The organism is Faecalibacterium sp. AF27-11BH, from assembly GCF_003603005.1.
In the GTDB taxonomy this organism is placed as follows: Bacteria; Bacillota; Clostridia; order Oscillospirales; family Ruminococcaceae; genus Faecalibacterium; species Faecalibacterium taiwanense.
Genome location: NZ_QVGS01000010.1, coordinates 57,761 through 107,237 on the forward strand (window position 1 = coordinate 57,761; position 49,477 = coordinate 107,237).

Here is a 49,477-nt window from a genome sequence, read left to right on the forward strand (position 1 = left end):
TTGCAATTCAACAGTATATCGCATAGTATGGCGTTCTGTCAAGCATTTTTTTCGCTTTCCTTCAAACTTTTTTGTGAAAAGATTTTCAACTTTTTCACCATTCTGCCGTGGAAAACTCTTTTGCCACAAGATATTGTGGCCCTGTTTTGCCCATGCCACAACGGCCGTGCAGGGGCTTTTCTTATGTATTATAAATTACATTATAGAAATATGGACGCACAGCGTTTTTTGTGGTATACTAACCTAGTATCAGCAGCATTGTTGAAAACTTTAACGGAGTGGATGTTTTATGGATTCTTTTAAGGACGTTTTAGAGGCCGCCCAGGCGTACTGCAAAACGCAGATGGCCGAGCCGACCTATAATCTCTATATCGATGGACTGGAGCCGATCAGCTTTGAGGATTCCAGCCACATCACCCTTTCGGTGCGCAACGACTTCATCTGCAAGATCGTGACGGACCGCTACCTCGGCCTGCTCAAGGAAGCCTTCAAGACCGTGCTGGGTTTCGACGTGGACATCACGCTGGTGGTGCCCAGCACGCCGCCGCATGAGGTGGTGCTGGCCCAGCAGTACGAGGCGAACCCCGCCTCCCCGCAGGGCAACTACGAGTTCACATTTGAAAACTTCATCAAAGGCCCTTCCAACCAGTTTGCGTTTGCTGCTGCACAGGCGGTTGCGGCCAATCCCTCCGGCGCATACAACCCGCTGTTCATCTACGGCGGCTCCGGCCTTGGCAAGACCCATCTGCTCACGGCCATCCAGACCGAGATCAAGCGCACCCACCCCGATTTCGTCATCATGTACGTTACCTGCGAGCAGTTCACCAATGAGCTGATCGCCGCCATCCGCGCCGGCAGCACCGAGGACTTCCGCATGAAGTACCGCGTGGCAGACCTGCTGCTGGTGGACGATATCCAGTTCATCGCCGGCAAGGAGTCCACGCAGGAGGAGTTCTTCCACACCTTCAACTCCCTGCACGATGCCCACAAGCAGATCGTCATTGCCTCCGACCGCCCGGCCAAGGAGATCAAAAGTCTGGAAGAGCGTCTGCGCACCCGCTTTGAGTGGGGCCTGACCGCCGATGTGCAGCCGCCGGATTTTGAGACCCGCGTGGCCATCGTCAAGCGCAAGGCAGAGCTTTTGCATCTGGACCTGCCCGAGGATGTGGCCGAGTTCATTGCCAACCACCTGAAGAACAACATCCGCCAGCTGGAAGGCGCTGTAAAAAAACTGAACGCCTACTACATGCTGGAGGGCATCCAGCCGGTCATCAGTGTGGCCCAGAATGCCATCAAGGACATCCTCAACGAGACCCAGCCGGTGCCCGTGACCATCGAGAAGATCATCGGCGAGGTGTCCCGCACCTTCAACGTCTCCCCTGCCGACATCCGCGGCACCAAGCGCAACGCCAACGTTGCCTCTGCCCGCCGTGTGGCCATCTACATCCTGCGCGAGGTCACCGGCATGAGCATGGAAGAGATCGGCCGTGAATTCTCCGGCCGTGACCACTCCACCATCGTCTACTCCCTCAAGACCATGGAGCGTGACATGAAGAACGACCAGCACCTGCGCGAGACCGTGAGCGACATCATCAAGAACGTGAAGGCCTGACCGCAGAAATCGTGCAAAAAAGTCGTACTCATTTATGGGTGAAACCCCAAAATATGGGGAGAAAACGGAACAAAACGGGGAAAAAGAACCTATATCTTGTGGTAAAAACGCAAACCTTTCCACACTTTCCACAGAGTTTTCAACATTCAACCTCCGTTCTCCACATGGTCTGTGGAAAGAAAGACCTATTCCAACCTTTCCACGATCCATTCACAACACATTCACAACCCCGTGGAAACCAAAACCCCCGCATTCCGACAAGGCTTTTCGGGGTTTTCCACAAGTTCCCCACCCCCTACTACGGTTACTACAACAAGTTCAATAAGATAGACCGGTTCTGAAACTGTTTTCAAACACAAAACAACATCAGAAACGAAAAACAAAGGAGAGAATTCAGTTTGAACATCGTATGTGATAAAGTTCTGCTGAGCGCAGCCATCGATGGTGTGTCCAAAGCCGTCACCATGCGTTCTGCCATCCCTGTGCTGGAAGGTATCCTGCTGAAAGCCGAAGGCTTCCAGCTCAACCTCACCGGCTACGATCTGGAAATGGGCATCGTAACCACCATCGAAGCCAATGTCAAGGAAGCCGGCGAGGTGGTGCTGAATGCAAAGCTGCTCAGCAGCATGATCAGCCGGATGCCCGCCGGTCAGGTCAGCATCCTCTCTGCCGAGAACGGCAAGACCACCATCCAGAGCGGCGTAGTCCAGTTCGAAATCCAGTCCATGCCGGCCAACGATTTCCCGGAGCTGCCCAATACCGGAGCGGAAGAGACCCTGACCATCAAGACCGGCGTACTGAAAGATATGATCGATCGTACGTTATATGCTGTCAGTCAGGACGAGAAAAAGCCCGCTCACACCGGTGAGCTGTTCGAGATCCTGCCCGACAAGCTGACTGTGGTGGCACTGGACGGCTACCGTCTGGCCATCGTGGAACGCCCGGTGACAGCGGTAAAGGATATCCGCATCATCGTGCCCAGCAAGACCATGACCGAGGTCGCTCACCTGCTGCCCAACGACGACGAAGAGCCGGTGCACATCAGCGCCAACCGCCGCTATGTGGTCTTTATGGCCGGCGGCTACACCATCATGAGCCGTCTGATCGAGGGCGAGTTCCTCAACTACCGCAACGTGATCCCCGCCGACAGCCGCACCCGCGTGACCATCGACACCAAGGAATTCATCGAGACCATCGAGCGTGCTTCGCTGATTATTACAGAGCGTTTAAAAAATCCTCTCCGCATCTCCTTTACAGAGGGTAGAGTCGTGGTGCGCTGCCAGACCAACCTTGGCCGCGTGGTGGACGAGTTCAACGCCGACTGCGAGGGCGACGAAGTGGAGATCGGCTTCAACAACCGTTATCTGCTGGATGCGCTGCGCAACGCCCGCACCGAGAAGGTCCGCATGGAGATCAGCGGCCCTCTGAGCCCGGTCAAGGTGCTGCCTGCCGAGGGCAACGACTTTTTGTATCTGGTGCTGCCGGTGCGCTTCAAGAACGATTAAGAGGGCGAAATTATGCAGAAAATTCTCATCCATACGGAATTTATCAAGCTGGATGCCCTGCTGAAATATGCAGGCCTGTGCGAGACCGGCGGCGAAGCCAAGGAGCTGGTGCAGGGCGGTGCCGTGAAGGTGAACGGCGAGGTGTGCACCATGCGCGGCAAGAAGTGCCGTGCCGGTGATGTGATCGTGCTGGACGGCCAGACCGTGGAAGTGGGTCAGGGCCAGTAATGCGTCTGCTTTCACTGGAAGTTGCGAATTACCGCAATATTGCGGCAGCGCAGCTGGAACCTGGCCGGGAGCTGACCGTGATCTGCGGCAACAACGGTCAGGGCAAAACGAACCTGCTGGAGGCCATCTGGCTGCTGACCGGCGGCAAAAGCTTCCGGGGCGGCAAGGATGCCGAGCTTGTGCGCCGTGGAGAAACATTCGCGGTACTGGAGGCCGTCACCCAGCGCACCCGGCAGGAGGATCAGGAACCGGACGAACCGGCAAATGTGCGCATTACGGTGGGCACGCCGGATGCACAGCGCCCCGGCCGGTATGCATCGGTCAACGGCTCTCCGCCCAAGCGGGCGGCGGGCCTTGCGGGCAGCTTTCCGGCTGTGGTGTTCGACCCCGGGCACCTGAGCCTTGTAAAAGGTGCACCGGAAGGACGGCGGCGGTTTCTGGATGCGGCGCTGTGCCAGCTGTACCCCGGCTACCTTGCCACCTATCGTCGCTATGTGCGGGCATTGCAGCAGAAAAACGCGCTTCTGCGTCATTCCGCAGGCGGCACGGAGCGCCCGTGGGCAGAAAAATGCGCCCTGCTGGAAGTGCTGAACGTGGAGCTTGCAGCGCAGGGCGAGGCCATCCAGAAGCGGCGGCGGGAATATCTGGCCCTGCTCACACCGCTGGCCTGCGCCAACTATGCCGAGCTTTCCCACGGGGCAGAGCGCATGGCGATGCGGTATGCCGCCCAGTTTGAGCCGGGCGGGCTTTCCGCACTTTTGAAGCAGCGCCAGAACGAAGAGCTGCGCGCCGGGCAGAGCCTGTGCGGCATCCACCGCGAGGACGTTGAGCTGCTGCTGGACGACCAGCCCGCAAAGGTGTTTGCAAGTCAGGGACAGCAGCGTAGCGTGGTGCTGAGTCTGAAAATGGCCGAAGCGGCTGCCGCTGCCCGGATCACCGGAGAGCACCCGGTGCTCCTGCTGGACGATGTGCTCAGCGAGCTGGACGAGGGCCGCAAGCAGTATCTGCTCACCCGCATGAAGGAAAAGCAGACATTCGTGACCAGCTGCGATGATACCGCGTTCCTGAAAACGGACGGCGAAGTGTACCGCATGAACGGCGGTGTGCTGAGCAAAGCATGAAGAAATGATGCAAAAGTACATGCAGCTGCCGGTGAATAAACGGCGTTTTATGCATGAACTGCCAGAATGAGGAAAATACTGTATGTATATTCATCTGGGCCGTGACTACGTGCTGAATGACCGGGACATTATCGGCATCTTCAATCTGGAAACCACCACCATCACTCCCCGGGGCCGGGAGTTTCTGAACTACGCTCAGAAGAACGGCGCGGTGGTGAGCCTTTCGGACGAGCTGCCCCAGAGCTATGTTCTGGCAGACGGGGCCGTGGTGGACACGGTGTATCTTTCGGAGCTGTCGCCTGCTGCCATGCGGCGCAGAGCCGAAAAAATGATCGAGTAAACCAGCCAACAGGCGGAGAATATGCTCTGCTTTTACGATAGATCGAACAAAAATGCAAACATTGAACAAAAGGGAGAAAGGAAATGGCAGAAGAAATCATTACCAGCACAAATGCCGAAACCGCTACCGACCATGAGTATAATGCCAGCGAGATCCAGGTCCTGAAGGGTCTGGAGGCGGTGCGCAAGCGCCCGGGCATGTATATCGGCTCCACCGGCGAGCGCGGCCTGCATCATCTGGTCTACGAGATCGTGGACAACGCCATCGATGAAGCACTGGCCGGCTACTGCGACCACATCGAGGTCAAGATCCTGAAAGACAACATCATTCAGGTCACGGATAACGGCCGCGGCATCCCTGTGGACATTCAGGCCGACACCGGCCTGCCCGCCGTCACCGTCGTTTACACCATCCTGCACGCCGGCGGCAAGTTCGGCGGCGAGAACTCCGGCTACAAGGTGGCCGGCGGCCTGCACGGCGTGGGCGCTTCGGTGGTCAACGCCTGCTCCGAGTGGCTCACCGTCAACGTGCGCCGCGACGGCCACGAGTACGAGCAGACCTTCCGCCGCGGCGACCCGGACGGCCCGCTCAAGTGCATCGGCACCGTAGCCGACGGCGTTACCGGCACCCGGGTCACCTTCAAGCCGGACCCGGAGATGTTCCGGGATACCACCGTGTACGACTTCGACACGCTGGAAAAGCGCCTGCGGGAAGAAAGCTTCCTGAACGCCGGTGTCAAGATCACTCTGACCGACGAGCGTGAGATGTACACTCCCGTACTGGAGGACGGCAAGGAGGGTGAACCCTGCTACCGCACCGAGGTCATGTGCTACGAGGGCGGCATCAAGAGCTTCGTCACCTATCTGGGCGAGAAGCGCAAGCTGGACGTGCTGCACCCCAATGTGATCTACCTCAAGGGCCAGACCGACCGCGGCATGGCAGAGATCGCACTGCAGTATAATTCCAGCTACAACGAGCTGCTGCTGAGCTTTGCCAACAACGTCAACACCCCGGACGGCGGCACCCACGAGGAGGGCTTCAAGAACAGCCTGACCCGCGTGTTCAATGATTACGGCCGCAGCCACGGCCTGCTGAAGGATAAGGACGAGAACCTGTCCGGTGCGGACGTGCGCGAGGGCCTGATCTGCGTGATCTCTGTCAAGCTGCAGGAGGCGGAGTTTGAGGGCCAGACCAAGGCAAAGCTGGGTAATACCGAGATCCGCACCCTTGTTTCCAACATGGTCTACTCCAAGCTGATGGAATTCTTTGAGGAGAACCCCGGCGTGGCAAAGGCCATCTTTGAAAAGGCCACCCAGGCCGCCCGCGCCCGCGCCGCTGCCAAAAAGGCCCGCGAACTGGTGCGCCGCAAGAGCGCATTGGAGACCAGCCGGATGCCCGGCAAGCTGGCAGACTGCCGCGAAAAAGACCCCAGCCGCACCGAAATCTTCATCGTCGAGGGCGATTCTGCAGGCGGTTCCGCCAAGATGGGCCGCGACTCTGCCATTCAGGCCATCCTGCCGCTGTGGGGCAAGATGCTGAACGTGGAAAAGGCCCGCGCCGATAAAATTTACGGCAACGACAAGCTGATGCCGGTGGTGCTGGCGCTGGGCTGCGGCATTGGGGACGAGTTCGATATCTCCAAGCTGCGCTACGATAAAGTGTTCATCATGGCCGATGCCGATGTGGATGGCTCCCACATCTGCACCCTGATGCTCACCTTCTTCTTCCGCTATATGCGCCCGCTCATTGAGCAGGGCCATGTGTATGTGGCCCAGCCGCCTCTGTTCAAGGTGCAGAAGGGCAACACCATCAAGTACGCCTACAACGATGCCGAAATGGCCGTGCTTTCGCAGGAAATGCCCGGCGCAAAGGTGAACCGCTATAAGGGCCTTGGTGAGATGAACCCCGAACAGCTGTGGGAGACCACTATGAACCCCGATAACCGCGTGATCGTGCAGATCACCATTGACGATGCTGAGAAGGCCGATGAAGCCTTTACCATCCTGATGGGCGATCAGGTGGAGCCGCGCCGCCGCTTTATCGAGACCAACGCCCAGTACGCAAAGCTGGACGTGTAAGAAAACCCTCTCAGGCGCTGACGCGCCAGATTCCCCCTTTTGTCACCTACGGTGACATCTTCCCTCAAGGGGGGAGCTTCAGGCAAAAAGATAAACTTTTCCTTCTCACGCAAAAAAAAGCTCCCCCTTTTCGGGGGAGCTGGCAATGCCGTAAGGCATTGACTGAGAGGGTATGATCCTACGGAGGAAACAATGGAAGAAGATTATGTGATGATACCGGGCAGCGGAACCAAAAAGATCATCCGCGATGTGAAAAAGGAGATCGAGACCGCATTCTTGGACTACTCCATGTCGGTCATCGTGTCCCGCGCCCTGCCCGATGTGCGCGACGGTTTGAAGCCTGTTCACCGCCGCATTCTGTACACCATGCACGAGCGCGGCAACGACCCCAGCCATCCCTACCGCAAATCCGCCGACACCGTTGGTGCGGTGCTGGGTTCCTACCATCCCCACGGCGACGCATCGGTCTACGATGCCATGGTCCGTCTGGCACAGGACTTCTCTCTGCGCTATCCGCTGGTGGATGGTCAGGGTAACTTTGGTTCTGTGGATGGCGACCCCCCGGCTGCCTACCGTTACACCGAGGCCCGCATGAGCCGCATGGCGGTGGAGATGCTGACCGATATCGAGAAGGACACCATCGACTGGGACCCCAACTTTGACGAGACCAAGAAGGAACCCAGCGTGCTGCCCTGCCGCTTCCCCAACCTGCTGGTCAACGGCAGTCAGGGCATTGCGGTCGGCATGGCCACCAACATCCCGCCCCACAATCTGAGCGAGGTCATTGATGGCTGCATCGCCTATATCGACGATCCGGATATCGACCTGCCCGGCCTGATGGAATACATCAAGGGCCCGGACTTCCCCACTGCCGGCATCATCATGGGCCGCAGCGGCATCCGCGCCGCCTACGCCACCGGCCGGGGCAAGATCACCCTGCGGGGCCGCGCCACCATCGAGGAGACCAAGAACGGCCGTACCCAGATCATCATTACGGAAATTCCGTATATGGTCAACAAGGCCCGCCTCATCGAGAACATGGCCGACCTTGTCAAGGAGAAGCGCATTGAGGGCATCACCGGCCTGAACGATGAGACCAACCGCAAGGGCATGCGCATCGTGGTAGACATCCGCAAGGACGCCAATGCACAGGTCATCCTGAACCAGCTGTACCAGTACACCCAGCTGCAGGATACCGTGGGTGTTATCATGCTGGCCATCGACCACAAGGTGCCGAAAGTCCTCACCCTGAAGCAGATGCTTCAGAAATACGTGGAATTTCAGGACGAGGTGGTGCGCCGCCGCACCCAGTACGACCTGAAAAAGGCCAAGGAGCGCGCCCACATTCTGGAGGGCCTGAAGAAGGCCACCGATATCGTGGACGAGCTGATCGCCACCATCCGCGCCTGCAAGGGCGGTATGGCAGAGGCCAAGGCTGCCATCATGGAGCAGTTCGGCTTTGACGACCCGCAGGCAGATGCCATCGTCAAGCTGCAGCTGGGCCGTCTGGCAGGCCTTGAGATCCTGAAGATCGAGGAAGAGCTTGCCAGCCTGCAGGCCAAGATCGAGAACTGGGAGGCCATTCTGGCCGACGATGCCCGTGTGCTTGCCATCGTCAAGGACGAGCTGCTGGAAATGAAGAAGCGCTTCGGCGACGAGCGCCGCACCGAGATTCAGTCCGTGACCGGTGAGGTGGATATCGAGGATCTGATCGCCGAGGAGCAGTGCGTCTACACCCTGACCGAGGCCGGCTATATCAAGCGCCAGCTCAAGGCCACCTATCAGGCACAGCGCCGCGGCGGACGCGGCATCTCCGGCATGACCCGCAAGGAAGAGGACATCGTGCAGGAGATGTTCGTAGGCTCCACCCACGACTATGTGCTCTTTGTCACCGACCGGGGCCGTCTGTTCCGCATTAAGGGCTACACCATTGCCGAGGGCAGCCGCACCAGCAAGGGCAGCAACATCGTCAACCTGCTGCAGCTTGCCGAGGGCGAAAAGGTCACCAACATGATCTGCCAGTCGAAGGAAGCCGACACCGAGGGCGGCTTTGTGACCATGGTCACGAAGCAGGGCCTCATCAAGCGCACCCCGCTGGAGCAGTATGCCAATATCCGCAAGTCCGGCCTGATCGGCATTGCCCTGAACGAGGGCGACGCTCTGGCCTGGACCCGCCTGACCACCGGCCACGATATGCTCATCGTTGCCACCCGCAACGGTCAGGCCATCCGCTTCAACGAAGCCGATGCACGTCCCATGGGCCGCAGCGGCCACGGCGTGCGCGCCATCCGTCTGGCCGAGGGCGATGAAGTTGTGGGGGTGTGCATCTGCCGCGAGGGCGGCACGGTGCTCACCGTCACCGAGAACGGCAAGGGCCGCCGGTCGGACATCGACACCTACCGCATCACCGCCCGCGGCGGCAAGGGCATCCGCAACTACGATGCCGCCAAGGATAAGGTGGCTGCGGTCAAGATCGTGGACGACGTGGATGATGTACTGCTGAGCAGTCAGGAGGGCATCATCATCCGCCTGCACGCCAACGAGATCCCGCTGCAGAGCCGCTACGGTTCCGGCGTGCGGGTGATGCGCTTGGGTGAGAACGACAAGGTGATGGTACTTGCCCGCACCGACCACGACGACGAGGCCCAGACCGAGCAGATCGACACCTCCGATGCCGATGCCGAACCCACCGCAGAGCAGCTTGCCGCCATGGAAGCTGCGGATGCTGCCGCCGCTGCAGAAGCCCCGGAAGCAGACGATAAGGGCGAAGAGTAAACCTTGAAAACACAATAAGATTTGAAAGAAGCCGCCGCACAGAGATTTCTGCACGGCGGCTTCTTTTCAAATCCATCCAAACCATGTATAATAGAAATAGCGTGTGAGGAATAAAAATAAACACAGAAAGTGGTTTAAGGAACATGACAGAGCAAAAAAAATCCCCGGAGATCAGCATCATCGTGCCGGTGTATAAGGTGGAAAAATACCTGAACGAATGCATTGATTCCATTCTGGCACAGACCTTTACGGATTTTGAGCTGATCCTGGTGGACGATGGCTCCCCGGACAACTGCCCTGCCCTGTGTGATGCAGCGGCGGAAAAAGACAGCCGCGTGCGGGTGATCCATAAAATCAACGGAGGTGTAAGCACAGCTCGCAATGCGGGTTTGGCAGCTGCACAGGGAAATTGGATCGGCTTTGTGGACCCGGATGACTTTGTAGACAAGACTTACTACGAAAAAATGCTGCGGGCAGCAAAGCAGGCAGGTGCTGAACTTGCAGTCTGCAACGAAGTTTTTATGGAAGAGGATGGAAGTCTTTGTGATTATCAGGAACAGCCTTTACGTACAGAAGTGCTTTCCCGTGAGGAAGCAATACACCGCATCCGCCTTACGCCGTTGATTCAGGCAGCAACAAGACTGCATCGGAGAGATGTGCTGGAAGGAATCGTTTTTCCTGTGGGCAAAAACTATGAAGATGCATTTACCACACCGGAAATCATTGAACATGCAACAGCTGTGGCTTGTATAAAGGAAAAACTGTACCATTACCGGCTGCATCCGGCAAGCATCATGCATGGAAAGGTCACCTTGAAAAATCTGGATGAGATCGATGCAAACTACGGCCTTCTTGCTTGTGCACTCAAGTATGGAAAAAAAGACACAGCATTCCTGCAGTATGTACTGATGAAACGCATGCTCCGAAACACAAAAAAAAATCTGCCACCCAAACAGAGAAACAGTGAACGGGTTCAGCAGGCGGAAGCGTGCTTGAAAAAAGCAGGCAGAGAGGTTCGTCAACAGGGGGCCTGTACCCTGCGCAACGCAGCAGAAACCGCACTCTGCATTGCAAACCCGCAGTTCTACTTCAACTTCAAGTACCGGAAATAAAACTGAATTCCGAATGGGAGAAATACTGTGAGTGAAAGAACAGAAAGTGGAAAACCGGAGATCAGCATCATCGTGCCAGTGTATCAGGTGGAAAAATATCTGAATGAGTGCATCGATTCCATCCTCGCGCAGACCTTTACAGATTTTGAACTGATCCTTGTGGACGATGGCTCACCGGACAACTGCCCTGCCCTGTGCGATGCAGCAGCAAAAAGGGACAGCCGCGTGCGGGTGATCCATAAGCAAAACGGCGGTGTAAGCACAGCCCGCAATGCGGGTCTGGATGCAGCACAGGGAAATTGGATCGCGTTTGTGGATTCGGATGATACGGTGGAACCGGAGTATCTGGAAAAAATGCATAAGGCAGTGCTGGAAACGGGTGCAGATTTTGCAATCTGCAGCAGTCAGTGTATTGATGAAACGGGCAAAACGCTTGCAGGCGGGGAACACCGACTTTTGAACGAGTTTTTGCCGCAGGAGGAAGTTCTGCGCCGGATGGTGGTGTCGGATTTTCAGGTTCCGTGGAATAAGCTTTATCGCCGAAAACTGCTGGAAAATCTGCGCTATCCAGAAAACAAGGCGTTTGAAGATACCTGTCTCATGCCGGTCATTTACGCAAGAGCGGCTTCTGCCTGCGGTGTATGGGATTTTTTATACAATTACCGCATCGTTACCGGCAGTGCCATGCACCGCAAGACTACCTTGAAAACACTGGACTGGGTGGAAGCATGGTACCGCCTGTTTGATGTGCTGTACCAAAACGGCATCCGAGATGCTTTGTGTGCAGCCTATCGCCCGATTTTGACTGCCGTGTGGGACATCTGGCTGCACCTGACACCGGAAGAGCGCAAAAGCCCCCGGATGAAGGAAGCCTTTGCGTATGAGCGTACAGCCCGCCATCGGCTGATGCAAGCCCGCGGCGTAACACTAAAAAATTTGTGGGCGGCAGTGGTCTGCGCTGCATCGGCCTGCAGTTATCTGGATCTATGCCGCAAAAGGGCGGAAAGACGGCAGAAAACGACCTGAAGCAATGAGGAGTTTATTGTGCAGGAACAACATAAAAAACAACCGGAGATCAGCATCATCGTGCCGGTATATAAGACAGAGCGTTTTCTGAGCGCCTGCATCTCTTCCATCCTTGCCCAGACCTTCACGGATTTTGAGCTGATCCTGGTGGACGATGGCTCTCCGGACAGCTGCCCTGCTTTGTGCGATGCCGCAGCGGCAAAGGACAGCCGCATCCGGGTCATCCACCAGAAGAATCGTGGCCTGAGCGTGGCACGCAATGCCGGGCTGGACGCGGCAGAGGGCGAATGGATCGCCTTTGTGGATTCAGACGACACCATCACGCCGGACTTCTGCGCAAAGCTTTACCATGCAGCGCAGGAGGCCGGTGCACAGATGGCCGTGTGCAATTACCGGCAGGTGGACGAAGCCCTGACCCCCATCCGGGAGCAGTATCTGCATGTGCGGCGGGAGGTGCTGACCCCGGAGCAGGCGTTGGAGCACAGCACCCTTCTGCCCTACATGGTGGTGTGGAACAAGCTGTACCACCGCAGCATTTTTGCGCAGCTGCGCTTTGCAGAGGGCAAGCTGAACGAGGACACCCTGCTGATCGCCTACGCCTACGAAAAAGCGGACAGAATCGCGAATATCCCGGATGCGCTGTACCTTTACCGCAAGGTGGCGGGCAGCATCGTCAACAGCAAAGTCACCCTGCGCAATCTCGACCGTGTGGAAGCAAACTATACCGTGTTCGAGTGCGTCCGCCGCCATGGCATCACGGGTTCGCTGTGTGAGCTGTACTGGGCACTGTTGCACTCCCTGATCGATGTGGGAATGCACCTGACCGCCGAAGAGCGCCGGAGTGCCCGGATGCAGCAGGCGCGGGAGTACGAGCGCTGCGCCCGCCGAGCCTTGCGTCAGGAACATGCTGTTACCCTGAGAGCACTGGGCAACACCCTGTGTTTTATTATTTCACAGGACTGGTATTTTGCCCGCCGATGGAAAAATACCGTGTAACCGCGCAGGTTTGTCTGGACTTCCCTGCAAAGATATGCTACAATGGCAAAACAATCACAAATACCCGTGGGGGAGTAGCAGGCGCTTTTGCAGGGCGCAGCAAGTCAACATGATGACCGTTGGTTCCGGTCTGGCTTGCTTTCATTTGCGAGACTCATGTGTTTTTGGCGCATAGAACAGCGCCCGTGCACATGGAGTTGGTTTCAAAAAAATCACCCGGTCCCGGACGTACATGTGCGCCCGGGACCGGGTTTTGTATTGCCCGATATTCTGGTCAGATTCAGGAGGCAGACAATATGGAATGGAGTTTTGTATTTTTCCTCAACAGTGCCCTGCTGGGCGTGGGCCTTGCAATGGATGCGTTCTCGGTGTCCATGGCAAACGGCCTGCACGACCCCCGCATGAGCAGGAAAACCATGTGCAGGATCGCGGGCACCTTTGCCCTTTTTCAGGCCGTGATGCCCATGACGGGCTGGGTGTGCGTGCACACCATTGTGGAGCTGTTCTCTTCGTTTGAAAAGTTCATCCCGTGGATCGCGCTGGCACTGCTGGGCTACATCGGCGGCAAGATGCTGGTGGATGGCATCAAGGGCGAAGAGGCCGAAGAAGCAGCAGAGCTGAGTGCGGGTGCACTGCTCATGCAGGGCGTGGCTACCAGCATCGATGCGCTTTCGGTGGGCTTCACCATTTCGGAATACGGCTGGCTGATGGCACTTGCGGCATCGCTCATCATTGCGGTGGTCACCTTCTTTATCTGCATGGCGGGCCTGCGCATCGGCAAAAAGTTTGGCACCAAGCTCTCCGGCAAGGCATCCATTCTGGGCGGCATCATCCTCATTGGCATTGGTCTGGAAATTTTTATTTCCGGGGTGTTCTGAAATTCAGACGGCATAAAACGAAAGGGCACGGCGCTGCGATGCGCTGTGCCCTTTCGTTTTATAAAATGTTCCACATAGAACAATTACTTTTCCGGCTCAAAATAATCGGCATATTCCTCGGTCAGCTTGGAGCCAAGCCGCCGGATGCCGCCGTACAGGTGCCGTTCCACCAACGGTTCAAAGGCGGAAAGGTCGCACCGCTCGATGGCGTTCATCAGGTTGCGGTGGTCTGCAATCACCTCGGCAAGGCCGCCGGTGGTCATGGTGTCCAGCATCCGGAAGCGGCTGTAGTCGGCGTGGGCGTTCTGCAGGGTGCTCCACAGGTACATTTTATCCATGGCCGCAAACCATGTCCCGTGCAGGGCACGGTCGGCCTCGTACAGCTTGTTGTAATCCGGGCTCTCCATGGCCGCGAGGGCCTCGTAGGCTTCCACCCGCCTGCGGATCAACGCCCGCTGCTCCGGGGTGCACCGGGGCGAAAAATCCCGCAATACGCGGGCTTCCACGGCGGTGCGCTCGTAGATCAGCTCGTCCACGATGCGGCGGTTCAGCCGGGTAACGGTGGTGCCCTTGTAAGGCACGATCTTTACCAGCCCGTTTTCCTGCAGCTTCTGCAGCACCACCCGGATCAGGGTGCGCGGTGCGCCAAAGCGGGCACAGAGCGGATTTTCGCTCAGTGAAGAGCCGGGGCGGATGGTCAGGTCAATGATCTCCCGCTCCAGCACAGCATAGATCTCAGCATCAGTTTTGTATTGTTCCATACCTCTCACCTAATGGAAATGCATTATCCTTCAAACGGTTTCCAGAACGCGCCCTCCGGCAGCGGCAGCGTAAATGCCATGGGCTTTCCGGTCTCCGGGTGCAAAAACTGCAGGCCGCAGCTCTGCAGGGCAATGCTGCCTTTTACGCGGCTTCCGTATTTGCCGTCTCCGGCCAGCGGATGCTTCCGGGATGCAAACTGCACCCGGATCTGATGGGTGCGGCCGGTGTGCAGCGTGATCTCAGCAAGGCTCATCTCTCCTGCCGTTTTCACGATGCGGTATTCCAGCACGGCTTCCCGCACGCCCTTGCGGGGGCGGCTGACCGGGAACACCCGGCCCCGGCGGCTGTCCTTGAACAGCCAGTCCCGCAGGGTGCCTTCGGCGGGCAGTGCTTCGTCCGGCCCGCCTGCAATGACGGCCCGATACCGCTTGATGAACTGCGGCACTTCCGGCTTCCCTTCGGCCCTGCCATCCTGCACAGCGTAGGCGTTCTGGCTCTGGGTGATCTGACGGCTGAGTGCGGCCGCAGCCCCGGGCGTTCTGGCAAACACCATCAGGCCGGACACACCCGTGTCCAGCCGGTGCACCACGCCTACAAAGGCATCCGGCTGGCCCCACAGCTGCCGCAGGGCTGCGGGCACGCCCTCTTCGCTGGAAAGTCCGGCGGGCTTGTCCAGCACCACAAGGGCGGCATCTTCGTACAGGATGTTCACAGCCTGCCCTCAGCGATTAGGGCCTTGAGCTTCAGGATACCGGCAATGGTCTTGCCGTCCCGGATCTCGCCGCTCATGACCATCTCATAAGCTTTATCCAGCGGCACACGGTCAGGGGTCAGGAATTCATCGGCATCCAGATGCATCTGGGTCTTGTGCAGGCCGGTGGCGACCCATGTATAGATCACTTCGGTGTCATAGCCCACGGTGGGGAAAAACTGGCCCAGAGAGATGTAATTGTCGGCGGTCAGACCGCACTCCTCGCCCAGCTCCCTCTTGGCGGCTTCAAAGGGGTCCTCACCCTTTTCCAGCTTGCCGGCAGGCAGCTCCCACAGCTCCTGCTGCATGGCGTAGCGGAACTGACGCACCATGCAGATGGTGCCATCCTCAAAATAGGGCAGGATGCACGCACCGCCGTGGTGATGCACCACTTCGCGTTCGGCGGTCTTGCCGTTTTCCAGCAGGGCAGTGTCTTTTGTCAGGGTGATCACCCGGCCCTCGAAGAGCACCTCGCTGGTGAGTGTTTTTTCGTAATGCACGGTCTTCTCCATTTTATTACCCTCTTTGCCCGGCACAGCGCCGGTTTTCTATGGCTTCAGTTTACGGCAAAATGAGGTTTGTTGTCAATAAAGATGTGATAAATATAAGAGGATGGGACGATTTGAAATGCGCGCCGCATTTGCTTTGCGCATAATCAGCGGAAAGAATATTTATAATTTCGCAATTCTGGAAAATCTGCGGATTTTCCAGAATTGCCTTTTCACAGGAGGGGTCGTAACGGAAAGCAGCATTTGCAGCGCCGCTGCGGGAAACGAACCCTCTCAGGCTCACTGCGTTCGCCAGCTCCCCCGAAAGGGGGAGCTTTTTGTATCTTCTGGTCAGCACAAATAAAGCTCCCCCTTTGGGGGAGCTGGCACGGCGCAAGCCGTGCCTGAGAGGGTTCCCTCCCCTTTTTGCGAAAAAAATTACAGGATCTGGCAAAGCAGGCAGGCCAAAACCGGAAAATCCGCGCCAGTGCTCACTTTAACGAACTAAAGACGTACAAAAGCGCTAAAAAAATTTCTTTATTTTTGGTGCGTTTGTTGAGCGGTTTGCGTTTACTTTATGGGCGGAATTTGCTATTATAGTATACAAGCAATAGTGCCTTTATGGGGTTCTCCGGTCCCATGTGGGGCATATTGCCCCGCGCAAAAGGTACCAAATTCTGAATAATGGAGGAAGAAAAATGCCTAGAGCAAAGCAAACTATGGATGGCAATACCGCTGCCGCCCATGTAGCGTATGCCTACACGGACGTGGCTGCCATCTACCCCATTACCCCGTCTTCTCCGATGGCTGACTCTGTGGACCAGTGGTCCGCAGCTGGCCAGAAGAACATCTTCGGCAATCAGGTCAAGGTCGTCGAGATGGAATCTGAGGCCGGCGCTGCTGGCGCTGTGCACGGCTCTCTGGGTGCAGGTGCTGTTACCACCACCTTCACCGCTTCTCAGGGCCTGCTGCTGATGATCCCCAACATGTACAAGATCGCTGCTGAGCAGCTGCCCTGCGTGTTCGATGTTTCTGCACGTACCGTTGCTACTCAGTCCCTGAACATCTTTGGTGATCACAGCGACGTTATGGCATGCCGTCAGACCGGCTTTGCAATGCTGGTCGAGAGCAGCGTGCAGGAAGTCATGGATCTGTCCCCTGTCGCACATCTGTGCGCCATCGAGGGCAAGGTTCCCTTCCTGAACTTCTTCGATGGCTTCCGTACTTCTCATGAGTACCAGAAGATCGAGAAGTGGGATTACGCCGATCTGAAGGAAATGTGCAACATGGAGGCTGTGGAGGAGTTCCGTAAGAAGGCTCTGAACCCCGAACACCCCAAGATGCGCGGCTCCCACGAGAACGGCGACGTGTTCTTCCAGCATCGTGAGGCATGCAACAGCGTTTACAACGCTCTGCCTGCTGTTGTTGAGAAGTACATGGCCAAGATCAACGCAAAGCTGGGCACCAACTACGATCTGTTCAACTACTACGGCGCACCCGATGCTGACCGTGTGATCGTGGCTATGGGCTCCATCTGCGATGTTGCTGATGAGGTCATCGACTACCTGAACGCCAAGGGCGAGAAGGTCGGTATCGTCAAGGTCCGCCTGTACCGTCCCTGGGTCTCCGCTTCCCTGCTGAAGGTTCTGCCCAAGACCGCCAAGAAGGTGGCTGTGCTGGACCGCACCAAGGAGCCCGGCTCTCTGGGCGAGCCCCTGTACCTGGATGTTGCCGCTACCCTGCGTGAGGCTGGCCTGAACGATGTCGTTCTGACCGGCGGCCGTTACGGTCTGGGCAGCAAGGATACCCCGCCGTCCTCCATCTTTGCTCTGTTCAAGGAGCTGGAGAAGGATCAGCCCAAGGAGCGCTTCACTCTGGGTATCACCGATGATGTCACCTTCCTGTCTCTGCCGGAAGTCAAGCCCGCTCCCATCACCGCAGCTGCTGGCACCAAGGAGTGCAAGTTCTGGGGTCTGGGCGGCGACGGTACTGTCGGTGCTAACAAGAACTCCGTCAAGATCATCGGCGACCATACCGACAAGTATGTTCAGGCATACTTCCAGTATGACTCCAAGAAGACTGGCGGCGTGACCATCAGCCATCTGCGTTTCGGCGACAAGCCCATCCGCAGCCCCTACTACATCAACCAGGCTGACTTCGTGGCCTGCCACAACCCCGCTTACATCCACATGGGCATGAAGATGGTCCAGGATGTCAAGCCCGGCGGCGTGTTCATGATCAACTGCCAGTGGTCCGATGAGGAGCTGGGCCAGCACCTGAACGCCGAGGCAAAGAAGTATATCGCTGACAACAACATCCAGCTGTATACCATCAATGCTATCGATAAGGCTATCGAGATCGGCATGGGCAAGCGCACCAACACCATCCTGCAGTCTGCATTCTTCAAGCTGGCTGACGTCATGCCCATCGAGGATGCCGTCAACTTCATGAAGCAGGCAGCTCAGAAGAGCTACGGCAAGAAGGGCCAGGACGTCGTTGAGATGAACTGGAAGGCTATCGATGCAGGCGTTGACGCCATCCACAAGGTGGACGTGCCCGCATCCTGGTCCAACCCCGAGGCTGATCCCGCACCCAAGGCTCTCACCGGCCGTCCGGAGCTGGTCAAGCAGATCCGCGATGTCATGGAGCCCATTGCCCGTATGGACGGCGACAGCCTGCCTGTCTCTTCCTTCGTGGCAAATGCAAACGGCGAGTGGGAGCAGGGCGCTTCTGCATACGAGAAGCGCGGCACCGCTGTCAACGTCCCCGAGTGGGATGCTGCAAAGTGCGTTGGCTGTAACCAGTGTGCATTCGTCTGCTCTCATGCTACCATCCGTCCCTTCCAGCTGACCGCCGACGAGCTGGCAGCTGCTCCTGCACAGACCAAGAGCCGCGACAACAAGCCCGCAAACGAGTACAAGTTTGTTATGGCTGTGTCTCCTCTGGACTGCATGGGCTGCGGCGAGTGCGTCACCGTCTGCCCCACCAAGGCTATCACCATGGTGCCGCAGGACAGCCAGGCCGATCAGCAGGCAGTGTTCGACTACTGCGTGGCCAACATCTCCAAGAAGCCTTCCAAGTTTGCTGACGATACCGTCATCGGTTCTCAGTTCAACCAGCCGCTGCTGGAGTTCTCTGGCTCCTGCGCAGGCTGTGCCGAGACTTCTTACGCTCGCCTGATCACTCAGCTGTTCGGCGAGAAGATGTACATCTCCAACGCTACCGGCTGCTCCTCCATCTGGGGCGGCACCGCTTCCATCTCTCCGTACACCGTCAACAAGGACAGCGGCCATGGTCCTGCATGGTGCAACTCCCTGTTCGAGGATAACGCAGAGCATGGTCTGGGCCTGTACATCGGCCAGAAGACCGTCCGCGAGAACCTGATCAAGGAGATCGCAGAGGTTGCTGGTTCCGACAAGGCTTCTGCTGAGCTGAAGGCTGCCTTTGAGAAGTTCCTGGAGACCAAGAACAACACCAAGGCCAACGACGAGCCCGCAAAGGCCCTGATCGCTGAGCTGGAGAAGGCTGCTGCTGCCGGCTGCGAGAAGTCTGCAGAGATCCTGAAGAGCAAGCAGTTCATCGCCAAGAAGTCCGTCTGGATCTTCGGTGGTGACGGCTGGGCATACGACATCGGCTTCGGTGGTCTGGACCACGTTCTGGCTTCCGGCGAGGATGTCAACGTGATGGTCTTCGATACTGAGATGTACTCCAACACCGGTGGACAGGCATCCAAGGCTTCCAACATTGGTGAAGTCTGCCAGTTCGCTGCTGCTGGTAAGGAAATCAGCAAGAAGAGCCTGTCCGAGATCGCTATGACCTACGGTTACATCTATGTTGCTCAGATCGCACTGGGTGCTAACCCGGCTCAGGCTGTCAAGGCCATCGCTGAGGCTGAGGCTTACCCCGGCCCGTCTCTGATCATCGGCTACGCTCCCTGCGAGCTGCACGGTGTCAAGGGCGGCATGACCAACTGCCAGAACGAGATGAAGAAGGCAGTTGAGGCCGGTTACTGGAACCTGTTCACCTTCAACCCGGCAAACAAGGCTCAGGGCAAGAATCCGTTCACCCTGACCTCCAAGGCTGTGGATAACGAGAAGTATCAGGCACTGCTGGCTAACGAGACCCGTTACAGCCGCCTGACTCGTGCATTCCCCGACCGTGCTAAGGAGCTGTTCGCACGCAACCAGGAAGTTGCAAACGACCGCTACGAGCACCTGACCCGTCTGGTCGACCTGTACAAGTAAGCATTCTTCTGCGCTTTGGATGCAGATATTTGCGGCACCTTAGCCCCACAATGCAAGAGGGCGGCTGCCCCGTACCGGCGGTTACTGCGCAATGCAGCGGTACGAAGCGGAGAAACGCATCCATCCATGCAGGTGATGTGCTGAAGTACAGCATTCGCCATACGAGTTCTATCTGATTTCACTTCCCGGGCGGTGCTTTGTTCCGTGCGAAGCACCGCAGCGGGATATGAGATACCAAAGCGCCCGCGAGGGTCCTTGAAAGCACACCCCGCGTGTGTCAGGAGCATAAGGTCTGCTTGCAGATACCTTGCTCCGCCTGCTGCATAAGACCTGCTTTGCAGGGATCTTGCCGCAGTAAAAAACGTATATCGTTTTTAGCGCCCCGTTCACCGCAAGGTGACCGGGGCGTATTTTGTGCAAAAGAGAAGCGGCTGCTGTGATCTGGCATCACAACAGCCGCTTTTACAGTTCCATTTTAGCATGTGAAAAAACGAAGGTCAATCAAAAAATGTTATCACAAAATCTTCCAAAAGATACCATTCCCTTTTTACAGTTTCTTCATAGCTTCTTAACGAATTCAATTGTGAAAGCTGTTATACTTTTGCCATGGGAAGCGGGGCCGCAACCGCTTACCCAAGTAACATGATTCCTCCTCACACCAAGGCAATATCCAAGCAAAACACCCTTTTTCGTGTGCCGCAACACGGAAGAGGGTGTTTTGTTTTGCAAAATTCTGGTAAATCGGTGGTTTAGGGTTGACCCCGTTTTTTTGCGGCGCTATAATAAAAATGAATATGAAAACTTGGAGGTGAACGCAGGAAAATGGACCCGGATCATAGTCGAAGTAGAACCACCGGCGCGGTGGATCAGAAAACAAAAACAACTGCGTTTTCCCCAACCGTTCGCCTCCTTCGCTGAGCCTTGCGGAAAAGCACCGCTTCAACGGTGCATCTTTCCGCAAAACAGAGCAGAGGAAGGCGCGGCTTTGTGTGCGCAGAATGCGGCGTTTGCGGCATTCCGGCAGGCAAGGCGGCGCGTTTTTTGTTTCCCGATCTGCTGCGTCCTCCGGATACAGGAGCTGCTCCTGTTCCGTAAAAACTGAGGAGGTACGCCCAATGGATATGGAAGAAAAAAAGCTGACGGCTGATGCTGCGGAGCAGGCCCTGCCGGTGCAGGAGCTGCCTGCTGATATCCCCGCCGAGGTCCGCCAGAAGCTGGCTGAAGATCTGAACGAGGAAGCTACTGAAGACCTCAAGCAGGACATGCGCGAGGCCGAAAAAGAGGAAGCCAACGACGAAGAGGTCAAGGCCAACCCTGAGATGCTCACCAAGAGCCGCCTGCTCAAGCTGCTCATCAAGAAGCAGTACGTCAAGCTGCGCGAAGTGACCGAGGAAGAGCAGCCCGCCGACCTTGCCGAGCTGCTGGAAGAGCTGGACGAAAACAACCGCCTTGTGGTGTTCCGCCTGCTCAAAAAGGAAGTGGCCACCGAGGCCTTTGCCTATATGTCCGACGAGGCCCGCGACGATCTGGTGAACGCCTTCTCAGATGTGGAGCTTGTGGGCGCTATTGAAGAGATGAGTCTGGACGATGCCGCCGACCTGCTGGAGGATATGCCTGCAGGCGTGGTGAAGCGGGTGCTGGAAAAATCCTCCAAGCAGACCCGTGAGAGCCTGAACAAGCTGCTGAACTACCCCGAAAGCTCTGCCGGCAGCCTGATGACCCCCGAATATGTCCGTCTGCGCGAGGATATGACCGTGGCGCAGGCTTTTGAAGCCATCCGCAAGCAGGGCGAAAACGCAGAGACCGTGTACACCTGCTACGTGGTGGAGCGCAACCGCCTGAAGGGCGTTGTTTCTGCCCGAAGTCTGCTGCTGTCAGAGCCGCATACTTCCATCACCGAGATCATGGATGATAACGTGGTCACTGTGAAAGTGACCGACGATCAGGAGTACGTAGCCCGTGAGATGCAGCGCTACGACTTTACCGCCATGCCTGTTCTGGACAACGAGGGCATGTTCGTGGGTATCATCACCATCGACGATGCAATCGACGTTCTGACCGACGAGAGCACCGAGGATATGCAGAAGATGGCTGCTATTCTGCCGGACGACGATGCCACCACCTACTTCGGCACCAGCGTCTGGACCCACGCAAAGCAGCGCATTCCATGGCTGCTGATCCTGATGCTGTCCGCCACCTTTACCGGCATGGTCACCACCCACTATGAAGAGGCCTTTGTCAGCCTGCCGCTGCTGGTCTCCTTCATGCCCATGCTGATGGATACCGCCGGCAACTGCGGCAACCAGATCAGCACCCTGATGGTGCGTGGTCTGGCTCTGGGCGAGGTAGAGCCCGCCGACTTTATGCGGGTGCTGGGCAAGGAGCTGCGGGTGTCTGCCATCGTGGGCGCGGTGCTGGGCATCGTGAACGGCCTGCGCATCTACCTGATGTACACCTTCCTCTTCCCCGGCCAGTACGCCAACGTGATGGGCTATGCCATCGTGGTCAGCGTGTCGCTGTTCTTCAGCGTCATTCTGGCAAAGCTGGTGGGCGGTATGCTGCCGCTGGCAGCCAAGAAGCTGGGTGCCGACCCGGCCATCATGGCTACCCCCTTCATCACCACCATCGTGGATGCCTGCAGCCTGATCCTGTATTTCCAGATCGCACAGCTGGTGTTCCACAATATGATGTAAATAATAAAGCAATGCCGGACAGTCTGCGGACTGCCCGGCATTTTTATAGGACGAACCCTCTCAGTCGTCGCTGCGCGATGCCAACTCCCTCAGTCAAAACCTGACGGTTTTGCCAGCTCCCTCAAAGAGGGAGCCTCTGGCGGAGCCGGAAGCGTCCTAACCCTCTCAGCCTGCTCCCGTTGGTCGCAGACAGCTCCCCCGAAGGGGGAGCTTATAGCACTGCCGGAAGCTTTTAGCATTCATCCGATACGTTTCGGTTATCGCAAAAAAGCTCCCCCTTCGGGGGAGCTGTCGCCGCAGGCGACTGAGAGGGTTCAGCCGGGATAAAAACAGTGTGGAAAACTGCATATTTCCCCGCCTTTTCCACACGGAAAAACGGCAGCGGCCCGGTGTTGAAAACTTGTGGCCGGTTCATTCCAGATTGGAGAAAAATAAATCGCCGCTCAGGAACGGTTTGTAGAATGCAAAGAAAATCCTTCGACTTTCTTTTTTATAAAAGGCAGAATGCCCGCATTTTTGCCCAAAACTTACCAGAAAGCTGCGGCCTGAATTACGGTGTGTATAGGGCTGATGCCCTTTTGTTGTGGAAAACCCGGTGGAAAAAGTGGAAAACCTCATGGAAAACTCGCCCTTTTCTTCACAAAAACGGTGGAAAACCCGGTGGAAAAAGTGAAAAGTTCATTCCAGACAGGAAACTCCATACACTTTTCGGTTGTGCTTTTGTGCCGCAAGATCCGCTTGACAGCTGTATTTTTGGGCGGAAGATGCGGCAGTTTTCCACACTGTGGCATTGCCTTGAATGCCCCGGCCAATCATGGTACAATAACAGCAGAAAAATGCGGCAAAACTCACCGATATCGGAATACAATGCGTTGGAGGCACCCTATATGAACAATTGGCTCAACCAGCTGGAGCGCAAATACGGCCGCTTCGGCATCCCGAATCTGACCAACATTCTGGTGGGCGGGCAGATCCTTGTGCTGGCCATCGAGCTGTTTGTCAACCAGACCGTCAGTGTCTGGCTGGCACTCAGCCGCTATTTTCTGCTGCGCGGCCAGATCTGGCGCATCATCACCTTTGCGTTCATCCCCTCTTACGGCGGCAGCATCCTCAGCGCGGTGCTGGGCATCTATTTCACATGGTTCATCGGCATGGCGCTGGAACGGGAGTGGGGCGATTTCCGCTATACGGTGTATCTGCTCTCCGGGATGCTGGGCACTGTGCTGGCCTGCCTGCTCACCGGCGTGACCGGCAGCACCTACTGCCTGTCCCTTTCGCTGCTGCTGGCCTTTGCCATGCTGTACCCGGAGGTACAGGTGCTGCTGTTCTTTGTCATCCCCATCCGGGTGAAATACTTTGGCTTTTTTGCGGCAGCACTGTGGGTGCTCAGCTTTCTGGGCGCGCCGCTGCCGCAAAAGCTGAGCCTGCTGCTCAGCATGGCGAACGTCTGGCTGTTCTTTGGCCCGATGGCCTATCGTTCCGTCCGCGCGTGGGTACGCCGTGAGCAGTGGAAGCGGAGAAACAGAAGGTAAGGAGAAACACCATGATGCTGGACCGCATGGAGGGCAATGCAGAACTGAAAAGCAGCGTGCAGCTGATGCTGGCAGCCCGCCGCCTGACCCACAGCGTGCTGCTGGTGGGTGAAGAGGGCCTTGGAGCCGGTTTTGCAGCCCGCTGCATTGCGGCAGATTATCTTTACCCTGCAGGCGGAGCGCCCGCTGAGGCCCTTCTGCGGGGCGAATGCTGCCGTGCTGTGGGTAAGCCTGGCGACCGCGACAGCGGCCATGTGGAGACCGGCATCGTGCGTGAAGCGATCAGCGTTGCCGGTATGGGCGCAGGCGGCAAATATCTGGTCAGTCAGGTCAAGGCTATGCGCAGCGAGATCTTCAACACCAGCCTTTCGGCCGAGGGCCGTGCCGTGCTGCTCTACCATGTGGAAAAGATGAACGAGGAATCCGCCAATGCCCTGCTGAAGGTGATGGAAGAGCCGCCGGAGGGGGTGCTGTTCCTGCTTACGGCGGATTCGCTGGCAGGCGTACTGCCCACCATCCGCAGCCGCTGCGTCAGCTTTGCAGTGGCTCCTGTCTCGCCGGAGCAGTGCGCCCGCTACTGCGCCGCACAGGGGGTGGACAAAAAGACGGCCGCGCTGTACAGCGAATTGTTCGACGGTCACATTGGCACGGTGCTTGCCGCCGCACAGGACGAAGCCCGCACCGCGCAGGTGGAAAAGGCCCTGCAGCTGGCAAAGGCCACTGCTGACCGTGACAGCTATGCCGCAGCCTGCCTGCTGGCCGCCTACGAAAAGGACAAGGCCGGCGCCGCCGCCCTGCTGACAGACTTCCGCGCGGTGGCCGCTGCGGGCCTGCGGCAAAGCCCCCACGCACCGGTGCAGGGCATTGCCGCCCAGCGTGCCCTGCGTCTGGCCGAAGCCGCCATCCAGCGCCTTGGCGCGCAGGTGAACCCTAAAATCGTGCTCAGCGTGTTTGCGGCAAAGTTCCGCGCGCTGTAAACAAAAACTCCCCCGAAAGGCTTTTTACGGCATTTCAGGGGAGTTTTACTGTCAGGAAACGGTAGAGGAAGGGTCGCTGATCAGGCCGTTAAAAGTAAAGGTGGCCGTTTGATTATTAAGTTTACTCAGCGTGATGGTTATGGTTCCTCTATAGAATTTATCGAAAGAAGAGGTAGTGACGGGGCCGATGTCGATGAAAAGAATAACGGTTTTGGACCGGCCTGCAGGAACAGCAAGAGACTGGTTGAATACATAGGCGGTTTTGCTGCTGTTCAGACCTTTGTATCCAAGACCACATACCTTACCAGTGCCGCCATCGGTATGGCTGAAAGCAAAGTTGCTGGTGCTGACGGTGACATCACTGCTGCCGCTTTCATTATCCAGTTTGAAGCCGGTGTAGAAATAGTTGTGGCGGGTATCAGATTCATAGATGGAGCTGGAAGTCCACTGCCCGCTCAAAGGGCCGATATCTGCGGTAAAAGAGCCAAAATTAGCGAAATCGCTATTATCGATGGGAGGAGCAACCAGATTTTCGGGAGTGGAAGCATACGCTCCATCTCCGCAGCCAACCAGCATACTGCCGGCGGCAGCGACCAGTGCGGCGGCACCAGTGGCCTTTAAAAAAGTACGGCGGGTGATCAGTTCAGACATAAAAATCTCTCCTTTGATTGCAGGAAATCATAAAATACAAAAGCTGATGCAAACAGAAACTCCCTCCGGCGCTTGCGGTACACCGGAGGGAGTTTCTGTTTGGGGTATTGCTTTGGTGTGAGGAGGAATCATGTGCGGAAAGACGGTTGCGGCCCCGCCTCCCCGCAAGGTATAGTATACCCGATTTTAAGTGAAAAGTCATTACATTTCTGTGAAAAAACATCCCGCAATGAACTTTTTACAAAATTCCCCCAATGATAAAAACCAAACAGCGCGGTGTACAAAAATTCTGGTATTCCAGAATGACATAAACTGCCAATTTCACTATAGCAGACAAGACCGTAGGTGTCAATTAAAATGTCGGCTTTTTGGCGGAAAGACGAAAAAATGTGGCAAAAAACTGTAAAATCGGCACAGGGTCAGCCCTTGGCAAGCTCGGCGGCGTGAAGCTTGCCGTGTTCTACGTAGTGGGCGGCGTTGTGCAGGTTGGCCTCGATCTGGGCCGCGCTTACCTGCTTGATGACCCTTGCGGGCACGCCCACAGCCACCGAGTTATCCGGGATTACCATGCCCTCCGGCACCAGCGCACCCGCGCCGATGATGCAGTTTTTGCCCACGACACAGTGGTTGAGCAGGGTGGCGTGCATTCCGATCAGACTGCCATCCCCTACCGTGCACCCGTGCACCAGCGCACCGTGGCCCACGGTGACGCTTTTGCCCAGCATTACAGCACCGCCCACATCACAGTGCAGCACGGCGTTATCCTGCACGTTGGAGTTTTCGCCAATGGTCAAAGTGCCGTCGTCGCCGCGCAGCACGGCCCCGTACCACACCGTGGAACCGGCTTTCAGGATCACATCGCCCTGCACGGTGGCGTTGGGCGCAACGAACGCAGCCCCCTCGTCGCGGGGAACTTTTCCACAAAAGGACAGAAACATTGTTAAAAACCGCCTTTCTCTCTTTCTCTTTTGGCTGGTTTATGGTATTCTTTAAAGTAGTATAGCAAGCCAGAGCCTTTCCGGCAAGTAGGAGCTGTTTCAAAACAAAAATTTTTGCCGTGCGTCGGCAAGCAGATACAAGGGGGCACGCTCATGTTCAAAAACACCATCTTCCGCCGCATGACGGCGCTGGTGCTCACGCTGGCACTGGCCGCTGCTGCTGCACTGCCGGGCCTTGCGGTATATCCCATGCCCATCCAGACCGCCAGCGAGACCGAGGCGGTGTACCTGTTCAACGCCGACACCGGCAAGACCATCCTGAACCAGAATGCTGACCAGCAGCAGTATGTTGCCAGCCTGACCAAGCTCATGACGGCCCTGCTGCTGCTGGAAAGCGGCAAGGATCTGAACGGTGAAGTGACCGTGCCCACCGCGCTGACCCAGGAGTTCCGGGATATCCAGAACGCCAACGGCACCACCATGGGCCTGCGCATCGGCGAGACGGTGCGCCGCATCGACCTGCTGAACGCCATGCTCATCGTCAGCGCCAACGACGCCGCCAGCGTCATTGCCTACGATGTGGGCGGCAGCGTGCTGGATTTCGTCAAGCAGATGAACGCCCGTGCTGAGGAGCTGGGCTGCACCGGCACGAACTTTACCTGTGCCCACGGCCTGTTTGACTACGGCAACGTGTCCACCGCGCAGGATCTGGCAAAGATCGCCGCCGCCTGTGCGGCAAACCAGACCTTTGCACAGGTGGCGGGCACCGCCAGCTATGTCCTGCCGGCCACGAACCTCCGCAAGGCTGAGCACACCATCAGCAGCTCCAACAGCCTGATGAACAGCGAGAGCGCCAACTACCGGGAGTATGTCCGGTGGGTCAAGGGCGGCTTTACCACGCTGGCAGGCCGCTGCATCGTGGCCTTTGCGGAAAAGGACGGCCACACCTACGGGCTGGTGATCCTTGGCTGCGATACGCCGGACCACCTTTTTGCCGAGTGCGATGATCTGTTCGACTGGGCCTTTGCCAGCTTTGCGGACCGTCCGCTGGTGGACACCCAGACCGAGATCACCACCGTGGCGCTGACCAAGTGCCGCACCGAACCGGCAGTGGCGCTGTATGCTGCCGCACCGGTGAGCGGCTATGGCCACGCGGATGATATCGTCACCTACTCCTTCGACCTGCCGGAGAGCATTGCGGCCACCGTCAAGAGCGGCAGTGTGGTGGGTACAGCCACCGTGTATCTGGACGGCGATGAAGTGGGCACGGTGGACCTTGTGACCCACCGGGAGTACGTCTCCGACTTCCGCACCGACACCAAAGCCACAGTGCTTCTGCTGTGTGCACTGCTGTTCATCCTCGCTGCATTAACGGCGGTCACTCTTGCCGCGGGCGGCAACTCGCTGAACCTTAAAAGGAGAAAGCGCCGCAGATAAAGTGCATGGGCTTGACAATTTTGGAAAATAAGCTATACTGAAAATACAAAGGCGCTGGCCCACAAACGGCTAGCTCCTTACCATACTAGTCAAAAAGAAAAATGACCGGTCGTGTTGGGGAACAAGAGGCGGTCATTTTTTCTTTTTGTCATCACTGTGAGAAACAGTCCATGTAATTTCAAACGTAACGTAGATCGCCCCGCCAAGAAGCGTGAGCAGAAGCACGACCTGTTCAAACGTCATGGTGCATCCCCCCTTCCTGCCCTTGGGCAAAACCGGGGGTGCGAAAGATCCAAAGAAAAAATCGCCTTGCCCGGCGCGCCTAGGTGCCGGTAAGGAACAGCCGCCTGCGTTTTGGGACACAGCGCCTTCGTACCGCAGATGCGGCAATTACAGAATATCACAGCAAACTGCAAAAAACAATAAAGAACAGCAAAAAAGCGGCGCTCAGTGCCTTGCAACAGGCTCTGAGCGCCGCTTCTTTTGCGCTTATTGGTTGAGGAACTTGATAAAGTGGTAAGATTCCACAATCTGGAAATACTTGATGATGCGCGGGTACAGGGGTTCGGCCTTTTCGCCGAACTGCTGCTTCATGCAGTCAGCAAGCTGTGCAACGGTCTTCTGGCCGTCGATCAGCGGCCAGAGATAGCTGCCGGTCTCGTCCAGATGCACCTGTGTGGTGCGCGGTTTATGGAACACTTTTTGCGCGATCGTATTGAACACACCGGTGTTCTCCACCTCAAGGGTGATAAGGCCGGTGGCTTCGTCTGTGTGCCAGCGCAGGGTTTCCGCCCGCTGCGGAATGAGGTCCAGATAGTTGATGGACTGCTTTTTCTTACTCATCAGTTCTTCTTTTTCTTCATGGAGAAGGCCAGCAGGCATGCGATCATCACGATCATCAGGACCACGCCGCCAATGTTGCCCAGATCAATGCTCAGGGCAGTGCTGATGCCGAACACGGCAAACACAGCCAGCAGGATGCCCACAAGGCCCTCGCCTGCGATCATACCGGCACAGAACAGGGTGCCGCGGGTGGTCTGCTCTTCCTTGAGCTTCGCGTCAACATTCTTGCGGCTGTCCATGAACCAGCGCACAACACCGCCGATCATGATGGAGGTGTTCAGGTAGATGGGCAGGTACAGGCCGATGGCGAACGGTATCACGGGGATGCGCAGGACCTCCAGAGCAATGGCAAGGAACACACCGGTGAACACCAGGTTCCAGGGCAGGTTGCCGCCCATGATGCCCTCGACGATCATCTTCATCAGGGTAGCCTGCGGTGCGGGGACCTCGGCACCGCCGTAGCCCCATGCGCTGTCCAGCAGGTACAGCACACCACCGATGGCCAGACCGGCGGCGATCACGCCGATCAGCTCGCCGATCTGCTGCTTGACCGGGGTCGCACCCAGCAGGTAGCCGGTCTTCAGGTCCTGAGAGGTATCCGCAGCAATGGCAGCGCAGATGCAGATGACAGAGGCGATGGCCATGGAGCCGATCATGCCCTCGATGCCAACGTTGCCGGTGGCCTTCAGGATCATGGTAGCGATCAGCAGGGTGGCAATGGTCATGCCGGAGACCGGGTTGTTGGAACTGCCGATCATGCCGACCATACGTGCAGAGACGGTGGAGAAGAAGAAGCCGAAGATGACGATCAGCAGAGCACCCAGCGGGCTGACGGGGATGGCCGGAGCCAGCCAGATGATGAGGATGATGAGCAGGATGCCGCCCAGAATAAAGGGCATGGGCAGGTCCTTCTCGGTACGGGAGGTGCCGGAAGCACTGCCGCCCTTCATGCTCTTCATGGCATCACGGAAGGTGGATGCGATCAGAGGCAGGCTCTTGATCAGCGAAATGATACCGCCGGTAGCAATGGCGCCTGCGCCGATATACTTGACGTAGTTGGACCAGATGGCGTCTGCACCGCCTGCTGCATACAGATCAGCAATGGTGGTGCCGGCTGCTGCCGGGTACAGGGAAATGTTTGCGCCGAACAGGCAGATCAGCGGGATAATGACCATCCAGCCCACCAGAGAACCGGTGAACATGTAGGAAGCGGTCTTGGGGCCGACGATGTAGCCCACGCCCAGCAGAGCGGGGTACACTTCCATGCCCAGAGCACCCTTGAAGGAGCTGAAGGCCACGGCAATGTCGGCGGGGATCATCTTCAGGCCATCGACGATGAACTTGAAGATGGCTGCCAGACCCATGCCGGAGAACACGGTGGAGGCGTTTGCACCGCCCTCTTCACCGGCCAGCAGAACGTCTGCACAGGCGGTGCCTTCCGGGTACAGCAGGGTGGCGTGTTCCTTGACGATCAGGGCGTTGCGCAGGGGCACCATGAACAGAACGCCCAGAATGCCGCCGCACAGGGCGATCAGGGTGATCTCCAGGATGCTGGGCTTGTCGCACAGGCCCTCTTTTGCCCACAGGAACAGTGCGGGCATGGTGAAGATGGCACCGGCGGCCAGGCTCTCGCCTGCGGAACCGATGGTCTGCACCATGTTGCTCTCCAGAATGGAGTTCTTCTTGAGCAGGACGCGGATCACGCCCATAGAAATGACTGCTGCCGGGATGGAGGCAGAAACAGTCATGCCGACGCGCAGGCCCAGATAGGCATTTGCAGCGCCGAAGACCACAGACAGGATGATGCCCATGATCACAGAGGTCGCCGTCATTTCTGCGGTGATCTTTTCCGCAGGAATATACGGCTTGAAGGATTCTTGATCTTTCATGCTTGCACTCCTTGCGACAGCACAAGCGCCTTGCTTTTTGGGGCAGGGCGCTTGTGCTGTCCGTTTTCCGATTTCCTAAACACGCGCATCCCATCCAAAAGGACACGCTGGCACGTACTCTATTATACTAAAGTATGACTGAATTGGCAACTGGAAATGTACACAAGAAATTTACAAAAAATTCGTTTATTCAAGCATTTTGCGGGAAATTCGGGCAAAAGCGTGCAAAAAACTCCATGCAGACTTAAAACTGTCCGCATGGAGCATACAACTTTATAAAACTCAGACGGCACCGTAGATGCCGTGCACCGATACTTCGCCGGTAAAAACGTGCACTTCGCCGCTGTCGGTGCGCACCACCAGACGGCCCTCTTCGTCCACATCGACGGCTTCGCCTGCACCCTGCCCGCCGTCCGGCAGGTCGAAGGTGACCCGGCGGCCCAGATTGACGCAGGCGGCCTTGTATTCCTCCCGGAAGGGTGCAAAGCCATCGCGGGCAAACACATACATGTTGCGGTCAAAGCCAAAGTCGGTCAGGCCCTCGGCCAGCCATGCGGGGTCGGTGGAAAGATCCACCTTTGCGCCCTGCAGCGCCAGCGAGGTGCCGTTGGGCAGACCGGCGGCATCAAAGTAGCTCTGCGGCTGGGCCAGATTGATGCCGATGCCGCACAAAATGCCCCGGCCCTGCTGCTGGTAGCCGTAGCTCACGCCCTCGCACAGGATGCCCACGATCTTTTTGCCGTTGAGCAGAAGGTCGTTGGGCCACTTGATCTGGCAGTCCACGCCGTAGCGCAGCTTGAGCTGGGTGCGTACGGCAAGGCTTGCCAGCAGCGGCAGGGTGGCAGGCTGGGCCAGCGGTTCCCGGATGGCTGCCGTATAATACAGGGCCTTGCCCTCGGCGTTCACCCAGCTGCGGCCCAGACGGCCGCGGCCTGCGGTCTGGTTCTCGGTATACACCGCACCCACCGGGCCGAACTCCTCAAAATGTTCCTTCACGTAAGCGTTGGTGCTGCCGCATTCCGGCAGATAGCGCACCTCATTGATGCTCATTGTTTGGGTACCTCTTTATGTTCATAGGCGGTCACTTTGCCTTCGTCCAGCGTCAGGATGCCGTAGGTGTCCGGCCCGGTGTAACACCGGCCGCAGGAGCCGGGGTTGAACAAAAACACCTTGCTGCGGGTCTCTGCATGGGGGATGTGGGTGTGACCGAACAGCGCCACCTCGGCACCCCGGGCAGATGCGGCATCTGCCAGCGTATCCAGATCGTATTTCACACCGTACATATGACCGTGAGTGTAAAAGATCACCACGCCGTCAAAGGCGGCAAGGCCGTCGGTGGGTTCCAGTGCGCCGTAATCGCAGTTGCCCGCCACCGAGTAGGCCCGCAGCTTGGGGCACAGCGTCAGGGCTAGCTCCAGATCCCGCAGGCCGTCGCCCAGAAAGATCAGGGCATCGATGCTTTTGCTCTCTTTCATCAGCACGCGCTCAATGGCGGCACGTCCGCCGTGGCTGTCGCTCAAAACCAGAAGCTTTGTCACAAAAGGGGTCCTCCTCTATTACCATTTACCTGAGATGCTGTCATTCACCAGCCTGCTGGCCCTGTTGCAATACCAGCAGCTGCTTGTACACTTCGCTTTTAGAATAAGGTGTACCCTGTGCCGCCGCCTTGGCTGCGGCGGTGGGGCCAAAGCCCTGCCCGGTCAGCTCCAGCGCCCGATGCGCTGCCTGCTCCAGCGTCAGCTCCTGCTCCGGGTCGGCGGTCTCCGGCGCACCGGCCATCACCAGCACATACTCGCCGCGCGGCTCGTTGGTCTTGTAGTGCTCCACCGCCTCGCCGAGGGTAGTCTTCCAGATATCCTCGTGCAGCTTGGTCAGCTCCCGGCACAGGGTGATGCTGCGGTCTGCGCCAAAGGCATTGGCCAGATCGTCCAGCGTGGTGCGCAGCTTGTGGGGCGCTTCGTAAAAGATGGTGGTGCGCTTTTCCTGCAAAAGCGCAGCCAGCCGCTCTTTTTTCTGCTTGCGGTTCACGGGCAGAAAGCCCTCGAACACCCAGCGGGAGGTGTCCTGCCCGGACACGGCCAGCGCTGTGACGCAGGCGGAAGCCGCCGGTACTGGCACTACCTTGATGCCCCTGGCCAGTGCGTCCCGCACGATCACCTCGCCCGGGTCGGAGACGCAGGGCATGCCCGCATCACTGCACAGGGCACAGCTCTCGCCTGCTTCAATGCGGCGCAGGATGCCCTCACCCTTCTGCAGGGCGTGCTCATAGTAGCTGACCATGGGCTTTTTCAGGCCCAGAAAGTTCAGCAGCTTCATGGTCACACGGGTGTCCTCGGCGGCAATAAAGTCTGCCGCGCCAAAGGTGGCCGCTACGCGCGGCGGCATATCGTCCAGATTGCCGATGGGCGTTGCCACGATATAAAGAGTTCCTGCCATAGTTTACCTCCCATATAACGCCGCACCGGCGCTGATTAACACATCCGGCTCCACCCGCAGGCCGGTCTTGCGGTTCTTCTGCGCTTCCACAAGGAAGAGCCATGGCGCGCCGTCCGCCTTGTTCTTTACAAAGGCCAGCCGCTTCGGCTCCAGCCGGTTGGCCCGCAGCACCGCCAGCACCTCCGCCAGTCGTTCCGGCCGGTGGCACAGCGCAAAGCGCCCGCCGTCCTTCAAAAGGCGGAACGCACACTGGCACACATCGTCCAGTGTGCAGGTGTTCTCGTGCCGGGCAAGGGCGTGGGCTGCGTTTTGGCTTTGGGGCCCATCCGTAAAATAGGGCGGATTGCACGCACACACGTCAAAACTGCCCTCGCCCTGCCGGAAAGCGCGCAGGTCGGCACAGACAGGCTCAATGTGCCCGATGTCCTGCTCCTGCACCGTAGCGGAAAGCAGAGCGCTGCCCTCGGGCTGCAACTCCAGCCCTATGCAGGGGCCGCGGTGGCCGCGGTCGTGCCATTCCAGCGCCACGATGCCGCAGCCGGAACACAGGTCTGCGGCCTTCTGGGCGCGCTTTGGCTCACAGAAACGGGCCAGCAGCAGCGCGTCGGAGCCAAAACGATGCTCCGGCGAGCAATAAACCATAGTTCTATTATACAAGACTTCGGTAGAATGTTCCATAGATAAGTGTGCCGTACCCTCTCAAAAAAATGCGTGGAATTGCTCGGGGAATTTGTGCGAATTACTGCAAAACAAAAAAGCAGCAGACCTGCTTTGGACAGGCCTGCTGCTTTTGATGCGTTTTTTGTGCAGCTGCTAAAATTATTCAGCAGTGATAGCACCGGTGGGGCAAGCACCCTCGCAAGCGCCGCAGTCGATGCAAGCGTCTGCATTCACAGAAGCAACACCATCAACGGTGATAGCGCCAACCGGGCAAGCGCCCTCGCAAGCGCCGCAGCCAACACATGCGTCAGAAACCTTGTGTGCCATAATAAACTCTCCTTTTTATCTCCGTGCCCGAAGTATTGTATGAAGAGTCATGTATGGCACGGCTGTGCATGTCTCTCCGGAAATCATATCCTTGCCTGCATTTTAACAAAGCAGGTGAGAAAAGGCAAGACTAACCGTGACCCGAAAAACACAAAAGTCTGTTTTTTGTTGGGTTGCACAAAAGCACAGGCTAACTTATGGCCAAATTTGCAGGAGTTTTTTGGCAAAAATCACGAAGAGCAGTTAGTTTTAGCAGACTAACTCCTCAGAACCTCCGGCGCGTCCCTCACTCCTTTTCGGCAGCGCGCTTCCGGGCGCAGCCGCCGCCCGCGCAGCGCTTTTCGCCATCGTCGGAGGAAGCCACCACCGGGGCCGGGTTGCGCACGCCGGAGTAATCGTCGTCCGGGTCCGGGCGGCGGGGCGCACGCTTGCCGCCGCTGATATATTCGCACATACCCACCTTATAGTAACGGGGCGAAAGGCTCTCGGTACCGCAGCGCACCCGCAGGTAGCCGGAGACCGGGTTCACCTCCAGCACGGTGCCAAGACCGTCCGGCGTGCGCACGGTGCTGCCCACCATGGGCATGATGCTGTTCAGGTACTCGTAGGCGCTTTCCTCGTAGGCAAGGCAGCACATCAGCCGGCCGCAGGCACCGCTGATCTTGGTGGGGTTCAGCGAAAGGCCCTGCTCCTTGGCCATCTTGATGGAGACGGGCTGGAAGTCCTTTAAAAAGCGGCTGCAGCAGAAGGGCTGGCCGCAGATGCCCAGGCCGCCGATCATCTTGCTCTCGTCCCGCACGCCGATCTGGCGCAGCTCGATGCGGGTGTGGAAGATGCCGGCCAGATCCTTGACCAGCTCGCGGAAGTCCACGCGGCCATCGGCGGTAAAGTAGAACATGATCTTGGAGCGGTCTAGGGTATACTCGGCCTCCACAAGCTTCATTTCCAGGCCGTGGCGGGCAATGCACTCCTGACAGGTGCGGTAGGCGCGCTTTTCGTCCTCACGGTTCTGGCGCATCCGGCGGATATCCACGCTGTCGGCCATGCGGGTAATGGGCTTGAGGGCCTTGGGCACTGCCGCATCGGCGATCTCCCTCACGCCCTGCACCACCTCGCCGCACTCAATGCCGCGGGCGGTCTCCACGATCACGTATTCGCCGGTTTTGATGTCGGCCCCGGCGGGATCAAAATAATAGCTTTTGCCGTTCTCTTTGAAACGGACGGAGATGACTTTTTTCATAGTGTTCCTCATTTTTATCGGTCGAATCTATAGGATAAGGCTCGAAAAAGAGCCTGCTGATCCATTCTGTACTCTAGTATAACATATTCAAATGCACATTTCCACGCAAAAAACAAAAAGCGGCTCTGGCGCTTCGGCAGAAAAATTTTAAAAAGGTGCAACAATCTGCCCTGCTGCCGCGTATCCATAAAGGAAGACTGACCGAATTTGGTCGCACCCGCAGCCGGAAAATGGAAAAACGGAACGGCAAATGTTAAAATCTTGCGAAAGTATCCAAAGAATCGCAAAAGAATCCCACCCCGCTCTTGCAAGGCGGGGGCTTGCGTGTATAATAAAAATGTTGAAGTGTAGCCTTTCCCGCAGGGAAAGCAGCTGTCCTGCTTTGCGGCAAGGCAGAGAAACGGTAGGAGAAAATGGAAAAATTCAGTGTCAAAAAGCCGTTTACGGTGCTGGTTGCAGTGGTCATGATCCTGATCCTGGGCTTTGTGGCGGTCACAAAGATGGATACGAACCTGCTGCCCAACGTGAACACACCGTATCTGATGGTGGTCACCGTGTATCCCGGCGCAAGCCCGGAGCGCGTGGAGAGCGAGGTCTCGGATGTGCTGCAGAACTCGCTCACAGTGCCGGGCGTGTCCAAGATCACCGCAACATCGGCAGAAAACTACAGCCTGCTGCTGATGGAGTTTACCGAGGATACGGATATGAACAGCGCGCTGGTCAAGGTGTCTAACAAGCTGGATCAGGCCAAAAGCGACCTGCCCAGCACCTGCCTGACCCCCTCCATCATTGAGTACAGCCTGAACATGAACGCTTTCATGACGGTGGCTGTCAGCCGCGAAGGTGCCGACCAGTACGAGCTTTCTGAGTTTATCCAGAACACCCTTGTGCCGGAAGTGCAGCGCAAGGGCGGTGTGTCCAGCGTTTCGTCCAGCGGTCTGGTGGAAAAGCTGGTGCAGGTGCAGCTCAATCAGGATAAGATCGACGGGATCAACGCAAAGCTGCTGGAACTGATCGATACCCAGCTGGCTGCAGCCCGTTCCCAGCTGGAAAGCGCCGAGGCACAGATCACCGCCGGACGCAAGGAATACGAAAAGCAGCTGAAAAACTTTGGCAATACGGTGTCCAACTCGGTCATGAGCCAGATGAGCACCGAGGTGGGCGCCGCAGTGGAAACGGTGCGTGCGCAGGCGCAGGCTCTTCTGGAAAGTGTGAACAGCCTGATCGCTGTGGTCAAGGAGCCTGAGATCCAGCAGGCCCTGATCGAGGTGCGCGACGGTCTGCAGAAGGTCATGGACAAGTTCAACGAGACCGGTATGCGGGATATCGACTCTCTGATCGATATTGTGGCTGAGCTGCGCACCATTACCGATAAGCTCACTACCGCCCTGCAGAAGCTGCAGGAGCGCGTGAACACCGAGACCGGCTCCGAAGGCAGCACCGCAGAGGATCTTGCCAATGAGATGCAGCTGCAGGAAAGCCTGAATGTGGTCTATAACACGCTGGAAAGCACCATCAAGGCCATGGACAATGTGCCCCAGCTGATGACCGAGTTCTCCGGCGCACTGGGCAGCTTCTCCCAGCAGCAGCTCAACGCCTATATGCAGTTCACCGAAGCGCGTGAAATGCTGAACGAGTACGAAAAGCAGCTGGAGGCTGCCAAGGCAGAGTACGAGACGGCCAAGACCAACGCTCTGGCACAGGCCGATGTGACAAAGCAGCTGGACATTGAAACGCTGGCGCAGCTCATCTATGCCCAGAACTTCTCCATGCCGGCCGGTTACGTGCAGGATAAGGACGGCGAGTCCTGGCTGCTGAAAGTCGGCGAAGAGTACAACAGTGTGAAGGATATCAGCGGTGCCCTGCTGCTGCATGTGGAGGGCTACGGCGACGTGCGCCTTTCTGATGTGGCGGATGTGGAGGTCATTGATAACTCCGCCGACAGCTACACCCGCCTGAACGGCGAAAAGGCATCCATCCTCAAAATCTATAAGAATGCGACCTCCAGTGCAGGCGAGGTCTCCGACAACTGCCTGACCGCATTTAAAGAGCTGGAAAAACAATACGACGGCCTGCACATGGTGGTGCTGTCCAATCAGGGCAACTACATCACCATCGTCATCCAGAGCATCCTCACCAGCATGGTGGTGGGCGCTGCACTGGCCATCATCGTGCTGGCCATCTTCCTGAAGGATATCAAGCCCACCCTCGTGGTCGGCATCAGCATCCCGCTGTCCGTTCTGTTCGCGGTGGTGCTCATGTACTTTACCGGGCTGGACCTGAACGTGATGACCCTGGCCGGCCTTTCCCTCGGCATTGGTATGCTGGTGGATAACTCGGTGGTCGTCATTGAGAACGTCTACCGTCTGCGCAGCCGCGGCGTGCCTGCGGCCCGCGCTGCCGTGCAGGGCACAAAACAGGTGGGCATGTCGGTGGTGGCCTCCACCCTTACCTCGGTGTGCGTGTTCCTGCCGGTGGTGTTCTCGGCCAGCATTGTGCGCAGCCTGATGATGCCCATGTCCCTGTGCATCGGTTACTGCCTGATGGCCTCCCTCATCGTGGCGCTCACGGTGGTCCCGGCGGCATCCTCTACTGTGCTGAAAAAAGCTGAACCCAAGCGCCTTGCCTGGTTTGAAAAGGTGCAGGAAAAGTATGCCCATAGTCTGGAATGGTGCCTGCAGCACCGTGCCCTGCCCCTGATCGCGGCGGTGGTGCTGCTGGTGTTCAGCGGCTGGCAGGTGCTGAACATGGGCGTGGAGCTGCTGCCCAGCATCACCAGCAACGAGGCGCAGATCACCCTGTCCACCGCCGACGGCCTGACCAAGGAGGAATCCTATGCCATTGCGGGTCAGGTGGCAGAGGCGGCCCTGAATGTAGAAAACGTGGAAGAGGTGGGCATCACCCTCGACACCAGCATGGCCGGTCTGGATATCAGCCAGCTGGGCCTGCCCACCGCCATTACCGATATCCTGAACTCCGCCAATGCCTACGGCAGATACAAGATCAATGTTATGATGAGCAAGAGCCTTTCCTCCCGTGAGGTGGAAAAGACCCGGCAGGCCATGGAGGATGCAGTGTCCCAGATCGAGAATTGCACCGCTGAGGTCAAGCTGTACGGCATGACCGATGATCTGACCAGCCAGCTGGCCACCGGCCTGTCGGTCAAGGTCTACGGCAAGGATCCGGAAACGCTGACCACCGTTTCCGAGAAGGTAATGGAGATCGTCAACGATACCGAGGGCTTTGCCAATGCGGACAACGGCCTTGGCAGCGGCGATGCCACCATTATCCTGAAGGTGGACCGCGACAAGGTGCGCGCCTACGGCCTGACCGTTGCGCAGGTGTACCAGCAGATCGCGGCAAAGCTCACCACCACCGCCACCGCCCAGACCCCCGTCACGGTGAACGGCACCACCATGGATGTCCAGATCACGGACAATCTGGACCCCGTCACCAAGGAAAACATGATGGAGCTTACCTTTGAGACCACCGAAATGTCGGCAGATGGCACAGTGACCAATGGTACCTGCACCCTGAACGATATCGCCAGCTGGACCACCGGCACCGCACCGGATGCCATTACCAGCGAGAACCAGACCGAGTTTGTCACCGTTACGGCAGATACGCTGAAGGGCTACAACACCATGGTGCAGTCCCGCGTGCTGCAGAAGAAGCTGGATGAGTACGCGGCCAGCGGTGAGATGCCGGAGGGCTGCAGCACCACGCTGGGCGGCGAGACCGAGGGCACCGACTACATGGTGAACGAAATGGTGCAGTGGATGGCTCTGGCCCTGCCCTTTGTATATCTGGTCATGGTGGCACAGTTCCAGAGCCTGCTGTCCCCCTTCATCGTGCTGTTCACGGTGCCGCTGGCCTTTACCGGCGGCCTGCTGGGCCTGCTGATCACCGGCCAGCAGCTCACCATGATCTCCCTGATGGGCTTCATCGTGCTGATGGGCACTGTTGTCAACAACGGCATCGTGTTCGTGGACTATGCAAACCAGCTGCGCATTGGCGGCATGGAGCGCCGCGCTGCGCTGGTGGCTACCGGCAAGACCCGTATGCGCCCCATCCTCATGACCACCCTGACCACCGTGCTGGCCATGCTGCAGCTGGTGTTCAGCGGCGATATGGCAAGCCAGCTGATGAGCGGCATGGCCATCGTCATCATCTGCGGCCTGAGCTACGCCACCTTGATGACCCTGTATATCGTTCCGGTGCTGTACGATATCCTGTTCAAGAAGCCGCCGCTCAACGTGGATGTTGGCAGCGACGATGATCTGGACGACATCCCGGACGATGCAGCCGAGTTCATTGCGGCGCAGAAGTCTGCGGGCACGGCACAGCCGGAAGCCTGACGACAGCATGACGATTTAGAATGCGCGCCGCTTTGCTTTGCGTATCATCAGCGGAAGAATTATTTATAATAGAGCAATGCCGGGCGGTCTGCGGACCGCCCGGCATTGCGTTTTCACGGGAAAGGTCGTAACGGGAAGCGGCATCTGCTGCTGTCGGCGTACCGCCGTCGCGCAGCGACTCAAAATCGGCGCAACACAAAAAATCCTCTAGCGGAGCGACTTGGATTTTTTGTATGGAGCCTTTCTGCTTTGGGGTTACTAGGGGCGAGCAGCCCCTAGTTCGTGCCTCCCGCGCCTCGAAAGTAGCGGGTGCTTTTCTGGTTCTCTTTTGGCACGCAAAAGAGAACGTACCCGGCGGTAATGCTTTTTACAAAAGGCATGAAACTTGATCCACGCGAAAACGCTCTGCGCGGGAAGCTCCTCTTTCCGGTTACATGCCCCGCCAACTGAATAATTTCAACAAAAAATAGCTGGAAAAATTGGATGCAAATTCTAAAATCCGTTCCCCACAAAGATATAAAACTGTGATATAATCATAAATAAGATAGAATACAGTGGAAGTCTGCCTGACTGTATGTCCGAGTAAAATCTGAGGAGGCGAATGCCCAATGGCACAGATCCGCTCCAAGCCCTTCGGTGTGACCAAACAGGGCGCAAATGTTACAGAGTACATCCTTTCCAACCCCGGCGGCCTGACGGTGAGCGTTCTGGACTACGGATGCATCATTAAAAACATCATCGTTCCGGCCAAGAACGGCCCGGTGGATGTCGTGCTGGGCCACGACACCATGGCAGATTATGAGGATGACTTCACGTCCTCCGGCAGCACCTGCTGCGGTGCGTTCGTGGGCCGCTATGCCAACCGCATCGAGAACGCGGTGTTCAGCGTGGGTGGCAAGACCTACCAGCTGGAAGCAAACAATGGCCCCAACCACCTGCACGGCTGCTTCTCCCGTAAGCTGTACCGGGTGAAGGCCTTTGGCGACACCCTGCTGATGGAGGCCGAAAGCCCGGACGGCGAGGACGGCTTCCCCGGCAACCTGAAGCTGGCGGTGCGCTATACCCTTACGGAGGACAATACCTTCCGCATGGATTACCGCGTCTCTTCGGATGCGGATACCATCGTGAACCTCACGAACCACAGCTACTTCAACCTGAACGGTGAGGGCGATATTCTGGGCCAGAAGCTGCGCATCTATGCCTCTAACTATCTGGAAGGCAACAATCAGACCTGCCCCACCGGTGCCATTCTGCCGGTGGCAAACACCCCCATGGATTTTACCGAGGGAAAGCTCATTGGCCGGGATATCGACACCGGCTTTGCCCAGACCACCATGGTGGGCGGTGGCTACGACCACTGCTTTGTGATCGACCGCGCCCGCGGCTCCAGCCAGAGCATCTGCGCATGGGTCACCAGTGAAAAGACCGGCATCAGCATGAAGCTGTACACCACCCAGCCGGGCATCCAGTTGTACACCGGAAACTTTTTGCAGGACTGCCCCACCCCCGGCAAGGGCGGCGTGCCCATGCAGAAGTACGGCGGCTTTGCGCTGGAGACCCAGCACTACCCCTGCAGCCCTTCCCACCCGGAGTTCCCCACCACGGTGTTGCGGGCAGGCAAGGTGTTCCGCGCCACCACCACCCTGCGCTTTTTCACCGGCAAGCAGTGCGGAAAATTGTAAAAAATGATGCACCACACAAAAACGTCTGCTCCGGCAGACGTTTTTTGCGTGGCAGGAGGAGAACTCCCCCAGTCATCTCGCTGCGCTCGATGCCAGCCCCCTCTGAGATGGGGCCTTTGACATGACGGTACAGTTTCCGGCTGAAACGCAAAGCTTGCAGGCACGCCAGAGGCTCCCTCTCCGAGGACGACTTCCCCCGGCCGGGACAGATTCTCCCCGCGCCGGGGAGAAATGTCACCGCAGGTGACAAAGAGAGGAACAGATGTCGCGCAGCGACAAAAGGGGGAATCTGGCGCGGCGTAAGCCGTGACTGAGAGGGTTCTCCCGTCCCCATTTCTATGTTTTGCACAAACCGTGCCTTTTATCCATGACAAAATGCCAAAAAACGTTTTTAAATCAAAACCTCAAAAACAAAGATGCAACAAAAATTCATCTAAATAGAAGACGCATCCCTTGATTCTGAGCCATAAAAGCGGTATTCTTTAGGCAAGGCCGGGGAATGCCGGCATCAACTGTAATGTAAATGAGTGAGAGAGGTACTAGGCTATGGCAATTTTGGTTTCCGGCGGCGCCGGTTATATCGGCAGCCACACCTGCATCGAACTGCTGAACGCTGGCTACGACGTTGTTGTGGCAGATAACTATTATAATGCATCTCCGGTGGTGCTGGACCGCATCAAGCAGATCACCGGCAAGGACTTCCGCTTTTACAAGGCAGATATGACCAAGCACGAGGATGTGGAGCACATCTTCTCTGAGTGCCCGGACATTACTGCTGTGATCCAGTTTGCAGCCTACAAGGCCGTGGGCGAGAGTGTTTCCAAGCCAATTGAATACTATTACAACAACCTCAACTGCACGCTGGTCATTCTGGACGTGATGCGCCATCACAACTGCCACAACTTCGTGTTCAGCTCTTCCGCAACCGTCTATGGCGACCCCGCCAGCGTGCCCATCACCGAGGACTTCCCCACCGGTGCCACCACCAACCCCTACGGCACGACCAAGGTGTTCACCGAGCGCATCCTGCAGGATGTGTGCAAGGCAGACCCCAGCCTGAACGTGGCCCTGCTGCGCTACTTCAACCCCATTGGTGCGCACAAGTCCGGCCTCATCGGCGAGGACCCCAACGGCATCCCCAATAACCTCATGCCCTATATCGCCAAGGTGGCCGTGGGCAAGCTGGAAAAGGTGCATGTCTTTGGCAACGACTATCCCACCCCGGACGGCACCGGCGTGCGCGACTACATCCACGTGGTGGATCTGGCCCGCGGCCATGTGTGCGCCATCAAGAAGCTGGAAACGAACTGCGGCCTGTTCATCTGCAATCTGGGCACTGGCAAGGGCTACAGCGTGCTGGATGTGATCCACGCTTTCTCCAAGGCCTGCGGTAAGGAGATCCCCTATGTGATCGACCCGCGCCGCCCCGGCGACATTGCCGAGTGCTATGCAGACCCCACCAAGGCAAAGAACGAGCTTGGCTGGGTGGCGGAATACGGCATCGAGGAAATGTGTGCCGACAGCTGGAACTGGCAGAAGAACAACCCCGATGGCTACCACACTGTGAAGTAAACGCATAAACCTCCAAAGCCGTGCATTCTCTGAAAAAGAGGGTGCACGGCTTTTTTGCGTGAGCTCCCTCAGCCAAAACCTGACGGTTTTGCCAGATTCCCCTTTTTGTCATCTGCGGTGACATCTGTTCCTCTCTTTGTCACCTGCGGTGACATTTCTCCCCGGCGCGGGGAAAATCTGTCCCGGCCGGGGGAAGTCGTCCTCGGAGAGGGAGACTCTGGTGAAACCGTGCACTTCGCAATTCAACCGGAAACTGTGCCGCCATGCCAAAAGCCGAACCCTCTCAGTCATCGCTGCGCGATGCCAGCTCCCCCGAGGGGGGAGCTTCTTGGCTTCTTCCGGTCAGCACAAATAAAGCTCCCCCTTCGGGGGAGCTGGCGAACAAAGTGAGTCTGAGAGGGTTCGATTTGCAGGCATCTCCCCCATATTATCTATTGACAACCGCGCAAAGTTAGCCTATATTACTATTGTTAACACAAACTAACACACGTTGACAGTGGATAAAATGAGAAGGTCGATCTTATGACATTAAAAGAATTGCAGATCGGAAAAAGCGCTGTTGTGGATACCGTCGGCGGCAGCGGCGCACTGCGCCAGCATTTTCTGGATATGGGCCTGATCCCGGGGGTGGAGGTCACGCTGGTCAAGCTGGCACCCATGGGCGACCCCATGGAGCTGCGCATCCATGGCTATGAGCTGACCCTCCGGCTGGACGATGCCGCGCAGATCGGCATCACCCCCACCGAAAAGGCCCCGGCAATATCGGCGGCTCCGGCAGATGATAAAATGGTGGATCACCCCGGCCTTGGCGAGGGCGGAAAATACCACATTAAAAAGGGGGAGAATCCCCTGCCCGAGGACAGGACCCTCACCTTTGCGCTGGCTGGCAACCAGAACTGCGGTAAGACCACCCTGTTCAACCAGCTCACCGGTTCCAACCAGCATGCGGGCAATTTCCCGGGCGTGACGGTGGACCGCAAGAGCGGTGCCATCAAGGGCCACCCGGAGACCGAGGTCACCGACCTGCCGGGCATCTACTCCATGTCCCCCTATTCCAGCGAGGAGATCGTCACCCGGCAGTTCATCATCGGCGAAAAGCCCACCGGCATCATCAATATCGTGGATGCCACCAACATCGAGCGCAACCTCTACCTGACCATGCAGCTCATGGAGCTGGACACCCCCATGGTGCTGGCGCTGAACATGATGGACGAGGTGCGCGGCAACGGCGGCACGGTGCGCATCAACAAGATGGAGGCCATGCTGGGCATCCCGGTCATTCCCATCTCCGCAGCCAAGAATGAGGGCGTGGATGAGCTGGTAGACCACGCCCTTCATGTGGCAAAGTATCAGGAGCGGCCCGGCCGCATGGATTTCTGCAGTGAGGACGACCACGGCGGCGCGGTGCACCGCTGCATCCACGGCATCATCCACCTGATCGAGGACCACGCTAAGGCGGCGGGCATTCCGGTGCGGTTTGCCGCCACCAAGCTGGTGGAGGGCGACCAGCGCATCGAGGAAGCCCTGAAGCTGGATCAGAACGAAAAAGAGATGATCGAGCATATCATCGTGCAGATGGAGCAGGAGCGCGGGCTGGACCGCGCCGCCGCCATTGCGGATATGCGGTTCTCCTTCATTCAGGAGCTGGTAGCCAAGACGGTGGTCAAGCCCCACGAAAGCAAAGAGCAGCTGCGCTCCAACCGCATCGACAAATTCCTCACCGGCAAGTACACCGCCATCCCGGCCTTTATCGCCATCATGGGTCTGGTGTTCTTCCTCACCTTCAACGTCATCGGCCTGTTCTTCCAGAACCTGATGGAAACGGGCATCGACGCGTTGACCGGCATCGTGGACACGGCGCTTACAAACTGGAATGTCAACGCGGCGGTGCACTCTCTGCTCATCGACGGCATCTTTACCGGCGTGGGCAGCGTGCTGAGCTTTCTGCCCATCATCGTGGTGCTGTTCTTCTTCCTCTCCATGCTGGAGGATACCGGTTACATGGCCCGCGTGGCTTTTGTGATGGATAAGCTGCTGCGCCGCATCGGCCTTTCGGGCCGCAGCATCGTGCCCATGCTCATCGGCTTTGGCTGCACCGTGCCCGGTGTCATGGCAAGCCGCACCCTGCCCTCGGAACGCGACCGCAAAATGACCATCCTGCTCACCCCGTTCATGAGCTGCTCGGCAAAGCTGCCCATCTACAGCCTGTTTGCGGCGGCGTTCTTCCCGCAGTATGCGGGCCTTGTGATGGTGCTGCTGTACTTTACCGGCATCGCGGTGGGCGTGCTGGCGGCACTGCTGCTCAAGAGCACGGTGTTCAAGGGCGAGGCGGTGCCCTTTGTCATGGAGCTGCCCAACTACCGCCTGCCCGGCCTGAAAAACGTGGCACAGCTGCTGTGGGAAAAGGCCCGGGACTTTTTGCAGAAGGCCTTCACGGTGATCTTTGCGGCCACCATCGTCATCTGGTTTTTGCAGAACTTTGACCTGCAGCTGCGGTTGACCGCCGACCCGCAGGCCAGCATCCTTGCCCGCATTGCGGGCGACATCGCCCCGCTGTTCGGGCCTTTGGGCTTTGCGGACTGGCGCATCTCCACCGCCCTCATCACCGGCTTCATGGCAAAGGAGAGCGTGGTGTCCTCGCTGCTCATCCTCTTTGGCTCCGAAGCTGCCCTGTCGGCGGCCCTTACCCCGGCGCAGGCGGCTCCCCTGCTGGTGTTCTGCCTGCTGTACACCCCCTGCATCGCGGCAGTGGCCTCGGTCAAGCGGGAGCTGGGCAACAAGTGGGCGGTCATCATGGTGGTGAACCAGTGCACCGTGGCATGGCTGTGTGCTTTACTGGTGCGTCTGGCGGCTGTGGCGCTGTTCTGAGAAAAACGATTGGAATGCGCTCCGCGCTACTCTGCGCATATTCAGCGGAAGAATTATTTATAATAGAGCAATGCCGGGCGGTCTGCGGACCGCCCGGCATTGCGTTTTCACGGGTGGGGTCGTGGAGGAAAACAGCATCTGCCGCGCTGATTTCCTGCGGAAACAGCCGCGCGGCGGGAAGAACCCTCTCAGGCTCACTGCGTTCGCCAGCTCCCCCGAAGGGGGAGCTTTATTTGTGCTAACCGGAAGATGACAAAAAGCTCCCCCTTCGGGGGAGCTGGCGCGGGAGCGCCTGAGAGGGTTTGCTCTCTCCCTCCTTGAGGGAGCTGGCGCGGCGTAAGCCGCGACTGAGGGAGTTCCCCCTTGACATCTCTCCTCTTCTGCACTATAATACTTCAAAAATGAATCATTCAAAGATGAAAGGGAAGACCTGCTGTGAACCCGAATATCGAATTTTCCATCAAGACCGCGCAGGCGTACAATGCCGTCTGCAAACCGCTGTGTCAGGAGCTTGGCCTGTCGCAGACGGCGCTGGACATCCTGCTGTTCCTCGCCAACAACCCGGACTATAAAACGGCCCGGGACATCGTGGAGGTGCGGCATATCAAGGCGAACCTCGTCTCCATGAATGTGGATAAGCTGGTGCAGGAAGGGTATCTGGAACGGTACGCTGTGGTCGGCGACCGCCGCAAAACGAAGCTTCTCTGCACCGGCAAGGCAGACCCGATCATCCGCAAGGGGCGTGTGGTGCAGAATGCCTTTTTCAAGCGCCTGCTGGATCATGTGGAGCCAGCCGATCAGGAGGTCTTTTTCCGGACCATGGAGCTGATCGGGAAAAATCTGGACGAAATTATAAAGGAGAACGCATAAAATGAACGTGTTGTTTACGGTTCTTGTCACCTTTTTTGCCGGCATGGGGGCCGGCCTTGGCACCGGCTTTGCCGGTATGAGCGCGGCGGCGGTCATCAGCCCCATGCTCATCACCTTCCTGCACATGGACCCCTATATGGCGGTGGGCATCGCCCTTTCTTCGGATGTGCTGGCCAGCGCCGTTTCGGCCTATACCTACCACAAAAACAAGAACCTGGATATCAAAAACGGCCTGATCATGATGGTAAGTGTGCTGCTGTTCACGGTGGTGGGCAGCTGGGTGGCCAGCAGAGTGCCCTCGGCCACCATGGGCGGCTTCTCGGTGTTCATGACCTTCCTGCTGGGCGTCAAGTTCATTGTGCGCCCGGTCATGACGACCAAGGAAGCTATGCAGGGTGTCAGCGCCAAAAAGCGTGCCATCCAGTCCATCGTGTGCGGTGTGCTCATCGGTTTCATCTGCGGCTTCATCGGCGCAGGCGGCGGCATGATGATGCTGCTCATCCTCACCAGTGTGCTGGGCTACGAGCTGAAGACCGCCGTGGGCACCAGCGTGTTCATTATGGCCTTCACCGCCCTGACCGGTGCTGTCTCCCACTTTATGATCGGCGGTGCGCCCAATTGGTTCGTCTGGGCACTGTGCGTGGTGTTCACCCTGCTGTGGGCGCGCATTGCCGCTGTGTTTGCCAATAAGGCAGACCCCAAGACCCTGAACCGTGCCACCGGTATTGTGCTGGTGGTGCTGGGCGTGGTCATTATGGGCTTCAACCTTCTGAGCTGATATCCCCTGCCCTTCAAATAAAAAAAGAAAGCCCGTGCAGCCGGAAACTGCACGGGCTTTCTCTGTATCAGAACTTACTTTTCTTCAATGGTGGAGTGCTCGATCACCCAGTCGGCAGCCTTGCGGATGCCCTCGTTGCGGCGCATGGCGGGAATATCGGATTTTTCCTTGATCTCTTCCAGCGTCTTTTTGGCGCGCTCTGCACGAGCGGCCAGAGCCTTATCGATATCTTCCTCGGTGGGCACCAGATTTTCCTGCTGCGCGATCTGCAGCAGAGCCATGTGCACACGGGCGGTCTTCTCGGCAGAAGAGCGCACCTTGGCGGTAAAGCTCTCGCGGGTCTCGTGGATCTGGCTCAGGTAGCGATCCAGGCTCAGGCGCTGCATCTGCAGCTGCTGCTGGATCTGCTCCATCTGCTGCTGGTAGGTGGTCTCCACCAGCACACTGGGCAGTTCGCCCTCAGAAGCATCGGCCAGCTGGGTCAGGATCTGATCCTTGGCACGGTTCAGCGCACCGGCATGCTTGCCGTCGTGCAGCTGCTGCTTGACCTGTGCACGCAACTCGTCCATGGTGTCCAGATTGGCAACCTTCTTGGCAAAGTCGCTGTTCAGAGCAGGGATCTGGCGCACGCATACGTCGATCAGCTTGATCTTGAACACGACGGGTTTACCGGCCAGATCCTTTGCGTGGTAGCGGTTCGGGAAGGTGACGAAGATCTCGAATTCCTCGCCTGCCTTGTGGCCCAGAATGCCCTCTTCAAAGCCGGGGATCATGCGGCCGCTGCCCAGCTGGACGGCCTGGTTCTTTGCGGTGCCGCCCTGGAAGGGCTTGCCCTCCAGCAGACCTTCGTAATCGATATGTACGATGTTGCCCTTTACGGCCGGACCCTTGTGCGGCACCAGCTCAGCGGCAGCAGCGCGGCGGCGCTCCAGCACATTGTCGATCTCCTTGTCGGTCACTTCCGGGGTGACGCACTCGGCGGTAAAGCCGGTGGTCTTGGTCAGGTTCAGCTCAGGCTGCAGGGCAACAGTAGCAGTGGCCACAAAGCCCTCGTCCTTTTTCACGCTCACAAGATCGTACACAGGATTGTCAACAGCCACAAAGCTGTGCTCTGCCATGGCGGCATCATACAGCGCGGGCACGTCCTTGTCCATCAGGTCGTTGATGGCATCGTACCAGAAGGTGTGCTCGCCGCGGTCAGCCTCGATCTGTGCGCGGTCCGCTTCGCCCTTCTTGAAGCCGCGGATCGTATAGGAGGCGCGGGTGCGTTCGTAAACGGCGTTGGATGCAGCTTCCAGCTCTTCGGGGCTGGCGCTGAAGGTCATTTTGCAGACACTCTTTTCGGGAGTTTCCACGCTTACCAGTTTCATAGGATCTACCCTCCGTGGTGTCTCGCTGCAGAGAAAACCCGGCGGCGCAGCCTCCACGCGGTGCTGCCCGCAAAGCTCCTGTACCCCTGCACGGACACAGATTAAAAACATATGGTAAAGCTATTATAGCACAAGAACGACAAAAACGATACAAGAAAAATCATAAAAAATGCTGCTTTTTGAAAAAGATAAAAATATTTGCAAAAAACGGTTGACAAAACCCAGTCTGAGTGATAAAATACATCATGTTCCGAGCGGAACGTATGCGTTGGTAGCTCAGCTGGATAGAGTGACTGACTACGAATCAGTAGGCCGGGGGTTCGAGTCCCTTCCATCGCACCATGACGAATGTTCTTACAGCATTTAGCTGTTAAAGAGCATTCGTCATTTTTTATTTGCTAAATAGCGACATCACAGGGGGCGTAGTTCACAACTACGCC

General features: G+C 57.5%; 37 protein-coding genes and 1 tRNA gene. 23 read left to right on the plus strand and 15 right to left on the minus strand.

Annotation, left to right across the window (positions count from 1 at the left end; all coding sequences use genetic code 11):
• Positions 1-289 precede the first annotated feature (289 nt).
• The 11 genes from dnaA to DWY76_RS10345 all read left to right on the plus strand — a co-directional run bounded on the left by dnaA (position 290) and on the right by DWY76_RS10345 (position 13,671).
• Positions 290-1,612 (plus strand): chromosomal replication initiator protein DnaA, encoded by a 1,323-nt coding sequence (gene dnaA / locus DWY76_RS10295; protein WP_005937115.1) that lies wholly within the window; start codon positions 290-292, stop codon positions 1,610-1,612.
• A gap of 398 nt (positions 1,613-2,010) precedes the next feature.
• Positions 2,011-3,117, plus strand: coding sequence for a DNA polymerase III subunit beta (gene dnaN / locus DWY76_RS10300; RefSeq protein ID WP_097776786.1), 1,107 nt, complete (start codon positions 2,011-2,013; stop codon positions 3,115-3,117).
• 12 nt (positions 3,118-3,129) lie between these two features.
• Positions 3,130-3,345: an RNA-binding S4 domain-containing protein gene (locus tag DWY76_RS10305; RefSeq protein ID WP_120081283.1), complete on the plus strand. Its 216-nt coding sequence runs from the start codon at positions 3,130-3,132 to the stop codon at positions 3,343-3,345.
• Positions 3,345-4,466, plus strand: coding sequence for a DNA replication/repair protein RecF (locus DWY76_RS10310; RefSeq protein ID WP_120081284.1), 1,122 nt, complete (start codon positions 3,345-3,347; stop codon positions 4,464-4,466). The genes DWY76_RS10305 and DWY76_RS10310 overlap by 1 nt, the downstream gene beginning before the upstream one ends.
• A gap of 82 nt (positions 4,467-4,548) precedes the next feature.
• Entirely contained in the window at positions 4,549-4,806 is a 258-nt protein-coding gene (locus tag DWY76_RS10315) for a DUF370 domain-containing protein (RefSeq protein WP_005937016.1), read from the plus strand.
• An 83-nt stretch (positions 4,807-4,889) separates the two neighbouring features.
• A complete protein-coding gene (gyrB, locus tag DWY76_RS10320) occupies positions 4,890-6,884 on the plus strand; it encodes a DNA topoisomerase (ATP-hydrolyzing) subunit B (RefSeq protein WP_097774101.1) in 1,995 nt (664 codons plus the stop codon).
• 192 nt (positions 6,885-7,076) lie between these two features.
• Entirely contained in the window at positions 7,077-9,659 is a 2,583-nt protein-coding gene (gene gyrA / locus DWY76_RS10325; RefSeq protein WP_120081285.1) for a DNA gyrase subunit A, read from the plus strand.
• 143 nt (positions 9,660-9,802) lie between these two features.
• On the plus strand, positions 9,803-10,771 hold the full coding sequence (locus DWY76_RS10330; RefSeq protein ID WP_120081286.1) for a glycosyltransferase: 969 nt from the start codon (positions 9,803-9,805) through the stop codon (positions 10,769-10,771).
• 27 nt (positions 10,772-10,798) lie between these two features.
• Entirely contained in the window at positions 10,799-11,797 is a 999-nt protein-coding gene (locus DWY76_RS10335; RefSeq protein ID WP_165852622.1) for a glycosyltransferase family 2 protein, read from the plus strand.
• Positions 11,798-11,815: 18 nt separating this feature from the next.
• Positions 11,816-12,793 (plus strand): glycosyltransferase family 2 protein, encoded by a 978-nt coding sequence (locus tag DWY76_RS10340; protein ID WP_165852623.1) that lies wholly within the window; start codon positions 11,816-11,818, stop codon positions 12,791-12,793.
• Between the two features lie 296 nt (positions 12,794-13,089).
• A complete protein-coding gene (locus DWY76_RS10345) occupies positions 13,090-13,671 on the plus strand; it encodes a manganese efflux pump (protein ID WP_120081289.1) in 582 nt (193 codons plus the stop codon).
• An 83-nt stretch (positions 13,672-13,754) separates the two neighbouring features.
• Here the strand turns inward: DWY76_RS10345 and DWY76_RS10350 are convergent, their stop codons facing one another.
• From DWY76_RS10350 to DWY76_RS13870, 4 genes are read right to left on the minus strand one after another with little or no spacing between them, the layout of a single operon-like run.
• Positions 13,755-14,432 carry a GntR family transcriptional regulator gene (locus DWY76_RS10350; protein ID WP_097774107.1) on the minus strand — a complete coding sequence of 226 codons (678 nt, stop codon included), beginning with the start codon at positions 14,430-14,432 and terminating at the stop codon, positions 13,755-13,757.
• 23 nt (positions 14,433-14,455) lie between these two features.
• Positions 14,456-15,145: an RluA family pseudouridine synthase gene (locus DWY76_RS10355; protein WP_120020802.1), complete on the minus strand. Its 690-nt coding sequence runs from the start codon at positions 15,143-15,145 to the stop codon at positions 14,456-14,458.
• Positions 15,142-15,696 carry an NUDIX hydrolase gene (locus DWY76_RS10360; protein WP_005940449.1) on the minus strand — a complete coding sequence of 185 codons (555 nt, stop codon included), beginning with the start codon at positions 15,694-15,696 and terminating at the stop codon, positions 15,142-15,144. The genes DWY76_RS10355 and DWY76_RS10360 overlap by 4 nt, the downstream gene beginning before the upstream one ends.
• 49 nt (positions 15,697-15,745) lie before the next feature.
• On the minus strand, positions 15,746-16,030 hold the full coding sequence (locus DWY76_RS13870; protein ID WP_133300813.1) for a hypothetical protein: 285 nt from the start codon (positions 16,028-16,030) through the stop codon (positions 15,746-15,748).
• 340 nt (positions 16,031-16,370) lie between these two features.
• On the opposite strand from DWY76_RS13870, the gene nifJ reads away from it, so the two are divergent.
• From nifJ to DWY76_RS10385, 4 genes are all read left to right on the plus strand, one after another.
• Positions 16,371-19,916, plus strand: coding sequence for a pyruvate:ferredoxin (flavodoxin) oxidoreductase (nifJ, locus tag DWY76_RS10365; protein ID WP_005939143.1), 3,546 nt, complete (start codon positions 16,371-16,373; stop codon positions 19,914-19,916).
• A 1,115-nt stretch (positions 19,917-21,031) separates the two neighbouring features.
• Positions 21,032-22,609 carry a magnesium transporter gene (mgtE, locus tag DWY76_RS10375; RefSeq protein WP_120081290.1) on the plus strand — a complete coding sequence of 526 codons (1,578 nt, stop codon included), beginning with the start codon at positions 21,032-21,034 and terminating at the stop codon, positions 22,607-22,609.
• A gap of 887 nt (positions 22,610-23,496) precedes the next feature.
• The gene (locus DWY76_RS10380) at positions 23,497-24,141 is read left to right on the plus strand and encodes a rhomboid family intramembrane serine protease (RefSeq protein ID WP_097781069.1); all 645 of its coding nucleotides are present in this window, start codon (positions 23,497-23,499) and stop codon (positions 24,139-24,141) included.
• Positions 24,142-24,152: 11 nt separating this feature from the next.
• On the plus strand, positions 24,153-25,118 hold the full coding sequence (locus DWY76_RS10385; RefSeq protein WP_120081291.1) for a hypothetical protein: 966 nt from the start codon (positions 24,153-24,155) through the stop codon (positions 25,116-25,118).
• Positions 25,119-25,169: 51 nt separating this feature from the next.
• Here DWY76_RS10385 and DWY76_RS10390 read toward each other — a convergent pair whose 3' ends face one another.
• Complete coding sequence (locus DWY76_RS10390) at positions 25,170-25,769, minus strand: twin-arginine translocation signal domain-containing protein (RefSeq protein ID WP_120081292.1); 600 nt, start codon at positions 25,767-25,769, stop codon at positions 25,170-25,172.
• 419 nt (positions 25,770-26,188) lie between these two features.
• Complete coding sequence (locus DWY76_RS10395) at positions 26,189-26,707, minus strand: gamma carbonic anhydrase family protein (RefSeq protein WP_120081293.1); 519 nt, start codon at positions 26,705-26,707, stop codon at positions 26,189-26,191.
• Between the two features lie 153 nt (positions 26,708-26,860).
• Here DWY76_RS10395 and DWY76_RS10400 point away from each other — a divergent pair, with 153 nt between their 5' ends.
• Complete coding sequence (locus DWY76_RS10400) at positions 26,861-28,144, plus strand: serine hydrolase (RefSeq protein WP_120081294.1); 1,284 nt, start codon at positions 26,861-26,863, stop codon at positions 28,142-28,144.
• A 489-nt stretch (positions 28,145-28,633) separates the two neighbouring features.
• Here the strand turns inward: DWY76_RS10400 and DWY76_RS10405 are convergent, their stop codons facing one another.
• The 8 genes from DWY76_RS10405 to DWY76_RS10440 all read right to left on the minus strand — a co-directional run bounded on the left by DWY76_RS10405 (position 28,634) and on the right by DWY76_RS10440 (position 35,539).
• Complete coding sequence (locus DWY76_RS10405; protein WP_097774114.1) at positions 28,634-28,987, minus strand: PqqD family protein; 354 nt, start codon at positions 28,985-28,987, stop codon at positions 28,634-28,636.
• Positions 28,987-30,876, minus strand: a complete 1,890-nt coding sequence (locus tag DWY76_RS10410) for an oligopeptide transporter, OPT family (protein ID WP_120081295.1) — start codon at positions 30,874-30,876, stop codon at positions 28,987-28,989. Before DWY76_RS10410 ends, DWY76_RS10405 begins: the two co-directional genes overlap by 1 nt.
• 282 nt (positions 30,877-31,158) lie before the next feature.
• The gene (locus DWY76_RS10415; RefSeq protein WP_097774116.1) at positions 31,159-31,926 is read right to left on the minus strand and encodes a biotin--[acetyl-CoA-carboxylase] ligase; all 768 of its coding nucleotides are present in this window, start codon (positions 31,924-31,926) and stop codon (positions 31,159-31,161) included.
• A complete protein-coding gene (locus DWY76_RS10420) occupies positions 31,923-32,414 on the minus strand; it encodes a metallophosphoesterase (RefSeq protein WP_097774117.1) in 492 nt (163 codons plus the stop codon). Before DWY76_RS10420 ends, DWY76_RS10415 begins: the two co-directional genes overlap by 4 nt.
• A gap of 40 nt (positions 32,415-32,454) precedes the next feature.
• A complete protein-coding gene (rsmI, locus tag DWY76_RS10425; RefSeq protein ID WP_120081296.1) occupies positions 32,455-33,312 on the minus strand; it encodes a 16S rRNA (cytidine(1402)-2'-O)-methyltransferase in 858 nt (285 codons plus the stop codon).
• 3 nt (positions 33,313-33,315) lie between these two features.
• Positions 33,316-33,954: a methyltransferase domain-containing protein gene (locus DWY76_RS10430; RefSeq protein ID WP_120081297.1), complete on the minus strand. Its 639-nt coding sequence runs from the start codon at positions 33,952-33,954 to the stop codon at positions 33,316-33,318.
• A gap of 177 nt (positions 33,955-34,131) precedes the next feature.
• A complete protein-coding gene (locus tag DWY76_RS10435) occupies positions 34,132-34,299 on the minus strand; it encodes a 4Fe-4S binding protein (RefSeq protein WP_005937576.1) in 168 nt (55 codons plus the stop codon).
• A 286-nt stretch (positions 34,300-34,585) separates the two neighbouring features.
• Positions 34,586-35,539, minus strand: coding sequence for a stage 0 sporulation family protein (locus tag DWY76_RS10440; protein WP_120081298.1), 954 nt, complete (start codon positions 35,537-35,539; stop codon positions 34,586-34,588).
• A 413-nt stretch (positions 35,540-35,952) separates the two neighbouring features.
• Between DWY76_RS10440 and DWY76_RS10450 the strand changes: the two genes are divergently transcribed.
• The 6 genes from DWY76_RS10450 (at position 35,953) to DWY76_RS10475 (ending at position 47,667) form a co-directional block, all read left to right on the plus strand.
• The gene (locus DWY76_RS10450; RefSeq protein ID WP_120081300.1) at positions 35,953-39,897 is read left to right on the plus strand and encodes an efflux RND transporter permease subunit; all 3,945 of its coding nucleotides are present in this window, start codon (positions 35,953-35,955) and stop codon (positions 39,895-39,897) included.
• Between the two features lie 608 nt (positions 39,898-40,505).
• A complete protein-coding gene (locus DWY76_RS10455) occupies positions 40,506-41,579 on the plus strand; it encodes an aldose epimerase family protein (RefSeq protein WP_120081301.1) in 1,074 nt (357 codons plus the stop codon).
• A 546-nt stretch (positions 41,580-42,125) separates the two neighbouring features.
• On the plus strand, positions 42,126-43,151 hold the full coding sequence (galE, locus tag DWY76_RS10460) for a UDP-glucose 4-epimerase GalE (RefSeq protein WP_005937424.1): 1,026 nt from the start codon (positions 42,126-42,128) through the stop codon (positions 43,149-43,151).
• 522 nt (positions 43,152-43,673) lie between these two features.
• Positions 43,674-46,019 carry a ferrous iron transport protein B gene (gene feoB, locus DWY76_RS10465; RefSeq protein ID WP_120081302.1) on the plus strand — a complete coding sequence of 782 codons (2,346 nt, stop codon included), beginning with the start codon at positions 43,674-43,676 and terminating at the stop codon, positions 46,017-46,019.
• Positions 46,020-46,454: 435 nt separating this feature from the next.
• Positions 46,455-46,889, plus strand: a complete 435-nt coding sequence (locus tag DWY76_RS10470; protein ID WP_097781078.1) for a helix-turn-helix domain-containing protein — start codon at positions 46,455-46,457, stop codon at positions 46,887-46,889.
• 1 nt (position 46,890) lies between these two features.
• On the plus strand, positions 46,891-47,667 hold the full coding sequence (locus DWY76_RS10475) for a sulfite exporter TauE/SafE family protein (protein ID WP_120081303.1): 777 nt from the start codon (positions 46,891-46,893) through the stop codon (positions 47,665-47,667).
• Positions 47,668-47,741: 74 nt separating this feature from the next.
• On the opposite strand, the gene tig is transcribed toward DWY76_RS10475, so the two are convergent.
• Positions 47,742-49,037, minus strand: coding sequence for a trigger factor (gene tig / locus DWY76_RS10480; protein ID WP_120081304.1), 1,296 nt, complete (start codon positions 49,035-49,037; stop codon positions 47,742-47,744).
• 265 nt (positions 49,038-49,302) lie between these two features.
• On the opposite strand from tig, the gene DWY76_RS10485 reads away from it, so the two are divergent.
• Positions 49,303-49,379 (plus strand) — tRNA-Arg (locus DWY76_RS10485).
• Positions 49,380-49,477 lie beyond the last annotated feature (98 nt).

Bases quoted from the DNA above. Each gene is read 5' to 3' on its own strand.
- dnaA (WP_005937115.1), top strand. From the start codon at position 290: ATGGATTCTTTTAAGGACGTTTTAGAGGCCGCCCAGGCGTACTGCAAA.
- DWY76_RS10305 (WP_120081283.1), top strand. From the start codon at position 3,130: ATGCAGAAAATTCTCATCCATACGGAATTTATCAAGCTGGATGCCCTG.
- DWY76_RS10310 (WP_120081284.1), top strand. From the start codon at position 3,345: ATGCGTCTGCTTTCACTGGAAGTTGCGAATTACCGCAATATTGCGGCA.
- DWY76_RS10315 (WP_005937016.1), top strand. From the start codon at position 4,549: ATGTATATTCATCTGGGCCGTGACTACGTGCTGAATGACCGGGACATT.
- gyrB (WP_097774101.1), top strand. From the start codon at position 4,890: ATGGCAGAAGAAATCATTACCAGCACAAATGCCGAAACCGCTACCGAC.
- gyrA (WP_120081285.1), top strand. From the start codon at position 7,077: ATGGAAGAAGATTATGTGATGATACCGGGCAGCGGAACCAAAAAGATC.
- DWY76_RS10330 (WP_120081286.1), top strand. From the start codon at position 9,803: ATGACAGAGCAAAAAAAATCCCCGGAGATCAGCATCATCGTGCCGGTG.
- DWY76_RS10345 (WP_120081289.1), top strand. From the start codon at position 13,090: ATGGAATGGAGTTTTGTATTTTTCCTCAACAGTGCCCTGCTGGGCGTG.
- DWY76_RS10350 (WP_097774107.1), bottom strand. From the start codon at position 14,432: ATGGAACAATACAAAACTGATGCTGAGATCTATGCTGTGCTGGAGCGG.
- DWY76_RS10360 (WP_005940449.1), bottom strand. From the start codon at position 15,696: ATGGAGAAGACCGTGCATTACGAAAAAACACTCACCAGCGAGGTGCTC.
- nifJ (WP_005939143.1), top strand. From the start codon at position 16,371: ATGCCTAGAGCAAAGCAAACTATGGATGGCAATACCGCTGCCGCCCAT.
- mgtE (WP_120081290.1), top strand. From the start codon at position 21,032: ATGGATATGGAAGAAAAAAAGCTGACGGCTGATGCTGCGGAGCAGGCC.
- DWY76_RS10380 (WP_097781069.1), top strand. From the start codon at position 23,497: ATGAACAATTGGCTCAACCAGCTGGAGCGCAAATACGGCCGCTTCGGC.
- DWY76_RS10385 (WP_120081291.1), top strand. From the start codon at position 24,153: ATGATGCTGGACCGCATGGAGGGCAATGCAGAACTGAAAAGCAGCGTG.
- DWY76_RS10390 (WP_120081292.1), bottom strand. From the start codon at position 25,769: ATGTCTGAACTGATCACCCGCCGTACTTTTTTAAAGGCCACTGGTGCC.
- DWY76_RS10395 (WP_120081293.1), bottom strand. From the start codon at position 26,707: ATGTTTCTGTCCTTTTGTGGAAAAGTTCCCCGCGACGAGGGGGCTGCG.
- DWY76_RS10400 (WP_120081294.1), top strand. From the start codon at position 26,861: ATGTTCAAAAACACCATCTTCCGCCGCATGACGGCGCTGGTGCTCACG.
- DWY76_RS10405 (WP_097774114.1), bottom strand. From the start codon at position 28,987: ATGAGTAAGAAAAAGCAGTCCATCAACTATCTGGACCTCATTCCGCAG.
- DWY76_RS10410 (WP_120081295.1), bottom strand. From the start codon at position 30,876: ATGAAAGATCAAGAATCCTTCAAGCCGTATATTCCTGCGGAAAAGATC.
- DWY76_RS10415 (WP_097774116.1), bottom strand. From the start codon at position 31,926: ATGAGCATCAATGAGGTGCGCTATCTGCCGGAATGCGGCAGCACCAAC.
- rsmI (WP_120081296.1), bottom strand. From the start codon at position 33,312: ATGGCAGGAACTCTTTATATCGTGGCAACGCCCATCGGCAATCTGGAC.
- DWY76_RS10430 (WP_120081297.1), bottom strand. From the start codon at position 33,954: ATGGTTTATTGCTCGCCGGAGCATCGTTTTGGCTCCGACGCGCTGCTG.
- DWY76_RS10435 (WP_005937576.1), bottom strand. From the start codon at position 34,299: ATGGCACACAAGGTTTCTGACGCATGTGTTGGCTGCGGCGCTTGCGAG.
- DWY76_RS10440 (WP_120081298.1), bottom strand. From the start codon at position 35,539: ATGAAAAAAGTCATCTCCGTCCGTTTCAAAGAGAACGGCAAAAGCTAT.
- DWY76_RS10450 (WP_120081300.1), top strand. From the start codon at position 35,953: ATGGAAAAATTCAGTGTCAAAAAGCCGTTTACGGTGCTGGTTGCAGTG.
- DWY76_RS10455 (WP_120081301.1), top strand. From the start codon at position 40,506: ATGGCACAGATCCGCTCCAAGCCCTTCGGTGTGACCAAACAGGGCGCA.
- galE (WP_005937424.1), top strand. From the start codon at position 42,126: ATGGCAATTTTGGTTTCCGGCGGCGCCGGTTATATCGGCAGCCACACC.
- feoB (WP_120081302.1), top strand. From the start codon at position 43,674: ATGACATTAAAAGAATTGCAGATCGGAAAAAGCGCTGTTGTGGATACC.
- DWY76_RS10475 (WP_120081303.1), top strand. From the start codon at position 46,891: ATGAACGTGTTGTTTACGGTTCTTGTCACCTTTTTTGCCGGCATGGGG.
- tig (WP_120081304.1), bottom strand. From the start codon at position 49,037: ATGAAACTGGTAAGCGTGGAAACTCCCGAAAAGAGTGTCTGCAAAATG.